The sequence below is a fragment of the Nitriliruptor sp. genome (genome assembly GCF_040882075.1).
In the GTDB taxonomy this organism is placed as follows: domain Bacteria; phylum Actinomycetota; class Nitriliruptoria; order Nitriliruptorales; family Nitriliruptoraceae; genus Nitriliruptor.
This window is the reverse complement of record NZ_JBBEBZ010000201.1, coordinates 1-57,671: the sequence shown is the minus strand read 5'-3', so window position 1 is coordinate 57,671 and position 57,671 is coordinate 1. Positions and strand designations below refer to the sequence as shown.

The 57,671-nt window shown below is 71.9% G+C and carries 50 protein-coding genes and 2 tRNA genes (1 of these 52 running past the window's edge); 18 read left to right on the top strand and 34 right to left on the bottom strand.

Going from position 1 to position 57,671, the window contains the following annotated elements; all coding sequences use genetic code 11:
- A protein-coding gene (locus WEB03_RS14160) for a carbon starvation protein A (RefSeq protein WP_368071563.1) crosses the window boundary here: on the bottom strand, positions 1–860 show its beginning. It extends 919 nt beyond the left edge of the window; the window shows 860 of its 1,779 coding nt (coding positions 1–860); the start codon lies at positions 858–860; the stop codon falls past the left edge of the window.
- A 137-nt stretch (positions 861–997) separates the two neighbouring features.
- On the opposite strand from WEB03_RS14160, the gene WEB03_RS14155 reads away from it, so the two are divergent.
- A complete protein-coding gene (locus WEB03_RS14155) occupies positions 998–1,759 on the top strand; it encodes a pyridoxamine 5'-phosphate oxidase family protein (RefSeq protein WP_368071562.1) in 762 nt (253 codons plus the stop codon).
- Between the two features lie 22 nt (positions 1,760–1,781).
- Here the strand turns inward: WEB03_RS14155 and ftsY are convergent, their stop codons facing one another.
- The 17 genes from ftsY to WEB03_RS14070 all read right to left on the bottom strand — a co-directional run bounded on the left by ftsY (position 1,782) and on the right by WEB03_RS14070 (position 22,436).
- A complete protein-coding gene (gene ftsY / locus WEB03_RS14150; protein ID WP_368071561.1) occupies positions 1,782–2,972 on the bottom strand; it encodes a signal recognition particle-docking protein FtsY in 1,191 nt (396 codons plus the stop codon).
- Between the two features lie 131 nt (positions 2,973–3,103).
- Entirely contained in the window at positions 3,104–4,018 is a 915-nt protein-coding gene (locus tag WEB03_RS14145; RefSeq protein ID WP_368071560.1) for a lytic transglycosylase domain-containing protein, read from the bottom strand.
- 84 nt (positions 4,019–4,102) lie between these two features.
- Positions 4,103–7,774, bottom strand: coding sequence for a chromosome segregation protein SMC (gene smc / locus WEB03_RS14140; protein WP_368071559.1), 3,672 nt, complete (start codon positions 7,772–7,774; stop codon positions 4,103–4,105).
- 201 nt (positions 7,775–7,975) lie between these two features.
- Positions 7,976–8,164: a hypothetical protein gene (locus WEB03_RS14135; RefSeq protein WP_368071558.1), complete on the bottom strand. Its 189-nt coding sequence runs from the start codon at positions 8,162–8,164 to the stop codon at positions 7,976–7,978.
- Positions 8,165–8,278: 114 nt separating this feature from the next.
- The gene (locus tag WEB03_RS14130) at positions 8,279–8,584 is read right to left on the bottom strand and encodes an acylphosphatase (RefSeq protein ID WP_368071557.1); all 306 of its coding nucleotides are present in this window, start codon (positions 8,582–8,584) and stop codon (positions 8,279–8,281) included.
- Between the two features lie 26 nt (positions 8,585–8,610).
- Positions 8,611–9,447, bottom strand: a complete 837-nt coding sequence (locus WEB03_RS14125) for a DNA-formamidopyrimidine glycosylase family protein (protein WP_368071556.1) — start codon at positions 9,445–9,447, stop codon at positions 8,611–8,613.
- Positions 9,448–9,517: 70 nt separating this feature from the next.
- Positions 9,518–10,249: a ribonuclease III gene (gene rnc, locus WEB03_RS14120; protein ID WP_368071555.1), complete on the bottom strand. Its 732-nt coding sequence runs from the start codon at positions 10,247–10,249 to the stop codon at positions 9,518–9,520.
- Positions 10,250–10,280: 31 nt separating this feature from the next.
- On the bottom strand, positions 10,281–10,463 hold the full coding sequence (gene rpmF, locus WEB03_RS14115) for a 50S ribosomal protein L32 (protein WP_368071554.1): 183 nt from the start codon (positions 10,461–10,463) through the stop codon (positions 10,281–10,283).
- A 101-nt stretch (positions 10,464–10,564) separates the two neighbouring features.
- Positions 10,565–11,104: a DUF177 domain-containing protein gene (locus WEB03_RS14110; protein ID WP_368071553.1), complete on the bottom strand. Its 540-nt coding sequence runs from the start codon at positions 11,102–11,104 to the stop codon at positions 10,565–10,567.
- A 233-nt stretch (positions 11,105–11,337) separates the two neighbouring features.
- Positions 11,338–11,859 carry a hypothetical protein gene (locus WEB03_RS14105; protein WP_368071552.1) on the bottom strand — a complete coding sequence of 174 codons (522 nt, stop codon included), beginning with the start codon at positions 11,857–11,859 and terminating at the stop codon, positions 11,338–11,340.
- Positions 11,860–11,938: 79 nt separating this feature from the next.
- Complete coding sequence (coaD, locus tag WEB03_RS14100; protein WP_368071551.1) at positions 11,939–12,439, bottom strand: pantetheine-phosphate adenylyltransferase; 501 nt, start codon at positions 12,437–12,439, stop codon at positions 11,939–11,941.
- On the bottom strand, positions 12,436–13,014 hold the full coding sequence (rsmD, locus tag WEB03_RS14095) for a 16S rRNA (guanine(966)-N(2))-methyltransferase RsmD (protein WP_368071550.1): 579 nt from the start codon (positions 13,012–13,014) through the stop codon (positions 12,436–12,438). The genes coaD and rsmD overlap by 4 nt, the downstream gene beginning before the upstream one ends.
- Entirely contained in the window at positions 13,011–15,179 is a 2,169-nt protein-coding gene (locus tag WEB03_RS14090) for a S9 family peptidase (RefSeq protein ID WP_368071549.1), read from the bottom strand. Before WEB03_RS14090 ends, rsmD begins: the two co-directional genes overlap by 4 nt.
- A 72-nt stretch (positions 15,180–15,251) precedes the next feature.
- On the bottom strand, positions 15,252–17,237 hold the full coding sequence (locus WEB03_RS14085; protein WP_368071548.1) for an acetoacetate--CoA ligase: 1,986 nt from the start codon (positions 17,235–17,237) through the stop codon (positions 15,252–15,254).
- A gap of 30 nt (positions 17,238–17,267) precedes the next feature.
- Positions 17,268–18,482 carry a fumarylacetoacetate hydrolase family protein gene (locus WEB03_RS14080; protein ID WP_368071547.1) on the bottom strand — a complete coding sequence of 405 codons (1,215 nt, stop codon included), beginning with the start codon at positions 18,480–18,482 and terminating at the stop codon, positions 17,268–17,270.
- Between the two features lie 67 nt (positions 18,483–18,549).
- The gene (recG, locus tag WEB03_RS14075) at positions 18,550–20,757 is read right to left on the bottom strand and encodes an ATP-dependent DNA helicase RecG (protein WP_368071546.1); all 2,208 of its coding nucleotides are present in this window, start codon (positions 20,755–20,757) and stop codon (positions 18,550–18,552) included.
- Positions 20,754–22,436 (bottom strand): DAK2 domain-containing protein, encoded by a 1,683-nt coding sequence (locus WEB03_RS14070; protein ID WP_368071545.1) that lies wholly within the window; start codon positions 22,434–22,436, stop codon positions 20,754–20,756. Before WEB03_RS14070 ends, recG begins: the two co-directional genes overlap by 4 nt.
- Positions 22,437–22,694: 258 nt before the next feature.
- On the opposite strand from WEB03_RS14070, the gene rpmB reads away from it, so the two are divergent.
- Positions 22,695–22,916, top strand: coding sequence for a 50S ribosomal protein L28 (rpmB, locus tag WEB03_RS14065; RefSeq protein WP_368071544.1), 222 nt, complete (start codon positions 22,695–22,697; stop codon positions 22,914–22,916).
- A 90-nt stretch (positions 22,917–23,006) separates the two neighbouring features.
- A complete protein-coding gene (locus WEB03_RS14060) occupies positions 23,007–23,240 on the top strand; it encodes an Lrp/AsnC ligand binding domain-containing protein (RefSeq protein ID WP_368071543.1) in 234 nt (77 codons plus the stop codon).
- A 360-nt stretch (positions 23,241–23,600) separates the two neighbouring features.
- On the opposite strand, the gene WEB03_RS14055 is transcribed toward WEB03_RS14060, so the two are convergent.
- From WEB03_RS14055 to WEB03_RS14045, 3 genes are read right to left on the bottom strand one after another with little or no spacing between them, the layout of a single operon-like run.
- Positions 23,601–24,680 carry a D-alanine--D-alanine ligase family protein gene (locus tag WEB03_RS14055; RefSeq protein WP_368071542.1) on the bottom strand — a complete coding sequence of 360 codons (1,080 nt, stop codon included), beginning with the start codon at positions 24,678–24,680 and terminating at the stop codon, positions 23,601–23,603.
- A gap of 50 nt (positions 24,681–24,730) precedes the next feature.
- A complete protein-coding gene (locus WEB03_RS14050) occupies positions 24,731–25,939 on the bottom strand; it encodes a PLP-dependent aspartate aminotransferase family protein (RefSeq protein ID WP_368071541.1) in 1,209 nt (402 codons plus the stop codon).
- Between the two features lie 42 nt (positions 25,940–25,981).
- Positions 25,982–26,983 carry a hypothetical protein gene (locus tag WEB03_RS14045; RefSeq protein ID WP_368071540.1) on the bottom strand — a complete coding sequence of 334 codons (1,002 nt, stop codon included), beginning with the start codon at positions 26,981–26,983 and terminating at the stop codon, positions 25,982–25,984.
- A gap of 146 nt (positions 26,984–27,129) precedes the next feature.
- Between WEB03_RS14045 and WEB03_RS14040 the strand changes: the two genes are divergently transcribed.
- The gene (locus tag WEB03_RS14040) at positions 27,130–28,044 is read left to right on the top strand and encodes an SDR family oxidoreductase (protein WP_368071568.1); all 915 of its coding nucleotides are present in this window, start codon (positions 27,130–27,132) and stop codon (positions 28,042–28,044) included.
- 51 nt (positions 28,045–28,095) lie between these two features.
- Here the strand turns inward: WEB03_RS14040 and WEB03_RS14035 are convergent, their stop codons facing one another.
- Complete coding sequence (locus WEB03_RS14035; RefSeq protein ID WP_368071539.1) at positions 28,096–29,103, bottom strand: NAD(P)H-dependent glycerol-3-phosphate dehydrogenase; 1,008 nt, start codon at positions 29,101–29,103, stop codon at positions 28,096–28,098.
- A gap of 140 nt (positions 29,104–29,243) precedes the next feature.
- Between WEB03_RS14035 and cofC the strand changes: the two genes are divergently transcribed.
- Positions 29,244–29,870: a 2-phospho-L-lactate guanylyltransferase gene (gene cofC, locus WEB03_RS14030; RefSeq protein ID WP_368071538.1), complete on the top strand. Its 627-nt coding sequence runs from the start codon at positions 29,244–29,246 to the stop codon at positions 29,868–29,870.
- A gap of 9 nt (positions 29,871–29,879) precedes the next feature.
- Here the strand turns inward: cofC and WEB03_RS14025 are convergent, their stop codons facing one another.
- Complete coding sequence (locus tag WEB03_RS14025; protein ID WP_368071537.1) at positions 29,880–30,194, bottom strand: lipopolysaccharide assembly LapA domain-containing protein; 315 nt, start codon at positions 30,192–30,194, stop codon at positions 29,880–29,882.
- 137 nt (positions 30,195–30,331) lie between these two features.
- On the opposite strand from WEB03_RS14025, the gene WEB03_RS14020 reads away from it, so the two are divergent.
- The 3 genes from WEB03_RS14020 to WEB03_RS14010 all read left to right on the top strand — a co-directional run bounded on the left by WEB03_RS14020 (position 30,332) and on the right by WEB03_RS14010 (position 35,384).
- Complete coding sequence (locus WEB03_RS14020; protein ID WP_368071567.1) at positions 30,332–30,532, top strand: hypothetical protein; 201 nt, start codon at positions 30,332–30,334, stop codon at positions 30,530–30,532.
- 133 nt (positions 30,533–30,665) lie between these two features.
- The gene (locus WEB03_RS14015; protein ID WP_368071536.1) at positions 30,666–32,807 is read left to right on the top strand and encodes a site-specific DNA-methyltransferase; all 2,142 of its coding nucleotides are present in this window, start codon (positions 30,666–30,668) and stop codon (positions 32,805–32,807) included.
- Positions 32,808–32,810: 3 nt separating this feature from the next.
- Positions 32,811–35,384, top strand: a complete 2,574-nt coding sequence (locus WEB03_RS14010; RefSeq protein WP_368071535.1) for a DEAD/DEAH box helicase family protein — start codon at positions 32,811–32,813, stop codon at positions 35,382–35,384.
- 64 nt (positions 35,385–35,448) lie between these two features.
- On the opposite strand, the gene WEB03_RS14005 is transcribed toward WEB03_RS14010, so the two are convergent.
- The 3 genes from WEB03_RS14005 to WEB03_RS13995 all read right to left on the bottom strand — a co-directional run bounded on the left by WEB03_RS14005 (position 35,449) and on the right by WEB03_RS13995 (position 37,454).
- Positions 35,449–36,186: a hypothetical protein gene (locus tag WEB03_RS14005; protein ID WP_368071534.1), complete on the bottom strand. Its 738-nt coding sequence runs from the start codon at positions 36,184–36,186 to the stop codon at positions 35,449–35,451.
- Positions 36,187–36,519: a hypothetical protein gene (locus WEB03_RS14000; RefSeq protein ID WP_368071533.1), complete on the bottom strand. Its 333-nt coding sequence runs from the start codon at positions 36,517–36,519 to the stop codon at positions 36,187–36,189. It abuts the gene before it with no gap.
- A 137-nt stretch (positions 36,520–36,656) separates the two neighbouring features.
- Positions 36,657–37,454 carry a hypothetical protein gene (locus WEB03_RS13995; RefSeq protein WP_368071532.1) on the bottom strand — a complete coding sequence of 266 codons (798 nt, stop codon included), beginning with the start codon at positions 37,452–37,454 and terminating at the stop codon, positions 36,657–36,659.
- Positions 37,455–37,507: 53 nt separating this feature from the next.
- Here WEB03_RS13995 and WEB03_RS13990 point away from each other — a divergent pair, with 53 nt between their 5' ends.
- Positions 37,508–38,515: a GNAT family N-acetyltransferase gene (locus WEB03_RS13990; protein WP_368071531.1), complete on the top strand. Its 1,008-nt coding sequence runs from the start codon at positions 37,508–37,510 to the stop codon at positions 38,513–38,515.
- A 12-nt stretch (positions 38,516–38,527) separates the two neighbouring features.
- Here WEB03_RS13990 and serB read toward each other — a convergent pair whose 3' ends face one another.
- Positions 38,528–39,757 carry a phosphoserine phosphatase SerB gene (serB, locus tag WEB03_RS13985; protein ID WP_368071530.1) on the bottom strand — a complete coding sequence of 410 codons (1,230 nt, stop codon included), beginning with the start codon at positions 39,755–39,757 and terminating at the stop codon, positions 38,528–38,530.
- Between the two features lie 24 nt (positions 39,758–39,781).
- On the opposite strand from serB, the gene WEB03_RS13980 reads away from it, so the two are divergent.
- A complete protein-coding gene (locus WEB03_RS13980; protein ID WP_368071529.1) occupies positions 39,782–40,960 on the top strand; it encodes an aminotransferase class I/II-fold pyridoxal phosphate-dependent enzyme in 1,179 nt (392 codons plus the stop codon).
- A gap of 17 nt (positions 40,961–40,977) precedes the next feature.
- Here WEB03_RS13980 and WEB03_RS13975 read toward each other — a convergent pair whose 3' ends face one another.
- Complete coding sequence (locus WEB03_RS13975; RefSeq protein ID WP_368071528.1) at positions 40,978–41,964, bottom strand: DUF368 domain-containing protein; 987 nt, start codon at positions 41,962–41,964, stop codon at positions 40,978–40,980.
- An 87-nt stretch (positions 41,965–42,051) separates the two neighbouring features.
- Here WEB03_RS13975 and WEB03_RS13970 point away from each other — a divergent pair, with 87 nt between their 5' ends.
- The 7 genes from WEB03_RS13970 to WEB03_RS13940 all read left to right on the top strand — a co-directional run bounded on the left by WEB03_RS13970 (position 42,052) and on the right by WEB03_RS13940 (position 49,550).
- Entirely contained in the window at positions 42,052–43,122 is a 1,071-nt protein-coding gene (locus WEB03_RS13970; protein WP_368071527.1) for a DapH/DapD/GlmU-related protein, read from the top strand.
- A 3-nt stretch (positions 43,123–43,125) separates the two neighbouring features.
- A complete protein-coding gene (locus WEB03_RS13965; RefSeq protein WP_368071526.1) occupies positions 43,126–44,289 on the top strand; it encodes a M20/M25/M40 family metallo-hydrolase in 1,164 nt (387 codons plus the stop codon).
- Positions 44,289–45,014 carry a 2-phosphosulfolactate phosphatase gene (locus WEB03_RS13960; RefSeq protein WP_368071525.1) on the top strand — a complete coding sequence of 242 codons (726 nt, stop codon included), beginning with the start codon at positions 44,289–44,291 and terminating at the stop codon, positions 45,012–45,014. The genes WEB03_RS13965 and WEB03_RS13960 overlap by 1 nt, the downstream gene beginning before the upstream one ends.
- Positions 45,015–45,077: 63 nt before the next feature.
- The gene (locus tag WEB03_RS13955) at positions 45,078–45,434 is read left to right on the top strand and encodes a universal stress protein (RefSeq protein WP_368071524.1); all 357 of its coding nucleotides are present in this window, start codon (positions 45,078–45,080) and stop codon (positions 45,432–45,434) included.
- A gap of 67 nt (positions 45,435–45,501) precedes the next feature.
- A complete protein-coding gene (locus tag WEB03_RS13950) occupies positions 45,502–47,136 on the top strand; it encodes a BCCT family transporter (RefSeq protein ID WP_368071523.1) in 1,635 nt (544 codons plus the stop codon).
- A 27-nt stretch (positions 47,137–47,163) separates the two neighbouring features.
- Positions 47,164–48,783, top strand: coding sequence for an ATP-dependent DNA ligase (locus WEB03_RS13945; protein ID WP_368071522.1), 1,620 nt, complete (start codon positions 47,164–47,166; stop codon positions 48,781–48,783).
- A gap of 95 nt (positions 48,784–48,878) precedes the next feature.
- A complete protein-coding gene (locus WEB03_RS13940) occupies positions 48,879–49,550 on the top strand; it encodes an HNH endonuclease (protein WP_368071521.1) in 672 nt (223 codons plus the stop codon).
- Positions 49,551–49,617: 67 nt separating this feature from the next.
- Here the strand turns inward: WEB03_RS13940 and WEB03_RS13935 are convergent.
- From WEB03_RS13935 to purB, 4 genes are all read right to left on the bottom strand, one after another.
- Positions 49,618–49,690, bottom strand: a tRNA-Glu gene (locus tag WEB03_RS13935).
- 88 nt (positions 49,691–49,778) lie between these two features.
- A tRNA-Gln gene (locus tag WEB03_RS13930) sits at positions 49,779–49,850 on the bottom strand.
- A 156-nt stretch (positions 49,851–50,006) separates the two neighbouring features.
- Positions 50,007–51,587 carry a glutamate--tRNA ligase gene (locus tag WEB03_RS13925; RefSeq protein WP_368071520.1) on the bottom strand — a complete coding sequence of 527 codons (1,581 nt, stop codon included), beginning with the start codon at positions 51,585–51,587 and terminating at the stop codon, positions 50,007–50,009.
- Between the two features lie 132 nt (positions 51,588–51,719).
- Positions 51,720–53,138, bottom strand: coding sequence for an adenylosuccinate lyase (purB, locus tag WEB03_RS13920; RefSeq protein ID WP_368071519.1), 1,419 nt, complete (start codon positions 53,136–53,138; stop codon positions 51,720–51,722).
- 208 nt (positions 53,139–53,346) lie between these two features.
- On the opposite strand from purB, the gene WEB03_RS13915 reads away from it, so the two are divergent.
- On the top strand, positions 53,347–54,795 hold the full coding sequence (locus WEB03_RS13915; RefSeq protein ID WP_368071518.1) for a hypothetical protein: 1,449 nt from the start codon (positions 53,347–53,349) through the stop codon (positions 54,793–54,795).
- Positions 54,796–55,067: 272 nt separating this feature from the next.
- Here WEB03_RS13915 and WEB03_RS13910 read toward each other — a convergent pair whose 3' ends face one another.
- Together WEB03_RS13910 and cimA are read right to left on the bottom strand one after the other, a co-directional pair.
- Entirely contained in the window at positions 55,068–55,856 is a 789-nt protein-coding gene (locus WEB03_RS13910; RefSeq protein ID WP_368071517.1) for a fumarylacetoacetate hydrolase family protein, read from the bottom strand.
- Positions 55,853–57,502: a citramalate synthase gene (cimA, locus tag WEB03_RS13905; RefSeq protein WP_368071516.1), complete on the bottom strand. Its 1,650-nt coding sequence runs from the start codon at positions 57,500–57,502 to the stop codon at positions 55,853–55,855. The genes WEB03_RS13910 and cimA overlap by 4 nt, the downstream gene beginning before the upstream one ends.
- Between the last annotated feature and the right edge of the window lie 169 nt (positions 57,503–57,671).

The following is a 57,671-nucleotide window of genomic DNA, read 5'->3' as shown; positions in this document are numbered from 1 at the left end:
CCCTCGGGCAACCCGGTGTTGATCGCCGGGGCCACGATGCGATCGAGACCGATGAGGAGCCCGAGGAAGATCACACCGAGCGCGATGAACAGCTGGTGGCTGTTGATGTAGTCGCGCGGCTGCAGCAGGACCCAGACCGGGATGCGGGACGCGATGAACGCGTAGATGAACAGGGCGACGATCCACACGGTGCGGGCACCGACCCCGAGCATCTCGGCCACACCATCGAGCTCGATCGGGTAGGCGTTGCCGACCAGGATGAGCGCGTACAGGACCGCGACGCCGACGAGCGATGGCACGAGCGCGCTGGTCTTGGTGCGGTAGATGTACTGCCCGAGCCCGATCGCCAACGGGATCTCGAGCACGATCGGGATGACGGCACCGGGGTTGGCGACGAACAGGTTGCCGATGACCACCGCGAACACCGCGTTCACCAGCGTCAGCAGGAAGAAGATGATGATGAGGAACAGGGTGCGCGACCGCCGGTTGATGACGGCGCTGGTCAGCGTGCCGATGTTCTGCGCGCGGTTGCGGACCGAGACGACGATCGAGCCGAAGTCGTGGACGCCCGCCGCGAAGATGGTGCCGAAGACCACCCACAGCAACGCGGGGACCCAGCCCCAGAAGACGGCGATGGCCGGCCCGACGATGGGTGCGGCACCGGCGACCGAGGTGAAGTGGTGACCGAACAGGACGTGCTTGTTGGTCGGGACGAAGTCGATCCCGTCCTCCATGGTGACCGCCGGCGTCGGCAGCGCATCGTCGAGGGCGTAGACCTTCTCGGCGAGGTAGCTCGCGTAGTAGCGGTACCCGAGCGCGAACAGCCCGAGGACGACCACGAGCACGATGATGGCAGGCATGTTTGGGCTCCCTGTCCGGGCGCCGGATCTCCCCGGCCGGCGCTGCGCCCGAGCCTAGCCACCGCACCGGGCCTGATGAGCGGAACTTCCGTTGCGTGGTTGCCCTCGGACGCGGGACGTCACGGACAGGAGGCCGCGTGAACGGTGAGCTGACCACCGCGTGGCGGACCGCGCAGCTCGGCGAGGTCGCCTGGGTGGACGCGACGGGAGCGCCGCAGGCCGAGGTGGTCGTGCCGCTGCTCGACGACCGGCTCCCCGCTCTGGCGCTGCCCTACGCCCGGCTCGCGACGGCGCGGTCGATCGCCGCCGCCGGACGGGTGACGTGGACGCTCGCCGTGCCAGCAGTCGCCGGCGGCGCCGTCCCGGTCGCGGCCGCCGCCCACGTCGAGGTGATCGAGGACCCGGCCGGCGAACGGTTCATCGCCACCTCGCTGCTCGACCAGGTGCTGGCCAAGCACCCCCCGGCACGGCGACGGCTCGACAGCGTGCTGCTGCGACGCGAACACGGGTGGTACGTCCCGCGGCTGATCATCCGCACCACCGAGCTCGGGCCGAGCTTCGAGCTCGGCGTCGGCGAAGCGCTCGGGGTCAGCACCGCCGCCGATGGCGGTCCGTGGGTGGCGGCCGCACACCAGGTGTCGGTCGCCGACGGGACGGCCCGACTCCCGATCGACGACGGGCCAGCGTTCGTGCTGCAGCACGGCGCGGACATCCCCGACCTCGAGACCCCCTGGCACCGGCGGTGGCGAGGAACGGTCGAGGCGGGCCGCTTCCGCGCGATCGAACGCGACGAGGTGCCGCTCGCCCGACGTCCCCCGGGTCTGCGCGACCGGCTGCGGACCGAACGGACGCTGCACCGTGCCTGCCGGGACGGGCTCCGCGAGGCCGGCCACCGCTGAGCATCGAGCGGTGCCCGGCAGGTCAGTCGGTGATGCCGGCGAACAGGCCCTCGACGAACAGCTCCGGGTCGAACACCGCGAGGTCGTCGATGTCCTCACCGAGACCGACGAGCTTGACCGGCAGGTCGAGCTCGCGCTGGACCGCGACGACGATGCCGCCCTTGGAGGACCCGTCCAGCTTGGTGAGGGCGATCCCGGTGACCTCGACCGCCTCGAGGAACGCGCGGGCCTGGGCGATGCCGTTCTGCCCGGTCGTGGCGTCGAGGACGAGCAAGGTCTCCTCGAGCGGGCCGGCCTGCTTCTCGAGCACGCGCTTGACCTTGCCGAGCTCGTCCATCAGCTCGCGCTTGTTGTGCAACCGCCCCGCGGTGTCGACGATGAGCAGGTCGGCGGACCGCTCCGTGGCGGCGGCGTAGGACTCGAACGCGACCGATGCCGGATCGGCACCCTCGTCCTTGCGCACGAGGTGGGCGCCGGTGCGGTCGGCCCAGACGCCGAGCTGCTCGGCTGCTGCGGCCCGCCAGGTGTCGGCGGCGGCGAGGACGAGCTCGCGCCCCTCGCGCTGCTCCACGGCGGCGAGCTTGCCGATCGTGGTGGTCTTGCCGGTCCCGTTGACGCCGGTCACCAGCCACACCGTCGGCCCCTCGTCGGTGGCTCGACCGAGCGAACGGTCCGCGGTGCCGAGCGCCGACCGCAACGCCTGTTTGAGCAGGTCGAGCACGCCGTCGGCGGTGGTGACCCCCTCCTCGCGGCTGCGACGCTTGAGCTCCTCGATGATCTCGAGGGTGGCGGTCACGCCGACGTCGGCGGTGATCAGCGCCTCCTCGAGCCCGTCCCACGCCTCGTCGGTGATGCCGCGACCGAACAGGTCCGCGACCGATGCGCCGAGGACGTTGCGGGTCCGGGACAGTCGGCGCTTGAACCGCTCCCCGAGCGGCATGAGCTCCGGCTCGACCAGCTCCGCCGGCGTGTCGGGGACGACGACCTCGGGGAGGGTGTCCGGGCCGACGTCGACGTGGGGAGCGGCCAGCTCCTCGTCGGCCGCGACCGGCGTCTGCCCCGGTGCGGGCCGCTCGAGGACGTCGGTGCCACCGCCCTGCCCGACCTCACGGCCACCCGGCTTCTGCCCCGATCGCCCACGCGCGACGAGCCCGCCGAGCAGGACCACCAGCAGGACCGGTAGCGAGATGAGGACGATCGGATCGATGTCCACGGGCGGCTCCGAGGTCGACGACGTGGAGCCAGGACGCTACCGGCAGCGGCCGGGACCCTCGACCGTGCGACGGGCCATCCGACACCGGGTCACACGGGCCGTTGACCGCTCGTTCTACGTCACGAGACGGCTCAGCCGGCGTTCGCGCGGTCGGCGTAGGCGTTGGCCACCGACAGGACGTGGCGCACGTAGGACTCGGACCGGTTGTAGCTGAACATCGCGCGTCCCCACGAGGAGCTCGCGCTCATGTCGACGCCCGACGCGCACAGGTACCGCGCCGCGGCCAGCGCCGCGTCGTCGATGTGCTGTGGGTCGGCGACCCCGTCGCCGTTGCCGTCGGCGCCCCACCGTGCCCACGTCGAGGGGATGAACTGCATCGGGCCGACGGCGCGGTCCCAGGTCGTGTCCCCGTCGTAGCGGCCGCCGTCGGTGTCGCGGATCGCCCGCACGTTCGGCCCCCCGTCGAGCGGGATGCCGATGATCGGCGAGGACGGCGTGCCTTCGGGCAGGAGCTGGCGGCTGCCGATGGTGCCGTGGTGCGATTCGACGTAGCCGACCCCGGCGAGGGTGATCCACGTCAGGTTGCAGCTGGGACGCTCATCCCGCAGGAGCAACGCCGCGGAGGCGTAGGCAGCCAGCGCCCGTGCGGGGATGCCGACGCGAGCCGCGGTCGCGCTGACGGCGTCGACGTCGAGCAGCGGGAGGGGGCTGTCCACGGTGCGACCAGGCACGTCGCCCGGCCGCCCCTCGAGCGGCTGCTGCACGGCTGCCGGCAGCGGCGCGGGGTCCGGTTCGGGGTCCGGTTCAGGCTGCGGCTCCTCGGCCGCCGGCTCCGTGCGAGGCGGCAGGGCGGGGAGGGTCGGTGGACCGGCCACGAAGCTGACGACACCGTCCTCGTCGCTCGGTGAGGCCACCGTGACGGACGCGGTCGACGGCGGTGAGCCGACCCGGTCGGAGGCCACAGCGGCGCCAGCGGAACCCACCAGGAGCGCACCGGTGAGGACGAGGCGGACGGGCACGTGCAGCGCCTGGCGCGTGCGGTCCACAGCAGCCTCCACGTCGGCTCGTCGGCGGTCGACCACCCAACGCTCGGGGCCCGCAGAGGTGACGGACCGATGGCCGGTGGCCGGTCACAGCGACGGGGATCCGACGACGTCCGGCGAACCGGCGGTGGCTGCGGCCTCCGCGACGGCCTCGGTGGGCGCATCGGAGGCGCGCTCCTCGAGGACGCGCTCGGTCGCCGCGCGACCTTCGCGGAGCCGTTCGCTGACCACCTTGGTCACCGCGTCGGGCCCCATGGTGATCCCGTACATGACGTCGGCGATCTCCATCGAGCGCTTCTGGTGGGTCACGACGATGATCTGGGCGTGTCCGCGGAAGCTGCGCACGACCTTCAGCAGCCGCTGGAGGTTGACGTCGTCGAGCGCCGCGTCGACCTCGTCGAGGACGTAGAAGGGGCTCGGCCGGGCCCGGAAGATGGCGAAGACGAACGCCAGGACGGTGAGCGAGCGTTCACCGCCCGACAGCAGGGACAGGCGCGTGACCTTCTTGCCGGGTGGGCGGGCCTCGACCTCGATACCGGTGGCCAGCAGGTCCTCGGGGTCGGTCAGCACGAGCCGACCGGAGCCGCCGGGGAAGACGGTCGAGAACGTCAACTGGAACTCCCGGGCGACGTCGCGGTAGGCCTCCTCGAAGACCGTGCGGATGCGGTCGTCGACCTGGACCACGACCTCCTCGAGGTCGCGCTTGGAGCGGCGCAGGTCGTCGATCTGGTCCGACAGGAAGGCGTGCCGCTCCTCGAGCGACTTGAACTCCTCGAGCGCCAGCGGGTTGACCCGGCCGAGGAGACCGACCTTGCGGACCAGCACGTCCTCCTGCTCGGTCAGCCCTTTGCGGTCGTACCCGCCGGCGTCCGGGTGCTCGGCCGCGAGCTCGTCCGGCGTGACCGAGAACCGCTCCCGCAGCGTGGCGGCGAGCTGTTCGAGCCGCCGCTCGACGTCGGCGCGGCGGAGGTCCGCCTGGTGGCGTTGCTCCCGGAGATCCTCGAGCTCGGCCCCGACGGCGCCGACGCTGCGGCGGACCTCGGCGAGCGCTTCGTTGCGTGCCGCGAGCCGGGTCTGGAGGTCGTCACGCTCGGCCGCGGCCGCAACGATGGCACGCTCGAGCGCCTCGATCGCCGTCCGGGCCACGAGCGCGAGCTCGCCGCACCGTGCGATGCCACGGCGTCGCGCCTCGCGCCGGCGGGCGGCCTCGGCGAGCGATCGCTCGACCTCCTCGGCCTCGCCGCGCAGCGCGGTGGCCTGCATCTCGAGGTGGCGCACCTGCTCGGTGGTGCGTTCGAGACGGACACGCCCGTCGAGCTCACGTTCCCGCGCGAGCTCGACCGCGTCGTCGAGCTCGATGGCGACCTCGTCGGGCCCCTCGTCCTCGTCGTCCATGTCGGCGTCGACCTGCGGCCCCCGACCGAGCAGCTCCTGCAGGGCCGTGCGGTCCCGCGCGAGCACCTCGGCCAGCTCGCGTTCGCTGGCGGCCGTGATGTCACGCTGGTTCGCGAGGGAGTGCAGCTCCTTGCTGAGCCGAGCGAGCCGCTCGGCAGCCCCGGTGATCCGCGCGTCGGACTCGTTGATGCGCTCGGTCGCGGCCGCGAGCCGCTCCTTGGCGGCGGCGAGGTCGCCGTCAGCCACCTCCCGTGCCTCGGCGACGTTGGCGAGCTCCTCGTCCAGGGCGCTGGCGCGGCGTTCGGCCTCCTCGGCGGCGGTCGCGGTCACGACGGCCGACCGGGCGGGTGCTTCACCGCCGCGGTACCCGTTCGGACCCGCGACGTCGCCGTCAGGGGTGACGAAGGTGAGGTCGGGCTCGCGGCCGTGGAGGAGCACCGCGGTCGCCCAGTTCGGGGCCCGCCACGTCCGAGCGAGGACGCGCTGCAGCGCGGTCACGACATCGGCAGCGTGCGGGTCGCCGGCTGCTGGCGACAGCAGGTCGGCGACGGGCGTGGCCCCTGCCGTCGTCAGGGAGCTCCGGACCTCGTCACCGAGCTCAGCAGGCTCACGCGTGTCGGGCCGGGCCGACAGCACGACCGCGGACCCGGCTCGGGCCTCGCGCAGCCACGCGATGGCACGGCGGGCCTCGTTCGGTGTGGACACGACGACGGCCTCACCGAGCGGGCCGAGCGCGGCCGCCAGCGTCGCGTCGTGGGCGGACTCGGACCGGACGTGGGCCGCCAGCGGACCGAGCACGCCATCGAGATCACCGTCGAGCAGCGCCGAGGCGCCACCGGCCGTCTCGGCGAGGGCCGCGCGCAGCGCTTCCGAGCGCGCGAGCGACGACGCGCGTGCCGCGTCGAGCTCGCGCGCGTCGGCGGCGAGCTGATCGACCCGCTCGTTGGCCGCCGCGACCTCGGCTTCGGCGCGCTCCAGGTTGCCGGTCAGCTCGATCTCGGCGGCGTCGAGCGAGGTGATCTCGTCTCCGACCCGTGCGACCTCGGCCTCGGCCTCGGCGACCCGATCGTCCACGCCGGCCAGGGTCTGGCTGACGCGACCGAGCTCACCCTCGGTGGAGGCCAGAGCCGATCGGAGGGCGGAGACCTCACCCTCGAAGCGCAGCATCCGTTCGCGAGCTTCGGCGCGACGACGGCGTTCGGCGTGCCGGACCTGCTCGTGCGCGCGGCGGGCCGTCTCGGCCTCGCGTCGGGCCGCGGTCGCCGCCTCGAGCGCCTGTCGGTCCCGGTCGTGGTCGGCCTGTCGGGTGCGCGCTTCGGCCTCGACGCGATCAGCCTGGACCCGCAGGTCCGCCGGCGGGCGGCCGGCGAGGGGCTCGTCGACGTACTCCACCAGGTGGCGACGCTTGGCCTCGACGAGGTCGGCGGTGCCCTTGAGCCGCTCGGCGAGCGAGGTGAGCTTGTAGTAGGTCGAGCCGGCAGCCTCGGCGGTCGGGCCGAGCTCGGCCAGCTCCGCCTCGAGCTGCTGCTGCCGCGCCCGAGAGGCCGAGAGGCGCTGTTCGATGCCCGCCTGGATCTGCGCGCTGGATCGCTCGGTGTCGCCCTCGTCGGCGGCCGCGGTCCGCAGGCGCAGCAGGTCCGACGCCGCCAGCCGCAGCCGCACGTCCCGGAGCTCGGCCTGGAGGGTCTGGTAGCGGTCGGCCGCCTCGGCCTGCCGCTCGAGCGGTCGCAGCTGGCGGCGCAGCTCGCGGAGCACCGTCCGCAGCTTCTCGATGTGACCGTCGACCTGTTCGAGCTTGCGGAGGGCTCGTTCGCGACGTCGACGGTGCTTGAGGATGCCCGCAGCCTCCTCGATGTAGCGCCGTCGCTCCTCGGGCTTGGCGTTCAGGATCTCGTCGAGCTGCCCCTGGCCGACGATGGTGTGCAGCTCGCGGCCGAGGCCCGTGTCCGACAGCAGCTCCTGGACGTCGAGCGCGCGGACGTCGGTGCCGTTGATCTCGTACCCGGTCTCGCCGTCAGCGTGGATGGTCCGGGCCACGCGGATCTCGCTGAACTCACCCGCCGAGCCCGCGGTCCCGAGGTTGCCGGCCGACAGCCGGCCGTCGGCGTTGTCGATGACGATCTCGACCCGTGCCTGGTTGGCGCGTGCTCGGGTCGGGGAACCGGCGAAGATGACGTCGCTCATGGCGCCGCCACGGACCTTCTTGGCCGACGTCGTGCCGAGCACCCAGGACAGGGCATCGACCACGTTCGACTTGCCCGACCCGTTCGGACCGACGATCACCGTGATCCCCGGCTCGACCTCGAGCACCGTCTTGTCCGCGAACGACTTGAAGCCGCGCATCGACAGCGAGCGGAGGAACACGGGCACCTCAGGCGGACGGGGCGGAGGGCGGGCGCTCGCCGACCCCCGGCGGCCCACGTCCAGGACGGGACGGACCGCGACCGGCGGAGCCTAGCTGACGGTCCCACCGCCGATCCGAGGACGCCCACGTGTGCAGACCGAGCGTTGCGGTGCGCGTCCGGCGGACCGTGCGCGTCGCGGAGGTTCGGGGAGCCGCCCCGGTCAGGTCGCGGCCGGGGCCCGGTCGTCGACCTGCGAGATCGCGTCCACGTCCTCGCGGGCGTCGCGGGCGGCCTCGGCCGTGGCGAGGGCACGCTCGAGATCGGCGACCCGCTGACGGAGCGTGCGGACCTCGTCGAGCAGGCGCAGGGTCGAGGGCGCGGCGTGGGTGCCCATGAGGGCCTTGGCCATCGTGCGATACCTCGGCGTCCGATGCGCGCAGCGGCGCGGGGTGGGAGGAGCGGTGCACGCGAGGGTACCGGAGGGCTCGCCCGGTCGTCCAGCGCTCACCGGGCGCCGGGTCGCTCACCGGACGATCGTGAAGCCCTCCGTACCGGTCGGTTCGACCGACGTGACCGTCACCTCGGCGACCTCCGCAGCCGGCGGCCCGCCCGCGTGGACCCACGCCTCGACGGTCTCGACCGCGTCGGCGTCACCTTCGATGTGCGCCTCGACCGCGCCATCGTCACGGTTGCGTACCCACCCCGTGACGCCGTGGCGGTCCGCGACGCGTCGCAGCGACCAGCGGAAGGACACGCCCTGGACGCGGCCGGTGACCTCGACCGCACGGGCCACCAGGTGGGCGTCCGTCCGCGCCTCGGTCCCCACCATCCGCCTCCCATCCGGCGTCGCTGGTCCTAGATCATGCACCGCTCGCAGCGGTAGGTGTAGATGCCCTTCTTGATGCGCGTCCGGACGATCGGGCGGCGACAGCGTGGGCAGGGCAGACCGTCACGGCCGTGCACCCGCAGGTGCTCGGCGATCTCCTCGTCGTCCTCGACCGGTTCGTTCTCCTCGAGGCTGGCACCGACCTGCTTCATCGCGGCGAAGATGACCTCGTGCATCGCCCGGTAGAGCCGCCGGACCTCCTGGGTCGACAGCGTCTGCGAGCCGCGGTCGTGGCGCAGCCCGGCCTCCCACAGGATCTCGTCGGAGTACATCGGCCCGATACCGACCACGTGCTGGGGGTCGGTGAGCAGGAGCTTGAGCGGTGACGAGGCTGCAGCCAGGAAGCGCCCGAACTCCATCCACGTCGGGTTGTCGTCGAGCGGATCGAGCGCGTCGGGGTTGACCCCCGCCGCCTCGTAGGCCCCCTCGGTCGCGACCACGCCGGTGCTGGCGGTGGGCTCGCTGCCCTCCTCGGAGAGGTGGATCGCGCCACCGGTCGTGAACGACACGGTGAGGTGGGTGTCGGAGCCGGCCTCGGCGGTGGCGGTCTCGCGGAACAGCTGCCCGCTCGCCCCCGGGTCGATGACCCACGTGTGCTCATCGTCGAGGTCGACGAACAGGGTGTGCCCGCGCCTGCGGACGGCGTCGATCTTGCGGCCCTCGAGCGCCTTGATCAGCTCGGGACGGTTGCGGTGGAAGGGCTTGACCAGACCGGTCGACTGGACGGCCACATCCTTGATCCGCTTGCCGACGATCTCCTTCTCGAGATCCTTGCGCAGCACCTCGACATCGGGTAGCTCGAGCACAGGGACTCCTCACGAGCAGTTGGCTGTGCCGGGCGCGCCGGGTCCGGCGCCGCTCCGGCGGAGGACGAAGCTAGCCGACATCGCCGACCTGGCCGGGCGGCGACTCGGGCTCGAGCGCGCGGTAGGCCTCACGGGCGGCGCCCTGCTCGGCCTCCTTCTTGCTGCGTCCCTCGCCTCGCCCGTGCACGTCCCCACCGACGGTGACCTCCGCGGTGAAGGTCTTGGCGTGATCGGGTCCGGTGTCGGTGATCTCGTAGCGCGGCAGGGTGTCGAACCGGGCCGCGGACAGCTCCTGGAGCGCGGTCTTGAAGTCGAGCGCAGCTCCGCGCCCAGCGAGCTCGTCCAGTCGGAACGCGAACAGCCGCTGCACCAGGTCGTAGGCGGTGGCGAACCCCTGGTCGAGGTAGATGGCGCCGAGCACCGCCTCGAGGGTGTCGGCCAGGATCGAGTCCTTGTCCGCGCCCCCGGACCGCGCCTCGCCGCGACCGAGCTTCACGTACGCCCCGAGCCCGAGCCCGCGTGCGATCCCCGCCAGGGACCCGGTCTTGACGGCAGCCGAACGCACCTTGGCGAGCCGCCCCTCCTGCTCGGCCGGGTGGGCGTGGAAGATCTCGTCGGTGACCACGAGGGCCAGGACGGCGTCGCCGAGGAACTCGAGCCGTTCGTTCGGGTCGATGTTCCCGTTCTCGAACGCCCAGGACCGGTGGGTCAGGGCCTGCTCGAGCAGGCCGAGGTCGTCGAGGTGCACGTCGAGCAGCGCCGCGAGGTCCGCGGCGCTGCTCGGTCCGTGCACGTCGCTCACCACCTCGTTCGCAGCGGGCGGCGGCGGGGTGTCACGCGCTGGGCTCGGTCACGACGCGGCCGCCGTAGGTCCCACAGGTGCCACACACGGTGTGGGGACGGGTCGGCGCCTTGCACCGCGCACAGGTCGTGACGGTCGGCGCTGCGGTCTTCAGCCACTGCGCCTTGCGGTGACGGGTCCGCGATCGCGAGAGCTTGCGCTTCGGGACGGCCATCGGTTCCTCCTACGTGTGGGGTCGGGTGGGGCCCGAGTTGGGGGCCGGGTCGGGTCGCACCCGGCGTACCGGGATCAAGGTCGGGGTTGCGCTGGTGGACGTCAGCCGGTCTCGCGTGGCAGATCCAGGTCAGCCAGCTTGTCCCAGCGGGGGTCGCGCGGTCGTTCTTCGCCGTGGCCGCAGTCGCGGTCGTTGCGGTCGGTCCCGCAGAACGGGCACAGGCCCGCGCAGTCCTCCCGGCACAGCACCCGCGTCGGCAGGTCGATGACGACCGCGTCACGCACCATCGTGGTCAGGTCGATCGCCGTGCGGTCGTCGAGGAGCTCGTACCCGGGATCCTCGTCGTCGTCATCCTCGCGCGTGGTGGGGTCGAGGAACAACTCGGCGACCTCGAGCGTGCGGTCCGCCCGCTGCGGCGCCAGGCACCGGGCGCACGGCAGCTCGAGCTGCACGTCGATGGTGCCGCGCACGAGGAGGCCCTCGACGACCGAATCGAGGTGCAGGTCGAGCTCGAGCGGGTCGACGATCGCCTCGTCCGCCGGCCCCCACGGGTCCTCTCCGAACGCATCGCGTCCGACCGCGGCCACGAGGGGCCGGGTCTCACCCGGGTGACCGACCAGGTCGGTGACGGGGACGCGCAAGGCAGGACACCTCCTCGGCCGCGGAGACGCGCGTGCAACGGGCGGCACGGCGACGCGAGTGGCGCGACGGGGAACGACGGGCGAAGGGCCGCGCGAGCGTGCGCAGCGGCCGACGACGGTACCAGGCGAGGGTGCGCTGTCGCGCGGGAGGTGCGCGTCAGGTGCGACGCTCCCCGTCGCGACGTCGATCGTCGTCGCCGACGGTGCCGGTCAGCGACCGCGTCCCGAGGTGGTCAGTACCCCTCGTCGAGGTCGGCGAGCTCATCCTCGGCCAGCTGGTCGGTGTCGAGCCGGCCGCGCAGCTTCTGGCGGCCCTTCTCGACCGCCGAGAGGGTCTTGGTCAGCACGATCTCGAAGTTGGCCAGCTTGGCGTCGACGTAGTCCTCGGCTTCGAGCCGGATCTGGCGGGCGTGTTCCCGCGCTTCGCCGAGGATGCGCGTCGCCTCGCGGTCAGCGGCCCGGACGACGTCCTCCTGGGACACGAGGTGGCCCTGCTCGGCCCGGGCGTCGTCGATCAGCCGGGCCGCGTCCACCTCGGCACGCTCGAGGATCTCGTCGCGCTCCTTGACCACCCACCGGGCCTGGGTGAGCTCCTCGGGCAGCGCGTCACGGATGTCGGCGACGAGACCGTCGACCTCGGCGCGGTTGACCATGATGGACGCCGACAGCGGGACGGTCTTGGCCTCGGCCACCAGACGTTCGAGCTGGTGCAGCTTGGCCTCGACGTCGAGCGGCACGCCGCGGGGATCGGACATCGGTGGCACTTCCGGATGCGGGAGGGGGACGCTCCACGGCGCGGATGCGGCGGAGCCGACTGGTCGCGGAGCCTACCGGTCAGGGACTCGCATCCTCACCCGCGCCCGCGTACTTGGCACGCAGGGCCGCTTCCACCGCCGGTGTCACCGTGCCGGTGAGCGGGCCGCCCCAGCGGGCGATCTCCTTGATCAGCGAGCTCGACAGGTAGGAGTGTTCGGGGCTGGTCGACAGGAACAGGGTCTCGACCTCGCCCATGCGCTGGTTCATCTGCGCCATCTGCAGCTCGTACTCGAAGTCGCTGACGGCACGTAGCCCCTTGACGATGACGTCCAGGTCGTTGGCGGCGCAGAAGTCGACCAGCAGCCCCTGGAAGCGATCGACCTCGATGTTGTCGTGCTTCTCGGTCTCGGCGCGCAGCAGTTCGAGCCGCTCCTCGACGCTGAACAACCCGGCCTTGCGGGGGTTCTCGAGCACGGCGACCACGACCCGGTCGAAGCGCGACGCCACACGTTCGACGATGTCGAGGTGGCCCATGGTCACCGGGTCGAAGCTGCCGGGGACGACGGCGGCGACGGTCACGAGGGCTCCTGATCGGACGAGGCGACGGCGGCCGGGAGGCTGGCGCGGTGGAGGGTGGTGTCACCGTAGCGACGGGCGTCCTCCGCTCGGAGCGGCGACGGCCACACCGGGGCCGGCTCACGGCGCCCGCGTTCGAGCGTCACGATGGCACCCGGGGCGAGCTGGGGCACCAGAGCGGCCAGCACCCGGGCCAGCTCGTCCTCCGTGGTCGCGTACGGCGGATCGGCCACGACCAGGTCGAACGGCGCGTCCATCAGCTCCTCGACGAGGGCGGCGTGGACGTCACGCCCGAGGACCGTCGCGCCGGGCAGGCCCACCGCCTCGAGGTTGGTCCGCAGCGCGGCCAGGGCGCGGCGATCGTTCTCGACGAACGTCACCGCCGCGGCCCCGCGCGAGAGCGCCTCGAGCCCGAGCCCACCGCTCCCGGCGTACAGGTCCAGCACGCGCGCCCCGGGGAGCACGGCCTGGAGCGAGGAGAACCACGACTCCTTGACCCGGTCGGCGGTCGGGCGGGTGCGGTCCCCCTTCGGCGCCACCAGCCGGCGACCCTTGGCGGCGCCCGCGATCACCCTCACGGTGCCGGCACAGCGCCGGTGCGGGTGAGCACGAAGGCCAGCACCTCGGCCTCGTCGCGCCACGCGTCGTAGCGGCCGCTGCGGCCCGCGTGGCCGGCTCCCATCTGGGTCTTGAGCAGGTAGGGGCCGCCGCCGGTCGTGGTGGCCCGGAGCTTGGCCACCCACTTGGCCGGCTCCCAGTACTGCACCCGCGGGTCGTTGAGCCCCGCGGTGACCAGCATCGCCGGGTACGGCTCGGCGCGGACGTTGTCGTACGGCGAGTAGGACGCCATCACCCCGGCGAACTCGTCGAGGGTCGGGTCCCCCCACTCGTCGTACTCGATCACCGTCAGGGGGATGGTCGGGTCCGACATCGTGGTCACGACATCGACGAACGGCACCTCGGCCACGGCGACGGCCGCGACGCCGGGTTCGAGGTTCAGCGCCGCGCCGATGAGCAAGCCGCCCGCCGACCCACCGCGGATGGCCAGCCGGTCACGGGCGGTGATGCCCTCGGCGACCAGGTGGTCGGCGCAGGCCACGAAGTCGGAGAAGGAGTTGGGCTTCCTGGCGAACTTGCCGTCCTCGTACCAGCGCCGTCCCATCTCGCCGCCCCCGCGCACGTGGGCGATCGCGAACACCGCCCCGCGGTCGAGCAGGGACAGCCGCGCGGGCGAGAAGCCGGGGTCGAGCGAGATCTCGTAGGCGCCGTAGCCGTAGAGCAGGCAGGGCGCCGACCCGTCGAGCGGGGTGTCGGCCCGGCGGACCAGCGAGATCGGCACCCGCGTGCCGTCGGAGGCGGTCGCCCAGTCGCGCCAGCTCACGTACCGCTCGCGGTCGTACCCACCTCGGACCCGCTGCTGCTTGATCAGCTCCTTGGTCTCCACCCGCGGCCGCTGTGCATCGAGCGCCACGTCGACGATCTGGACCGGCGTGGTCATCGAGCCGTAGACGTAGCGGAGGGTGTGCGAGCCGTACTCGGGGTTCGGACCCATGCCGACCGACGAGACCTCCTCGTCGACGGCGAGCGGGTCGCCCTCCCCCGTGATCGGGTCGCAGATACGCACCTGGGTACGGGCCTCGGTCCGCTCCCCGACGACGAGGTGCTCGGCGAAGCAGGCCACGCCCTCGACCCGCACGCCGGGCCGGTGCGCGATCAACGGCTGCCAGCGGTCGCGCGCGCCAGCGTCGGGGTCGTCGACCGTCGGGACACCGGCGGTGACGACCGCGAAGTCCTCGGCGCCGTCGGCGTTGGTGGTGATGACGAGCCGGTCCCGGGCCCGGTCGTGATCGACGTCGTACTCCACGCCGGTCTCACGTTCGGCCACCAGCAGGGGTGCCGCGTCCGGGTCGTCCGCGGGCAGCAGCCGGCACTCGGAGGTGATCTTGCTGCCGGCGGCGATGATCAGGTGCTCGCGCGAGCGGGTCCGGCCGACCCCGAGCCAGAAGCGCTCGTCCGGCTCCGCGTGGACCAGCACGTCCTCGCTGGCGTCGGTCCCGAGCGTGTGGCGCCACACCTGGTGGGGCCGCCAGGCGTCGTCGGTGATGGTGTAGAGGAACGCCGCGTCGTCGGCGTACCAGGCCAACCCGTACCCGGCCCTCGGGACGATCTCGCCGGTGTCCTCACCGGTCTCGAGGTCGCGGATGCGGACCTCGAACACCTCGGCACCGCTGGTGTCGACCAGCCACGCCGCGAACCGGCCCGACGGGCTCACGTGCAGCCCGCCGAGGCTGAACTGATCGTGACCCTCGGCCTCGACGTTCTCGTCGAGCAGCACCACCTCGTCGGCCGGTGGCGACGCCGGGTCGACCGGTCGGCGCAGGTCGAGCGGCAGGTCGGCCAGGTCGGCACCGACGTGCTCGTCGGGCACCGGTCGTCGGCAGTGCACCGGGTACTGCTTCCCCTCGAGGGTGCGCCGGTAGTAGGCCCACCCCTCGCGGAAGGACGGCGCCGAGGTGTCGTCCTCCTCGATGCGGCCCTTGATCTCCTCGAAGATGGTCCCGATGAGCCCCTCGAGCGGACCGAGGTGGGCTTCGGCGTGGGCGTTCTCGGCTTCGAGGTAGCTGGTGACCGCCAGGTCCTCGCGGTCGCGCAGCCAGTGGTACGGATCGTCGACCGCGCCGCCCGGACGCTCCAGGGTGTGGGGACGCCGCTCGGCGAACGGCGGCGCGGCATCGGCGGTCACGGCAACTCCTCGGGGGGGTCGGCCGGGAGCGTAGGGCCGCGTCAGCGGTCGTCACCCGTCGCTCGCGCGCCGTCAGCTGGTCGCGAGCGCGACGAAGGCGTCGAGCGCGGTGGGATCCTGCATCGCGCCGGGGTTGGCGACCTGCTCGAGGGGGTCACCCTCGAGGATGCGCTTGGCCGGTACCTCCATCTTCTTGCCCGAGATGGTGCGAGGCACGACGGGGATGGCGTGGACGGCGTCGGGCACGTGCCGCGGCGACAGCGAGGCGCGGATGGCCGACGCCAGGGCGCCACGCAGGGCGTCATCGAGCGCCGCGTCCTCGGCGAGGACGACGAAGAGCAGCAGCTCGCCCGCCCCGGTCCGGTCCTCGTCCGCCGGCAGCTCGCGGTGCACGACGAGGGAGTCGGCGATGCCCGGCACGTCCTCGACGACCGCGTAGAACTCGCTGGTCCCCATCCGCACGCCGCCGCGGTTCAGGGTCGCGTCGGACCGGCCGGTGATGACCATCGTCCCACGCTCGGCGGTCACCTCGAGCCAGTCACCGTGGCGCCAGACGCCGGGGAAGTCCTCGAAGTAGGCCTCGCGGTAGCGGGACCCGTCGGGGTCGTTCCAGAAGCCGACCGGCATCGACGGCATCGGACGGGTGATGACGAGCTCGCCCCGCTGCCCGACGACGGGGTCGCCGTCCGGGTCGAAGGCACGCACGTCGGCACCGAGGCACGCGCCGGGGATCTCGCCGGCGTGGACCGGCAGCAGCGGCGACCCCGCGACGAACGCGCTGCAGACGTCGGTCCCGCCGGACGCGGAGGTGAGTAGGACGTCGGCCTTCACGTGCTCGTAGACCCACCCGAACCCTTCGGGCGGCAGCGGCGCCCCGGTCGATCCGACGCTGCGCAGCGCGGACAGGTCGACCTCGGTGCCGGGGGTCAGGCCGGCGCGCCGGCTGTTCATCAAGAACGGCGCACCGACGCCGAAGAGGGTGCACCCGGTCTCGGCGGCCAGCCGCCACAGCGTCATCAGGTCCGGGTGGCCCGGGTCGCCGTCGAAGGTCACCAGCTGCGTGCCCACCAGCAACCCCGACACCAGGTAGTTCCACATCATCCACCCGGTGGTGGTGAACCAGCAGAACACGTCCTCCTCGCCGAGGTCGTGGTGCAGAGCGTGGATCTTGAGGTGCTCGAGCAGGATCCCGCCGTGGCCGTGCACGATCGCCTTCGGCAGCCCCGTCGTGCCCGAGCTGTAGAGCACGTACAGCGGGTGGTCGAAGGGCACCGGTTCGAAGGTGAGCTCCGCCGGTTCGGAGAGCAGCTCCTGCCAGCTGGTCGCGTCGGGGAACCGTTCCCGGTCGACACCGGCTGCGTCGAGGTAGGGCAGGACGACGGTGGCGCGCAGCGTCGGCAGCCCGGCGCGGATCTGGCTGACCTCGGTGGCACGGTCGATGGCCTTGGCGCCGTACCGGTACCCGTCGACGACCAGCAGCACCGACGGTTCGATCTGCCGGACCCGGTCCACCACCGCGGCGACGCCGAACTCGGGCGCGCACGACGACCACACCGCACCGAGGCTGGCGCAGGCCAGGAACGCCACGATGGTCTCGGGGACGTTCGGCAGGTAGCCGACGACCCGGTCCCCGCGCTCGACGCCGAGCCGCCGCAGACCTGCAGCAGCTCGTGCGACCTGATCGGCGAGCTCGTCGTGGGTGAGGGTGACCTCGTCGCGGGACTGGCTGCGGCCGACGATCGCGCGGGCACCACCTCGGCGTCGGAGGGCGTGTTCGGCGTAGTTCAACGTGGCACCGGGGAACCACACCGCGCCGGGCATCGACTCGTCAGCCAGGACCGCCGTGGGCGGGTCGACGAACCGGACGTCGAACTGGTCGACGATCTCGGACCAGAACGCGTCGAGGTCGTCGACCGACCACGCGTGCGCGTCGGCGTAGGTCGGCAGCGACACCCCGCGACGGCGTTCGACCTCGTCGAGGAACCGCCCGACCCGGGAGGTGGCGCGCGCATCGTCCGGCGGCGACCACAGCAGCTGACCCGCGACGACTTCTCCCACGTGGCGCTCTCCCGTCCGGCTGCTCGGACGTTACCGCCGGGCGGCCACCACACGGCCGGTGACCTCGCCGAGCGCGACCGTGCCGCCATCCGGTCCAGGCGCAGCGGCACGGATCGTGACGGTGTCGCCGTCCGCCAACCCGTCGCGGCGGACCGCGCCGCCCGCGAGGACCACGTCCTCGGTCCAGCCCCACGTCAGCTCGAGCAGGCTGCCGCGCTCCCCGCGCGTGGGTCCCGACACGGTCCCGGACGCGAACAGGTCACCGGGTCGCAGCGACGCCCCGTTGCTGGTCAGGTGCGACAGCTGCTGCGACGGTGTCCACCGCAGCCCCGCCGCGTCCGGCCTGGCGACCACCGTCGGACCTCCGTCGTGCGGCGCGATCTCGAGCTCGAACCCGATCCGGTAGCCGTCGCCCACCGGCGCGAGGTGGTGTGCCGGAGGGCGGGGCGGCGTCGGGGGCGGGACCCGGGCGTCGGTGAGCGCCTCGAGCGGGACGATCCAGGGGGACACCGACGTCGCGAACGACTTGCCGAGGAACGGCCCGAGCGGGCGGTACTCGAACGCCTGGAGGTCGCGCGCGCTCCAGTCGTTGACCACGACGGCGCCGACGACGTGGTCGGCGAAGGCCGACGTCGGCACGGTGGTGCCGAGCTCGCTGCCCACCCCGACCACCCAGCCCAGCTCCACCTCGACATCGAGGTGCTGCGTCGGGGCGCTGACCACCTCGCCGCTGTCCAGGTCCCGCCGCAGGCCGGTGGGCCGGACCACGTCGGTGCCCGACACCACGACCGTCCCCGCACGACCGTGGTAGCCGATCGGCAGGTGATCCCAGGCATCCGGGAGCGCGGGGTCATCCGGCCGGAGGATGCGGCTGACGTTGCTCGCGTGGTCGCGCGAGCTGTAGAAGTCCACGTAGTCCGCGACCGACCAGGCCAACACCGGTGCCACCTCGGACGAGGCCCACCGGTGGGGCGCGAGCCGGTCGGCGGCGGCGGGGTCAGCGGTGAGCTCGAGCAGCCGGACCCGCAGGCCGTGCCACGCGTCCGGGCCGGCGGCGAGGAACGTGTCCAGATCCGGCCGGTCCAGCGTCGCGGTCGGGTCCGGCAGGGCCCCGTCGAGCAGACCGTCACGCGCCAGCCCGGCGAGGTCGATGACGTCGTCGCCGACCGCCGTGGCAGGTCGCGGCGCTCGCCCGCCGGAGCGCACGACGCCGTAGGGCATCGTCGTCGCCGACCAGTGCGTCACGTCCCCGCCTCCTCGAACCGACTCGGACGCTAACGGCCCCGGCGCAGCGGCGGGCGCGGTCGTGCCGTCAGCCCGTCTGCAGGGCGGCGAACGCCTCGAGACCGCCCTCGTAGCGGCGGAGGACCTCGGCGCGCAGCGGGCCGTGGTGGCTGAGGTCGGGATCGACGGCGACGACCCGTCGCGCCCGCTCGCGTGCGAGGACGATGGTCGCCTCGTCCCGACGGAGGTCGGCGAGCTTCAAGTCAGGCAGGCCGGACTGCGCCTTGCCGAACAGCTGCCCGGCTCCACGGAGGTCCAGGTCGGTCTCGGCGAGGACGAAGCCGTCGGTGGTCGCGGCGACCGCCTGCAGACGTGCCTCGGCATCCTCGGTCAGCTCGCCCTGCCACCCCGCGAACAGCACGCAGTAGGACGTCCCGCCACCGCGACCGACACGGCCACGCAGCTGGTGGAGCTGGCTGATGCCGAACCGCTCGGCGTCCTCGATGACCATCACCGTGGCCTCGGGGATGTCGACGCCGACCTCGATGACGGTGGTGGACACCAGCACCTGCGCTTCCCCCGACCGGAAACGGGACATCGCCGCCTCCTTGTCGTCGGGGCGCATGCGGCCGTGGACGAGTCCGACGGTCAGATCGGGGAACACCTCGGTCGCCAGGTGCTGGTGGTGGTCGGTGACGTTGGTCGCCGCGACCTCGCCCTCCTCGACCAGAGGACACACCACGTAGGCACGTCTGCCCGCGCGCGCCTCGTCCCGGATGAACGCGTACAGCCCCGCCCGACGATCCTTCTGCTCCGGCGTGATCAGGGTGGTCTTGATCGGTTCGCGCCCGGGAGGGAGCTCGTCGAGCACCGTCACGTCGAGGTCGCCGTAGAGGGTCAGCGCGAGCGACCGCGGGATCGGCGTCGCGGTCATCACCAGCACGTCGGGGAGCACGTCGCGACCGTCGACCTCGGCGCCCTTGTCCTTCAGCTGCACCCGTTGGGACACCCCGAAGCGGTGCTGCTCGTCGATGACCACCACCCCGAGATCGGCGAACCGCACACCCTCCTCGAGCAACGCGTGGGTGCCGACCACGATGTCGACATCGCCGGTGAGCAGGTCACCGAGGACGCGGCGCCGGTGGGAGGTGGTCGACGAACCCGTGAGCAGCTCGACCCGGACCCCGTCGAGGACGTTGACCCCGAGCGGGGCGAGCAGCTCGGTCAGGGTCCGGTGGTGCTGTTCGGCGAGCACCTCCGTCGGCACCATGAGCGCCGCCTGGCGCCCGTGGTCGACCGCGTTCAGGAGCGTCCAGACCGCGACGACGGTCTTGCCCGACCCCACGTCCCCCTGCAGCAGCCGGTGCATCGGACGCGAGCTGGCGAGGTCCTCGGCGATCGCCCCGAAGCTGCGTTGCTGCGCGCCGGTGGGCTCGAACGGCAGCGCCCGCAGGAACTCGTCGGCGCGACCGAGGTCGACCGGCGAGTTGTCGCGCCCCACGGTGCCCGCCTCGAGGTGGGCGCGCCGCCACTGCAGGCCGAGCTGGAGCGCGAACAGCTCGTCGAAGACCAGCCGCTGCCGAGCGGCGCGGGCGGTCTCGCGGTCCGGCGGGAAGTGGTGCTGACGGAGCGCGTCGTCGAGGGCGAGCAGGTCCAGCTCGTCGAGCCACCCCTCCGACAGCCAGTCCGGGATGGTCGGGAGGCCGGCGAGCGCGTGTTCGACCAGCGCGACCAGCTTGAAGGACGGCAGCTCCTTGACGGCGGGGTAGACCGGCAGGAGCCGCTGGTGGTCGAGCGCGGCGAGGTCGTCCGGCACCCCGGCCGTCCCACCCTCGCGGAGGTGGCCGAGGACCTGGGTCTCGGGGTTCGAGACCTTGAGCGTCGACCGGAACCGCTCGACCTTGCCGGAGAACGCGGCGACGGTGCCCTCCGGCAGGGTCCGCTTGCGCCACTCCTGGTTGAACCACGTGGCCTCGAACGCCGCACCGGAGGCTTGGACGACGCGGGCGCTCGCCACGGTCAGCCTGCGGCGGCCCTTCGGGATGCGCCGGATCGACCAATCGGTGATCGTCCCGATGAGCGTCGCCGGTTCGCCGACCTCGACCTCCGACAGGTCGAGGACCTCGCCGGCGTCGTGGTGCTTGCGAGGGTGGTGCTCGATCAGGTCGTGGACCGTGCGGACCCCGAAGTGCTTCCTCAGGCGCGAGGCGACCGTCGTGGTCACCCCCGGCACCGCGGTGACCGGATCGTCGAGCTGGAGCCGGACCGGGGCCGCCTGGTCGTCGGGACCCGTCACTCCACCCCCACCGTGTAGCGCGACGGGTGCTGGCCGGCGTCGATGACGGTCAGCTCGGCGCCGTCACCGAGCCGATCGCGGACGACCTTCTCAGCGAGGCCACGTTCGTCGTCGGACACGTCACGACCGAGCAGGAGGGTGACGAGCTCCGACTCGGCGGTCCCGAGGTGGTCGCAGATCGCGTCGAGGGCCTCGAGCGCATCGTGCGCGGCGGCCACGACGTCGCCATCGACGACGGCCAGCGGTTGCCCGGCCGTCACCGACCCGATCGGGGTCTGCGCGTCGCAGACCGCCGGTACCACCTCGCCGCAGCGCACGGCCCCGGCGCTCGCCCGGAGATCGGCGACCACGTCCTCGGCCGGAGCTTGGGGATCGAGGACGGCCAGCGCGGCCAACACCGCGGGGAGGGTCGAGGCTTCGTCGATGACCTCGAAAGGTCGGCCGCCCTCCGCGACGGCCACGTCGGCCGCCTGCCTCGCCGTGGGGATGGCGTTCGGGTGCCCCGGCAGCACCACCAGCGTCTCCGCTCGGACGTCACCGCAGGCGTTCAGCACGTCGGCGACGGACGGGAGCCTGCCGGCGGCGCCCTCGATGGTGGTGGCTCCGAGCGAGGCCGCCAGAGCGTGCGCCCCACCACCCGAGACCACCGCCACGACCCCGACGGTCGCCAGCGGCGCGTCCTCGCGCCGAGCGGCGATCTGGTCGCCGAAGTGGGTCACCGAGATCTCCGACGCTCGGCCGAGCTCCAGGCCCTCCTCGATCGCTCCGCCCACGTCGTCGGTGTGTACGTGCACGTTCAGCAGCCCTCCGCCGGCGACGACCACGACCGAATCCCCGAGCAGCTCGAGCCGGTCGCGCAGGGCGGGGGCCACCTCGTCGTCGGCGTCGAGCAGGTACTGCACCTCGAACCGGTAGGCGAGCGATCCGTGCGCGCACTCGTCGCGGAAGGGACCAGCGGTCACGTCGGCGTGATCCTCGGCCGCTTCGGGATCCTGACCGGTCAGGTGGGCGTGGACCGCGGCGATGAGGACCTCGAAGCCGCGAGCGCCCGCGTCCACGACACCGGCGTCGCGCAGGACCTCGAGCTGCTCACGGGTGGCGCTCACCGCAGCGTGCGTCGCCGCGCAGACGCGGGCCGACGCCGCGATCAGATCGTCACCGTCCTCGGCGGCCTCAGCTGCTTCAGCAGCGGCGACGGAGACCACCGTCAGGATCGTGCCCTCCACCGGCTGGCCGACCGCCTCGTAGGACAGCTCGCGAGCCCGCTCGAGCGCCTCGGCGTACAGCCCGGCGTCGATCACGCGGTGGCCGCTGACCACGTCGACCACGGCGCGCAGGATCTGCGACAGGATCACCCCGGAGTTGCCACGCGCTCCCCGGAGGGCCCCGCGGGTCACCGCGCGGCCCGCCGCGACCGCGTCGGCGTGCTCCTCGGCCTGGAGCGCATCGAGGCCCGCCCGGATGGTGAGGGTCATGTTCGTGCCCGTGTCGCCGTCCGGGACCGGGAACACGTTCAACTCGTCGATCCGCTCGCGCTGCGCCGCGAGGGCGGTGTGGACGCGCTCGAGCAGCACCGGGAGCTCGGCGGCGCCGAGGGGCGACCCGCCGGAGCGTCCCGACCCGGCGCGCCGATGGCCGTCCGCAGACCCGTCGGTCCCGTCCGGTGGGGAACTGCTCACGACCGCTCCTGACCGTGCCGCGCCTGGCGCGCGGATGGTCCGGCGGAGCGTAGTGCCGACCGTCCGCCCACCGACCGAGGACGGCCCGGCCGCCTCCTCACCGACCGCGACACCGGTCGCGGGGCCCCGCCGCTGCTGGTAGCCTCACCCCGTCACGGCCCGCTCGTGGCCGACCCCCTCGTTCCGACCCCCTCCCCGCCGTGCCTGCAGCGCCGCGTGCGCTCGCCACCCGCGGGATGTACCCCCCGGAGGACCGCGATGCCGTCCACCTGCGACCTCTGCGCCAAGAAGCCCTGGTTCGGCAAGCAGGTCTCCCACTCGCACCGGCGCTCCTCGCGCCGGTGGGACCCGAACATCCAGCGGGTCAAGGCCAGCGTCGACGGCCGCACCGTCCGGCTGAACGTGTGCACCTCCTGCCTCAAGGCGGGCAAGGTCGTCCGTCCCGCCGTCAAGGCCAAGGCGCGCACCACCGAGGCCTGACAGCCACCGCACCTGCCGACGCCGCTCGCTCGCCGGGCGGCGTCGTTGCTGTGCGCCTAAGGTCGGCCGCAGTCCCCGGGGAGGTGCAGCGTGGTCGAGGCCTACATCCTGATCCAGACCGAGCTCGGGGCCGCCGCGGCGGTGGCGGCGGCGACCGGTGAGCTCCCCGGCGTCGTGACCGCACACGACGTCACCGGGCCCTACGACGTGATCGTCAAGGCCGAGGCACCCGACGTGAACGAGCTCGGTCGGCTGGTGGTCTCCCGGTTGCAGGGCATCGAGGGCATCACGCGGACCCTGACCTGCACCGTGGTCGACCTGTAGCGCTCGCTCGGCCACCGGTGCGGGTCGTCACTCGGTCTCGAGTTCGACAGCGGGTATCGATGGGAGAGGCCCAGAGGAACGCCCAGCAACGGGCGTTGCCTACTGGCTCGGCCCGCCCGGTCCTCGGCTTGCGGGGTCCTGACGTGGCGCTGGCGCCACGCCAGCCCCCCGGTAGGCCGGCGCGCACCGATCGGTCGGGCTCGCGGGGTTCTGACGTGGCGCTGGCGCCACACGAGCACCCCGGTAGGTCGGGCGCACCGATCGGATGGGCTCCGGACATCCGAGGGCCGACCAGGCGGGATCCGCCGTGCTGTCACGGTGGGGGCGCTCGGGCCTACCGCGCGACGCTCGTTGCCGAACTCACTCGGTCTCGAGCGCGAGCTCGAGGAGCCGGTCGACGAGCGCCGGGTAGGCCAGGCCCTCGGCGTCCCACAGGCGCGGGAACATCGAGTTCGGCGTGAAGCCCGGGATGGTGTTGATCTCGTTGATCAGCAGCCGTTCGCCGCCGTCGTCGCCGACCAGGAAGAAGTCGACGCGTGCCATGCCGCGGCAGCCGATGGCCCGGTAGGCGCGCCGCGCCATGTCGTCGATACGGCTGCCGACCTCGGCGGTGACCTCCGCGGGGATGACCAGCTCGGAGTCGTCGAGGTACTTGGCCTCGAAGTCGTAGAACTCGTGCGACGGCCGGATCTCGCCGGGCGCGCTCACCTCGAGGTCACGCACGCCGAGGACGCCGACCTCGATCTCGCGCGGGGCTTGGAACCCGCGCTCCACGACCGCGACGAGGTCGTAGCGGTACGCCTCGGCGAGCGCGTCGGCCAGGTCGTCGCGCGACGAGACCTTCGAGATCCCGATGCTGCTGCCCTGCCGGGCCGGCTTGACGAACCAGGGGTAGGGCAGGTCGCTCTCGAGCCCGTCGGCGACCTCGTCCGGAGCGTCAGCCCACCGCGCGCGGTGGACGGTGCCGTAGTCGCCCTGCGGCAGGTCCGCAGCAGCGAAGGCGGCCTTCATCGCGGCCTTGTCGACACCGATCGACGACCCGGTCACGTCGGCCCCGACGTAGGGGACGCCGACGGTCGTGAGCAGGCCCTGGACCGTGCCGTCCTCCCCGTACGGCCCGTGGAGGACGGGGAAAGCCACGTCCACCTCCGACACGACCCGCGAGGTGCCAGCGTCCTCGTCGAGCTCGACCAACAGCGGGCCACGACGGCTACCGACGAGCGCCACGGTCGGACCGGCGTCGTCGACCTCCGGCATGGGCTTGCCGGGCGGGGTGACGATGTCCCCGTCGGTCAGCGTCCAGCGACCGTCACGGGTGATGCCGACGGCCAGCATCTCGTAGCGGTCGCGGTCGATCGCGGCGAGGACCGAGCGGGCCGACAGGCACGAGACCTCGTGCTCGCTCGATCGGCCTCCGAACAGCAGCAGGACGCGCTTCACGACGTGGTGCTCCCTCCGAGTGGACGACGCGACGCTAGCGGAGCGACCTGTCAGTCGAGCGGGGCCGTCCGGGCGGCGTCGAGGGCGCGGAGGACGTCCGCGACGAGGTCGTCGACGTCCTCGATCCCGACCGAGAGCCGCACCGTTCCGGGCCGCAGCCCCGCTGCTGCCATGGACGCGCCATCGAGCTGGCGGTGCGTGGTCGAACCGGGGTGGACCACGAGGGAGTGCGTCCCGCCGAGCGACACGGCGCGGACGAACACCTCACAGGCGTCGGCGAACGCCTCGGCGGCTGCACGGGACGGCAGCTCGAGCGCGAGCACCCCACCCGGCCGCCCTGACAGCACCGTGTCGACCAGGTGGCGTTGCGGGTGATCCGGACGGGACGGGTGGTGGACGGCGAGCACGCCTTCGGCCGCCGCGAGCGCCGCAGCGACGACGGTCGCGTTCGCGCACGACTCGCGGACGCGCAGCGGCAACGTCTGGATGCCGCGGGTCACGAGCCACGCCTCGAACGGCCCGAGCGACGCCCCGAGCTCGTAGATGTGGTGCCGGACGCGGCCGATCAACTCGGACGACCCCGCGACGACGCCGGCGACCACGTCACCGTGACCGCCGAGGTACTTGGTCGCCGACTCGACGACGAGGGTCACGCCCATCGACAGCGGCTGGCACAGCACGGGCGAGGCGAAGGTGTTGTCGACCACGAGGCTGACCCCCGCGTCGTGGCACACCTCTGCGATGGCGGGCAGGTCGACGATCGAGGTGGTCGGGTTCGCGATCGTCTCGAGGTGGACGACGGTGTGCTCGTCGGTCAGCGCGGCCCGGACGTCGTCCGCCGTGAGCAGGTCGGCGACGTCGACCCCCCAGCCGCTGTCCCGCCGGAGCCGTTCGAGCAACGCCCAGGTGCCCCCGTACAGGCGCGAGGTGACCAGCACCCGTCCGTCGCCCCGCAGCACGTCGAGCGCGGCGTGGATCGCGGCGGTACCGGACGCGGCGGACCACGCCGCCTCGGCGTCGTGCAGGGAGGCCACGACGGCGTGCAGCGCGGTCGAGGTCGGTCCGTCGTACCGGCCGTACACGTAGCCCGGTGCCGCGTCGGTGAGCAGGTCGCCGATCTGCGCCGAGGTGTCGGTCCCCCAGGTCGCCGCGAGGTAGATCGGGACGCTGAGCGGGTGCTGCTGCACCGGCGGCACGGTGGCGCCGTGGACGGCGCGGGTGGCGAACCCACCCGGGGTCCGGGGAGGCGTCGGTTCCACGGTGGGGCTCCAAGCGAGCGAGGGCGGGCGGACCGACCGAGCCTAGTGGGAGGCGGAGGGCGCCTCGCTCACGCCGTGGACGGCTCGAGGCGGCTCGTCCGGTGTCCGTGGTCGCCCCGCGGTCCCGAGCCCGGGGAGCCAGGAGCAACCCGGTGCGGTGTCATCACGCGAGCCCAGGATCAGCAGCGCGAGCATCGCCCCGTAGATGGGCAGGTGACCGATCAGCTCGGTCGCACCGAGGAAGAACAGCGTCGCGTTGAACGGCACGCCCGCCACCAACACCACCGACTGTGGAGCCGCACCAGAGATGAGCAGGAGACCGAAGAGGATCTCGACTCCGGCGGCGAACTGCACGAACTGCAGATCGGAGATGGGCAGGCCCACCAACTGCAGGATGTTGAACGCCGGGTAGGAGCTGAGGAACTCGAGCGCCAGGTCGGGTCGCGCGAGCTTCTCGGTGAACGCCAGCACGATGAGCGCGACACCCACGAGCACGCGCAGACCGAGGACGGCGCGCCGGATCCGATCGAGGTCGATGCGGATGGCGCCGAGCGGGCGCGAGTCGTCGGGCGGCAACAGCGCCAGGAACAGCCCGATGCCGAGCAGGTCGGCCCGTTCGAGGATCGGCACGATCCCGTAGCCGAGCATCCCGAGCGGTCCGGCCAGCACCAGCAACCAGGCGGCGGGGCGCACGCGCCACCCGGCGATCAACCACACCCCGACGACGCCCTCGAGGATGCCGAGCCCAGCGCCCCACCACGTGGTCGGCAGCTCGAGCGCGGGGACGAGGTACTCGAACCGCGAGGCCTGGGCCAGCAGCGACACGCCCGCGTGGACGCCGAGCAGGCGAGGAACGAACGGGCCGAGGCGACCGAGCGGCCGCAGGAACCCGAGCTCCGGGGTCGGCAACCGAGCCGCGACCCACCGCCAGACCAGGGCCCCGACCACGGCGAGCCCGATCGCGAGCAGGGACAGTGGTGCACGTGCGAACGCCCAGTCCAGCGGCGGCAGCACGTCGGTGAACCACAGCGCGTGCGCGAGCACGTCGTTCCTCTCGGCGGTCGGGGTCGCTTGCGAGTTCCGGCTGGCCGGAAGCCCGACGGTAGGGTGGAGATCGTCCCGCTGCGACGTGGACGTCGGAGTCCCGCCGCACCCTCAACGGAGAACCTGGGAGGTCCCGAGTGGCACAGATCGACTACGACGGCCGCGTCGCCATCGTCACCGGCGCCGGCGGTGGCCTCGGCCGCAGCCACGCCCTGCTCCTCGCCAGCCGCGGCGCCAAGGTCGTCGTCAACGACCTCGGAGGCAGCCGGGACGGCTCGGGCGCGGGCTCGGAGATGGCCGACCAGGTCGTGCAGGAGATCGTCGCCGCCGGTGGGGAAGCGGTCGCCAACTACGACTCCGTCGCCGAGTGGGAGGGTGGCGAGTCCATCGTCCAGAGCGCGATCGACGCCTTCGGCCGGGTCGACATCCTGGTCAACAACGCGGGCATCCTGCGCGACGTCTCCTTCGCGAAGATGGAGCCGGCGCAGCTCGACCTCGTGCTCAAGGTCCACCTCTACGGTGGCTTCCACGTGACCAAGGCCGCCTGGCCCCATATGCGCGAGGCCAACTATGGCCGGATCATCAACACCACCTCCGGGTCGGGGCTCTACGGCAACTTCGGGCAGTCGAACTACTCGGCCGCCAAACTCGGGCTCGTCGGTCTCACGCGCACGCTCGCCATCGAGGGGCAGAAGTACGGCATCACCGCGAACGTCATCGCGCCGATCGCCGCGTCACGCATGACCGAGGACGTCATGCCGCCCCAGCTGCTCGAGGTGCTCGAACCCGAGAACGTGTCGCCGCTGATCGGCTACCTCGCGTCTGAGGGCTGCACCGAGACCGGGAAGATCTACTCGGTCGGGGGCGGGTACATCGCCCGCGTCGCCATCGTCGAGGGAACCGGCGCGACCTTCGAGGACGGCTTCGGCCCCGAGGACGTCGCCGCCAAGTTCGACGAGATCTCCACCGTGCCGCTCGGCGAGGGCAACGCCGAGTTCACCAACGGCGTGATGGAGCAGACCGGCAAGATCGTCACCGCACTCGGCATCACGTTCGACTGAGCCGGAGCGTCACCGGTGCGAGGGGTCGCTGCGGCGGCCCCTCGCCCGTGTCTACATCCCGTAGACCTCGGGCTTGGCGCTCCGCGACAGCAGGGCCCCGACGAGATCCTCGGGCGACGCACCCTCGTGACAGACCGACACCACGCCCTGCGCGATCGGCATCTCGACACCGGCCTGCTCGGCCAGTCCGAGGATGGCACGCGAGGACTTCACGCCCTCCGCGACCATGTTCATCGAGTCGATGATGTCATCGAGGCTCTCACCGCCGCCGAGCCGTTCACCGACCGTCCGGTTGCGCGACTTCGGTGAGGTACAGGTCGCGACGAGGTCACCCACGCCGGCCAGGCCGGCGAACGTCATGGCGTCGCCACCGAGCCGCACCCCGAGACGGGCCATCTCCGCCAGGCCGCGGGTGATGACGGCGGCCTTGGTGTTGTCGCCGTACCCCATGCCGTGGGCCATGCCAGCAGCGAGGGCGATCACGTTCTTGACGGCGCCGGCCACCTCGACGCCGGTCTTGTCGTCGTTGGTGTAGACCCGGAAGTAGGGCGCCATCACCGCCGCCTGCACCCGTTCGGCGCGGCTCGCGTCGGGCGAGGCCGCCACGGTCGCGGCCGGTTGCCTCTGGGCGCACTCCTTGGCGAGGTTCGGGCCGCTGACGACCACGACCCGGTCGGGGTCGCAGTCGAGCGTGTCGGCGATGACCTGGCTGCCGAAGCGCATGGTGTCGACGTCGACGCCCTTGATCAGGCTCGCCAGCGTCGCGTCCCCGTCGATGTGCTGGCCCCACGCCTCGAGCTGTTCGCTGATGCCGACCGATGGCACCGCCAGCACGACGACGTCGGCCCCGGCGAGCGCTTCCTGCGGGTCGACGGTCGCGGTGAGGCTGGGCGGCAGCTCGACGTCCGGCAGGTAGTCGGCGTTGGTGTGCCGGTCGGAGATCTCCGCGGCCACCTCCTCGCGCCGGGCCCACAACACCGTCGGCTCCCCCGCGTCCGCGCACATCGCCGCGAAGGCCGTCCCCCACGACCCCGAACCCATCACCGCCACCTTGCTCACGCTCGCTGCCTCCCACGCGCGAGCGTCCCGTGGCACGCGCGGTCCGACCCTACTGCCCGTCGGTAGGCTGCCGCGCGATGTCCACGTCCCCATCTCCCGGTCCCACCGCCGCCCGCCGTCCCGGCGCGCAGGTCACCGTGGTGGTGCCGCTCCGCTCCCCCGGCGAGGGCAAATCGCGGCTCGCCGGGACCCTGTCGGTCGAGGCTCGGGCGGCGCTCGCGGGGGCGATGCTCGCCGACGTCGCCGCGGCGCTCCGAGGTGCCGCGGTCGATCGGATCGTGGTCGCCGCTGGTGGGCCGGCCGCCGTCGCGGCCGCGGCCGCGCTCGGGCTCGAGGCGGTCAGCGATCCGCCGGGGACACGTGGGCTCGATGCCGCGCTGGCGGCCGCTCACGCGCGCATCGGACCGATCGGTGCCTCCCTCGTCGTGGCTGCCGACCTCCCGCACCTGCGACCCGCCGACGTGGCCGCGCTGCTGGCCGCGGACGCACACGTCGCGGTCGCACCGACGACCGACGGGGGGACCGGCGGCCTGCTGCGACGACCCGCCGACGCCTGCGGGACGGCCTACGGCCCCGGATCCGCACAGCGCCACCTCGACCTCGCTCGCGCCGCCGGCCGTCGATCGCAGCAGGTGACGGTCCCGGGGTTCGCCCACGACGTCGACATCGCTGCCGACCTCACGGGCCTCCGCTGCCACGACCGGCCACCGCTCGGCACGTTCACGACCGCGTTGCTCGACCAGCTCGACATCGCAGACGCGAGCTGAACCCGATGGTCAGCGGTGGCGACGGTGGCGCTGCCACCCGACGAGCGTGGCGACGGCCGCGCCGATGGCGAACGAGATCAGCAGCAGCAGTATCAACGGGACCCCGCCACTGACCCGCTCGCCACCCTCCTCGACGACCTGCGTCTCGCCGAAGATCCAGGAGAAGTCGACCGCCTGGGCGTTGGCCAGGGCGAAGATCCCGAACAGCACCGCGAGGATCACGATCGCGATGCGGCCGATCTGCTGGGTCACCGGCGTCGACCTGCCGTCACCATCAGCGGTGGGTTCCCGCTCGACCTCGTCCTCGTGTTCGTGCTCGCTCACGGTGCCTCCTCGATCGCGCCGGTGGCCGGGGCCACCATCCTCCCCGCTACCCTCCGTCCGCGCTCGCGGATGAGGCTGGACGCCCGGCCGTCCGGTCCGAGCGCGCGCAACGAGCGACCGCGCTCCCGCCCCAGGAGATCACCGTGCCGCAGGGCACCATCCGCACCTTCGACGTCGCGACCCGCACTGCGACCCTGCTCGATGATCTGCTCGTCGAGCACGCCGTCGACGCCGAGGCGGTCACCGCCTCCGGGTTGATGGAGATGCGGATCGGTCAGCGCGTGCGCTTCGAGCTCGACGGGGACCGCGTCCACCTGGTCAACATCGTCAGCCTCTGACGACCAGCACGCAGGGCTCCTGGCGCGTTCGCGCCGCGGTCATGGCGACAAGCATCGAGCTGCACGTCGCACGCAGCCCCTATCGTCCGCGGTCGGACGTGGCCCACAGAGCGGTCGAGGGGGAAGGTCGCCCGTGTCGAGGTTGAGCAACCTGCTCCGGCAGGTCGAGGCGAAGGCACCCGAGCTCGCCGCCGACCTCCGTCGCGAGGTGGAGGCGCTGCGTTCGCGGCGTGCGTTCGGGCTCAACTTCGAGCGCCACGTCCCGGAGATGGTCGAACTCCCCGGCCGAACCATCCGCCGTGGCGACAAGGTCCGGTTCCTGCCGGAGCGAGGCGCGCCGGCCGACAGCGTCGATGATCGCATCTGGCGCGTCGTCGCTGTTCGCCGCAGCCCCGACGGCGCGGTGGCGGAGCTCGCCCGGAGCGCTTCCGCGGAAGCGCTCGACGAGGTCGAGCACGAGTCCCCTTCGCGATCCTGCGAAGAGCTCGTGGTGGTCGCCGAGTTCCGTGATCCGATCTACCCCGGGCTGGTCTCGACCGGCAAGGTCGAGCGCGGCGGTAACAAGCCGTTCCACTCGGTGATCAACGCGGAGAACTACCACGCCCTGCAGGCGCTGCTGTACACGCACGAGGGCAAGGTTGACGCGATCTACATCGACCCGCCCTACAACTCTGGCGCACGGGACTGGAAGTACAACAACGACTACGTCGACAGCGACGACGCCTACCGGCATTCCAAGTGGCTCGCGATGATGGAGCGCCGCCTCAAGCTGGCGAAGCGACTCCTCAACCCCGATGACTCCGTGCTGATCGTCGCGATCGACGAGAAGGAGTATCTGCGCCTCGGGTTGCTGCTTGAGCAGACGTTCCCCGACGCGCGGACAGAGATGGTCACTTCGGTCGTCAATCCCCGTGGCAGACATCGGCCTGGGCGATTCTCCCGCTCCGATGAGTACATCTACGTGGCTCTGCTTGGCGATGCTCGGGTGGGCCAAGAAGAGGACCCAGAATTCGCCGGTGGAAAGAGAGTGCCTTGGCGGACCCTCAGAAGAAGCGACGCCTCATCTGCTCGCGGAACATCGAAGGGGGGACCGGCTCAGTTCTACCCCATCTACATCTCGGCTGACGGGCAGATTGCAGCCATTGGAGAGCCTCTCCTGCCCGAACAGGATCGCTCCACTACGCCGGGAATCGACGGCTGCGAAGCCGTATTCCCGATCCGTGATTCGGGGCTCGAGATGAACTGGGGCCTCACTGCGCCAGGCCTCACGAGACTGACCGAGCACGGTTATGTACGTGTAGGTCGACACACTCCAGACAAGCCTCAGAAGTGGGAAATCTCGTATCTAACCTCCGGCAAGATTGCAGATATCGAAGAGGGGCGGGCCGAGGTCGTAGCGCGGGAGGACAATGGGGCGGTCATCGCTGAGTATCGAGACAGCAAGATGAAGACACCGACCTCCACGTGGGTCCGCCCTGCACACAACGCGGAGACGGGTGGCACCTTGGTCTTGCGGGAACTGCTTCCCGATCGTCGGTTCCCCTTCCCCAAGTCCCTCTACGCCGTCGAGGATGCGCTCCGGTTCTTCGTGACGGACAAGCCGGGTGCCGTGGTCCTCGACTTCTTCGCGGGGTCGGGGACGACCGCACACGCGGTGATGCGGCTGAACCGACAGGACGGTGGGGGGCGGCAGTGCATCTCGGTGACCAACAACGAGGTGTCGGCCGAGGACGCGCAGCAGCTGCGTGCAGCGGGGCACCGACCGGGCGACCCGACGTGGGAGACGCTGGGGATCTGCGAGTACTTCACCAAGCCTCGGATCGAGGCCGCCGTGACGGGCCGGACGCCCGAGGGTGATCCGATCAAGGGTGACTACCGGTTCACCGACGAGTTCCCGATGGCCGACGGGTTCGAGGAGAACGTCGAGTACTTCACCCTCACCTACGAGGCGGCACGACCGGTGGCACACAACCGGGCGTTCGCGGCGGTCGCGCCGCTGCTGTGGCTCCGAGCAGGCGCCCAGGGACGGCGGATCGACGCGGCGACGGTCGACTTCGACGTCGCGGACACCTACGGGGTGCTGTTCGACCTCGATGCCACACAGGAGTTCATCGCGGCCGTCACCGATGCCGATCCCGTGACGCTGGTGTTCGTGGTCACCGACGACGACCGCGGCTTCCAGGCCGTGTGTGCCGAGCTCCCAGCCCGTGTCGAGGCCGTGCGGTTGTACTCGTCGTACCTGACCAACTTCACCATCAACACGGGTCGGGAGTAGCCGGTGCGCTACACGCTGAAGGACTACCAGGACGATGCCGTCGGCGACGTCCTCGGCCACCTCGAACGTGCCCGTCACGACTGGCACCGATGGCAGAGCCCGATCGCGTTCTCGTTGACCGCCACGACCGGGGCCGGCAAGACCGTGATGGCGGCTGCGGTGATCGAGGCGTTGTTCGACGGCAGCGCGGACCACGACTTCGAACCTGACCCGGGTGCCGTCGTGCTGTGGTTCACGGACGACCCCTCGCTCAACGAGCAGACCCGCTTCCGGCTGATGGACGCCGCCGACCAGATCGCGCACTCGCGACTCGAGGTCATCGAGAACACCTTCAACCGGGAGAAGCTCGAAGCGGGGAAGGTCTACTTCCTCAACGCCCAGAAGCTGTCGCGGAACTCGCTGCTGGTCAAGGGCGCCCCCGAAGGGGGACTGCTCGAAGGTCGGGACGTGCCACCGGACGCGCGCGCGTTCACGATGTGGGACACCCTGGCGAACACGATCGCCGACGAAGACCTGACGCTCTACCTCGTCCTCGACGAGGCGCACCGTGGGATGAGATCCCCGACCAAGCGCGCACGGGCCGAGCGAGCCACGATCGTCCAGCGGTTGGTCAACGGCGCGAACGGGGTCCCGCCGGTGCCGATCGTGTGGGGGATCTCCGCCACCGTCGAACGGTTCGACGACGCGATGGCGGTCGCGACCGGGCGCACCACCTACCCGCCGGTGAGGGTCGACCCGGCGAGGGTGCAGGAGTCCGGGTTGCTGAAGGACGACATCCGGCTCGAGTTCCCCACCGAGTCCGGCACCTTCGACACGGTCCTGCTCGCGCGGGCGACCAGGAAGGTCAGGGAAGCCACCGAGCTGTGGCAGGCGTACGCCGACCGCGAAGGCGCTTCCGCGGAAGCGGTCCGGCCGCTGCTGGTCGTCCAGGTCCCCAACAAGCCGTCCGACGAGCTGCTGCTCGACGCGTTCACCACCATCGACGAGACCTGGCCGGAACTGGCACCGGACGCGATGGCCCACGTCTTCGGTGAGCACACCGACATCCGCCTCGGTGGGTTCGACGTCCCCTACATCAGTCCCGAGCTGGTCGAGGACCGCCGCCACATCCGGGTGCTGTTCGCCAAGGACGCGATCTCGACCGGCTGGGACTGCCCCCGCGCCGAGGTGTTGGTGTCGTTCCGGCCGGCACAGGACGAGACCCACATCACCCAGCTCCTCGGACGCATGGTCCGTACGCCGCTCGCCCGACGCGTACCCGGCGACGACTTGCTGAACTCGGTCGTCTGTGTGCTGCCGCACTTCAACCGCTCGACCGCCGCCGACGTCGCCAGGGCCATGGTCGGGGACCGCGAGCACGACGCGGACGGCACCGGAGGCGGCGACGGCCGCCGGGTCATGGTCGTGCCGGTCGACATGCATCCCAACCCGGCCGTTCCGGAGACGGTGTGGGACGCGCTCGAGAAGCTGCCGTCACAGACCCTGCCACGTCGTGTTGCACGACCGCTTCGCCGGTTGATGGCTCTCGCCCACGCCCTCTCACGAGATGGCCTGCGCGACGACGCACGCAAGGAGGCCTACCGGGAGCTGTGCGCGGTGCTCGACGGCCTCGCCGGGCGTCACCGCGAACGGCTGGAAGCCGCCAGGGAGGACGTGATCGAGGTCGGCGGGGAGACCATCAACATCGGGGTGTTCGCACGTGAGGTCTCACCGGCCGGATCGTTCGTCGAGATCGCTGACGACCGCGCCGTCGAGGCGCACTTCCAGGCGGCCGGCCGGGCGCTCACCCCCGATCTCGCACGGGTGTACGCGGAGCACATCGCCGTCGGGGACGAGGACGACGACGGCCTGTTCGACGCACACGTTCAGGTTGCTGCCCTCGCACGCCTCGAGGGCGCCGGGGAGGAGCTCGACCGAGAGGCCGACCAGCTCGCCTCCCGGTGGTTCGACACGCACCGGGTCGCGATCAAGAGCCTCCCCGACGAACGTCGTACCGCGTACGACGAGATCAAGGGGCTCTCCCCCGAGCCCCAACGGATCGAGATCCTGCGTCCGCGAGTGCGCACCGAGGAGACCGAGGATCTGAACGGTGGCCGCCTGCCAACTCGCACCGGCCACCTCATGACCGACGACGACGGCCACTTCCCAGTAGGGACGCTCAACCGTTGGGAGATCGGTGTCCTCGACGCGGAGATGGACCGTGAAGGCTTTCAGGCGTGGTACCGCAACCCGTCCCGTCCGTCCGAGGATGCGCTCGCGGTGGCCTACCAGGACGGCCAAGGACACTGGCGTCGCATGTGCCCCGACTTCGTGTTCTTCCACGGCGACGACCACGACCTCAAGATCTCCATCGTCGACCCGCACGGCACCCACCTCGGTGACGCGCTCGACAAGCTCCGCGGACTCGCCGCCTTCGCCGAGGAGTTCGGCGAAGAGTTGCACCGTGTCGAAGCCATCGCCGAGATCGACGGCGACCTCCGTGTCCTCGATCTGAAGGAGGCCGGCGTGCGACAGGCCGTCGAAGCCGCGACGGACCCGGCAGCGCTGTACTGCAGTGGTGCCGCCAGCAGCTACTGAGCGCAGTCAGTCTCAGCGCGGTGGCGACCGCCCGTTCCACCCGCAGTGGGCGGTGGCGTGGAGGTCATCCGCTTCGGTGCGGGCCTGGATGTCCCGTGCGTCGAACACACGGGCGCTGCGCGCGTGGAAGGAGCACACCGCAGCGTTCCCCGGAGCGTGCGGAGAGGATGGCTGCTGCCTCACCCGGTCCGAGCGGCTCCGCTCGGGACCGTGCGCGTTCGAGGGCTGCAACGAGCGCAGCCATCGGGTCGGGTCCCTCAGGTCCCCACCCGGCGGCCATAGCGGCTTCGATCTCGTCTCGGCTCAACAGCGCGGCGATCTCCTCGCCGAGGAGCCCGGACGCGACCGCAGCGCGCCGCATCCCCTCAGGTGCCGGCTCGGGCCGGAAGTCCCACCCGTCGAGCCCGACCTGTTCGGCGACCACGTCGAGGATCGCCAGCGCGTCCCACAGCTCGGTCAGCTCATCGTCGGTGAGCACACCAGCATCACGCAGGCCGATCGCCATGTCGTACACCTCGGAATCGGTGCGTGGCCCCAGACACAACGCCTCGATCAGGCCGACGCCATCGACGACCGTGGCGCGGTAGACCACCCGCTGGTGGCCGCCGAGCACCTCGAGCGTGTTCCACCCAGCAAGTGGTGCACGCAGGGGATGCTTCCCGCCGGGGTCAGCACACAACCGGACCAGCCCGACCAGCACGTCCTCACGCCGCCATACCATCAGTTCAGCGAGCTGCTCGACGAAGAGATCGGTGAGGACGAGTTCCGCGGCGTCGGCCGGGAAGCGTTCGCTGCGGCGCACTCAGCGCGCCAGCTGGCGCGCTCGCTCGTGGACGCGGTCGAGGTCGATACCGAGCTTCTCGCACACCGCGTCCAGCCTGTGCGATTGACCGGCGCGTCCGGCTGCCACCTCGCACATCTGCTCGACGACCTCCCGCCGGGCTTCGCGGACCAGCCGGGCGGTCTCGTCGAGGCGTTCAGCGCTGTCGACGACCGCACCGGGGCGTCCGTACTTGGTGAGCACGACACGCCGCTGCGCGGCCTGGTCGTTCACCCAGGACACGCCTCGCTCGGCGGCGGCAGCGATGGGGACGCGCAGCGGGGTGCGCTCGGACGGGGCGGAGTTGCTACTCATACGCCAGACCGTACCTGGTCTGTGCAGTCTTGCAAGGACGCCCGGTTCGGCCGCGCGGGTTCACGGTCGTGGCGCTGTACAGCAGGGATGCCGCCAGCAGCTACTGACTCTCGCCGACCTCCCGCCGTCGGCGAGCGTCAGGCTTCGAGCTCGTCGAGCACCGCGGCGGTCCGCGCGAACAACCCGCGTCCGTGGTCGATGCCTTGGCTGTCGGCCCACTCGCGGGTCTCATCGAGCACGTGCCGGAGCTTGCCGGTGACCTCCGGCGCCGTGGCACCGTGCTCCGCGAGCGCCGCCGAGGCGACCTTGTCCGGATCGGTCTCCATCAGCTCGCGGACGAGGTCGCCCGCGTCCGGCTCGTCGCGCCACGCCAGCGCACAGGCCGCCACGAAGTCCGGTGAGTCGAAGTCGCCGTCGGAGGCGATGACCGCCAGGTGCATCAGGGCCTTCGCCGACAGCCGGTCCTCGTCCGCGACGGCCGCCACGAGCGGCGCGTAGTCGCCGAGCTCGCGGTCGCCGACGAGCGGGGCGTGGAGCTGGAGGTACTTGGCCCGCACCGCCACGTTGGTGTGCACCTCGAGGTCGTCGGGCACGGCACCGTCGGCCTGCCAGTCGGCCAGCGGCTTGGCGGCCTCCCAGTAGTCGGCCGGGTCGCCGTCCGCGCGGAGGGAGGCGGGCGCCGCGAGGGTCTTGTTGGGATCGACCGAGTAGCTCACGCGGCCCGGCCCACACGCCTCGACCGTCCCCTTGGCGTGATCGAGCGACAACCACCCCGATACCCGCCGGCCGTTGGCGTACGTCCCGGGGGCCGCCTCGTCGAACGTGTCGATCGGGCCGAGCGAACCTGACAGGTCCGCACGGGTGCGCAGCCCGTCCTCCTCGATCAGCGGGAGGTTGCGGACCGGGGTCAGGTGGTGGACGGTCACACGGGCCACAGCGAGTGCCTCGTTCGTCGTCGGTGAGGCGAGCGAGGGTAGCGTCGCTGGCTGTGCCTCCCGATCCCCACGCCGACGAGCTCCGGTCCCCACCGGAGCCGTTCAGCTCGCGTCGCCCGACCTGGGACGACGTCGGCCGCGTCGCCGATCTCCTCGCCGCCGCCGAGCGCACGCGGACCGGGGTCGTCGCCACGCGTGCCGAGGACGTCCGCGTGCGGTGGCTCATGCTCGACGGGCTCGAGGACGTCGTCCTCGTCGAGGAACCGGGCCCCGAGCCGGTGTTGGTGGGCGTCGGCGAGTACAGCACCGAACTCGACCTGCTCGACGAGGCGACGGTCGTGCACGTCGAGGGTCAGGTCCACCCGGCCGCGACGGGACGTGGGATCGCCACCCACCTGCTCGACCTCGCCGAGACGCGGGCTCGCAGCGCAGCCGCCGAGGAGGGAGCCGAGACCGCCATCGTGCGGACCACCGTGATCGACGGCGACGACCGGGCTCGGGCGTGGTTCAGCACGCGGGGGTTCGTCCCCGTCCGGCACCTGCTGACGATGCGCCTCTCCCTCGACGAGCCGCCCCGTCCCCCGACCTGGCCGGAGGGCATCACCACCCGCAGGTTCCGGCCCGGCCGGGACGAGGTGCGGGCGTGGACGGCCCACAGCGCGGCCTTCGCCGACGTGCCGACGCACTTCCCGTTGACGCTCGAGGAGTGGGTCGAGGACCGGATCCTGCGCGACCCGGCGTTCGACCCGTCGCTGACGCAGCTCGCGTGCGACCCGGACGGCGAGGTGGTCGGCCTCGCGTTCTGCCGGGCCGGCGTCGAGGGCGCGCCGGAGGAGGGCTGGGTCCGCGACCTCGGGGTCGTGCCCGCCTGGCGTGGCCGCGGGCTCGGGATGGCGCTGCTGCTCGACGCGCTCGGCACCTTCCGGACGCGCGGGTTGACCGGTGCCGCGCTCGACGTCGACGACGTGACGATCGGTCCCGCGGTGCGTCTCTACGAGCGGGCGGGCCTGCGGATCGTGCGTCGCATCGACGTCGTGGAACGCCTCACCTCGACCGGCTGACCTCGCCGGCGGTCACCGAGGCGGGGTACCCGGGACCGGGATGAGCCCGCTCCGCACCACGCTCGGGTCGTTGGCGTCGGCCGCCTCGACCTCGTCGCGGCGGATGCCGAGCAGGAACAGGATCGCGTCGAGGTAGGGCACCGTGACGGCCGTGTCCGCGGCCGCTCGCACGGCGGGCTTGGCGTTGAAGGCGATGCCGAGACCGGCGACCGCCAGCATGTCGAGGTCGTTGGCGCCGTCGCCGATGGCGACGGTCTGTTCGAGGGGGATGCCCTCGGTCGCGGCGATGCGGCGCAGCACCTCGGCCTTCCCGGCCCGGTCGACCACCTCACCGATGACCCGTCCGGTGAGCCGACCGTCGGCCACCTCGAGCTCGTTCGCCACCGCGTGGTCGATGCCGAGGTCCGCCGCGAGACGGTCGACGACGGCCGTGAAGCCGCCGGAGACGATCGCGACGGTGTAGCCGAGACGCTTGAGCGTCCGCACGAAGGTGCGCGCGCCGGGCGTCAGGGTGATGGCATCACCGACCTGGTCGAGCACCTCGACGGGGGTCCCGGCGAGCTTGGCGACCCGCTCGCCCAGCGACGTCGCGAAATCGAGCTCGCCCCGCATCGCCCGCTCGGTGATCTCGGCCACCTCGGCGTGGCAGCCCGCCCGTTCGGCGAGCATCTCGATGACCTCGTCCTGGATGAGGGTCGAGTCGACGTCCATGACCACCAACCGCTTGGCCCGGCGGCCGAGCGATTCGCGTTGCACGGCGACGTCGATCCCGTGATCGCCCGACGTCGCCACGAGGTGGGTCCGCATCCGGTCGATGTCACCGTCGACGACGACGAACTCGAACGAAACCACCGGGTAGCGCGACAACCGGACGATGCGGTCGATGTTGCCGCCACCGTCAGCGATGGCACGGGTGACGTCGCGGAGCGCGGCAGGCGAGAGCGCCGCACCGATCACGGTCACGACAGCGCGGTCCGAGCTGGCTCGCGACGAGCTGTCCTCGACGACCTCGAAGTCGAGCTGCAGGTCGTGCTGGAACCCGTGGAACAGCAGCTCCTTCAGGGCGTCGTCACCCTCGTCGACGCCGAGCAGCAGGTCCAGGGTGAGCCGCTCGCGGACCACCACCTGCTCCATGTCGAACAGCTCGACACCGCTGTCGGCGAGCACGCCGAGCAGGCCCGCCGTGATGCCGGGCCGGTCACGCCCGGAGACGTGCACGAGGATGGTGCGCTGGGAGCTCACGCCGGCGAGCGTACGCTGCCGCCCATGGTGACCTCGAACCCCGCGCTCGCGCAGCTGGGCGGCTACCCGCTCGCGCGACTCCAGGATCTGGCCGGGCAGCTGCGTGCGGACGGCGCGACGCTGCACGACTTCTCCATCGGTGATCCGGACGAGCCGACACCGGCCTTCATCCGTGAGGCGCTCACCGGCGCGGTGGGTCCCGTCAGCCGCTACCCGACGGCGGCCGGACAGCGTGAGCTCCGCGAAGCCGTGGCCGGCTGGTTCGCCCGGCGCCACGGCGTCGAGATCGATCCCGACGCGCACGTCCTGCCCTCGGCCGGCAGCAAGGAGGCGATCTTCCACCTCCCGCTCGCCGTGCTCGATCCGGGGGGTCCGAAGCGCCACGTGGTGTGGGGCGATCCCGGCTACCCGGTCTACGGCCGCGGCGCGATGTTCGCCGGCGGCGTGTCCGATCCCGTCACCCTCACCGCCGAGGACGGCTGGCGGCTCGACCTCACCGCGTTACCGGCCGACCGGCTCGACCGCGCCTGCATCGCGTGGGTCAACCACCCCCACAACCCGACCGGCGCGACCGTCGACGTCGGCTGGTACCGGCAACAGTTGGCCGTGGCGCGCGACCACGACGTCCTGTTCGCCTCCGACGAGTGCTACCAGGAGGTGTGGTTCGACGAGCCCGCCCCCTCGGCGCTCGAAGCCACCGACGGCGATCTGACCGGTGTCCTCGCGTTCGTGTCGCTCTCGAAGCGTTCGGGGATGACCGGCTACCGGTCGGGCGCCATCGTGGGTGACCCGGAGCTGATCACCCGTCTGCGGCTGTTGCGCCCGAACATCGGGACCGCGCCGCCGGACTTCGTGCAGGTCGCGGCGACCGCCGCCTGGAGCGATCAGGGTCACGTCGACGAGCGCCGCGCCGTCTTCGCCGCGAAGCGCGCCGTCGTGCTGCCGTTCCTCGAAGAAGCCGGCATCGAGGTGTCAGGTTCCGAGGCGACGTTCTACGTGTGGTTCCGCGCACCCGGTGGCGACGACGCGGCCTACACCGAGGCGCTCCTGCGGGAACGGATCGTGGCCTCCCCCGGGCGGTCCTTCGGGCCGGGTGGGACCGGCTGGCTCCGGCTGGCGCTGGTCCCGACCGTGGACGGGTGCCGAGCCGCCGTGGCACGGTGGCGAGAGGCGCTGGATGCTGGCAGGCTGCCCGGCTCGTAGCGCCTCAGCTGCCGCCCTCAGGTCGCGTCGGCGACCCGTCGCGCGACGAAGGCGAAGGTCACGACCGCCACCACGCCGCCGACCATGACGGCGATCGCGAGGGGGACCTCGCTGCCGACCGGCGGTCCGAGGCTCGGGTCGCCCACACCGTCGGTGGATGGCCAGGGCCACAGCACCCGTGCGCTGCCGGCCATGAGTCCGAGGAGCGCGGCGAGGACGACGTCGTGGTGCTCGCGCAGCAGCCAGTTCAGCAGCGTGGAGAAGCTGGCCAGGCCGACGACGGCCCCGGCTGCGACCACGGTGAGCACGGTCACGTCGAAGTTGCTCACGCTGGCGATCACGAACTCGTAGACCCCGAACAGCAGCAGCAGGAACGATCCGCTGATGCCCGGCAGGATCAGGGCGCAGATGGCGATCGCCCCGCCGATGAACAGCAGCCACAGGGCGGGATCCGCCGACGTCGCGGCGCGTGCTCCGAGGGCCACGAACGTCACCGCGGCGACCGCGACGGCGATCACGGCGTGCCGGACCGACGGCGCGCGCAGCTCACCGGTGGCGACCACGGTCGCGCCGAGGACCAGCCCGAGGAAGATGGCCGACATGAGCACCGGCTCGTCCTCGAGCTGCTGCTCCAGGAACGAGGCGAGCGCCACGATCGCCGAGAACACGCCCGACAGGAGCGCGACGACGAAGACCCATTCGATCACGCCGAGGGCACGGATGGCCTCGCGGAGCTGCCCACGGACCAGCAGCGATGCGGCGCGCGCTGCCTGCCGGACGTTGGCGACGAGCCGTTCGTAGACACCGGCCACGAGCGCCACCGTCCCGCCGGAGAAGCCGGGGACGATGTCGGCCGTGCCCATCGCGAACCCGACCACGTAGGTGCCGAGGACGTCGAGCGGCAGGAACGGGGTCGCGCGTCGGTCCGCCTCGGGAGGTCGGGTCGCGACGATGTCGTCCTCGTCGGGGTCCCGCGAGGGGTCGACGTGCGACGGTTCGGTCACAGGGACGGGCTCCGGGCCGGAGGTGGGCGAGGCGCGGACGGTAGCGTTCCCCTCCGGCCCAGAACCCGCGCCCCCGACGGAGCTCCCGTGTCCGCCTCCCCTCCCCGCCCCGCCCACGGCGTCGGGGTCGCCACACGTTCGACCCGCGGCGACGGCACGAAGGTGCTCGACACCTGGTACCCGCATGTCCGCCTCGACGCGCCGGGGGCCCGCGCCATCGCGGACGCGCTCGGCCACGTCGAGGGGACCGAGACCCACGAGCTCACCGCCGCACACGTCACCGCGCTCGAGCAGGCCGGTGCCGACGGCGAGGTGCTCGTCGCCGTCCGTGGCGCGATCGCCGCTGCCGCCCAGCCGCCCAGCGCACCGACGGGGACCGAACGGGTCGCGGTGGTCACCTTCGTCGAGGACCTCGACGCGCCACCGGTCGACGCCCACGACGCCTACCTCCGCCTCCACCTGCTCTCGCACCGGGTCGTCGCCCCGCACGCGATCTCGCTGGAGGGCGCGTTCGGGGTGCTGCACAACGTGGTGTGGACCGACCTCGGTCCGTGCGACCCGGACGGGTTCGAACAGCTGCGGCTCGACCTGCACGCCGCCGGGCACCGCGTCCGGGTCACCTCGGTGGACAAGTTCCCCCGGATGACCGACTACGTGGTCCCGTCGGGGGTGCGGATCGCCGACGCGGACCGGGTGCGGCTCGGTGCGCACCTCGCCTCCGGCACGACGGTGATGCACGAGGGTTTCGTCAACTTCAACGCGGGGACGCTCGGGTCCTCGATGGTCGAGGGGCGCATCTCGGCGGGCGTGGTCGTCGGCGACGGGTCCGACCTCGGCGGCAGCGCGTCGGTGATGGGCACCCTGTCGGGCGGCGGCAAGGAGGTCATCCGCATCGGCGAACGCACCCTCCTCGGCGCGAACGCCGGCATCGGCATCTCGCTCGGGGACGACTGCATCGTCGAAGCCGGCCTCTACGTGACCGGCGGGACGAAGGTGACGTTGCCCGACGGCAGCATCGTGAAGGCCCGCGACCTGTCCGGCCGCGACGGGCTGCTGTTGCGACGCGACTCGGTGTCCGGGGCGGTGACCGTGGCCGACCGCGAGGGCTCGACCACCGACTGGGGCGGGCTCAACGCCGCGCTCCACGCGAACGACTGACCGGTGACCCCCGACGTATCCACCCTCCGGGACGACCTCGTCGCGCGGCTGCTCGACCATTGCGGCCAGGTGTGCGTGACCGGCGATGAGGACCCGATCGCCACGACGGTCGCAGCTCGGTACACCGAGCTCGGCGAGCCGGTCACCCGCGTCGGCAACAGCATCGTGGTGGACGGACGGCGACCGGGACGCGACGCGCCGCTGGTCCTGCTCGTCGGGCACCTCGACGTCGTGCCACCCACCGACGACGATCGCGAACCGCGCGTGGCCACGATCGGTGACACCGAGGTCGTGATCGCCCGCGGCGCGTCGGACATGAAGGCGGGCAACGTCATCGCGATGGCCGCGTTCGAGGACGGCGAGCTGCGCGATACCTCGCCGTACGACCTGGCACTCGTCCTGTACGGGGGCGAGGAAGGGGGCGCCGAGGACAACGAGCTGCGCGAGGTGCTCGACACGGTCCCGTGGCTGACCGAGGCAGCGCTGGCCATCGTGCTCGAGCCGACCGATGGCGAGGTCCAACTCGGCTGCCTCGGCGGCATCCACGCCGAGCTGCGGTTCGTCGGCCAGCAAGCCCACTCGGCGCGACCGTGGCACGGCGAGAACGCCCTGACCAAGGCCGGCCGTTTCCTCGCCGAGCTGCACGACGACCACGTGCGCGACGTCGAGGTGGATGGCATCGCCTACCGCGACGTGTGGTCCGCCACGATGGCCTGGACACCAGGACTCGCGCCCCGAGCACGGGGCGACGGCCTCGAGCCCGGCGAACGCGTCGCCCGACCGTTCCGCAACGTGGTCCCCGGTACGTTCACGGTGAACCTCAACCTCCGGTTCGCTCCGTCCCGATCGCTCGAGGACGCCGAGGTCGAGCTCCGCGACCGGGTCGGCGAGCGCGCCGAGGTCACCGTCGTCGACCTCGCTCCTCCTGCTCCGCCGCGCCTCGACCACCCCGTGGTGCGGGCGTTCGTGAACACGGTGGGGGCGCCGGTCGCCGCCAAGCAGGCCTGGACCGACGTGGCGCGCTTCGCCGAGGTCGGCGTCCCGGCCCTCAACTACGGCCCTGGGCTGACCGCGCAGGCCCACCAACGCGGCGAGTTCGCCCCGATCGACGCGATGGTCACGGGTCACGATCAGCTGGTCCGGTTCCTGACGACCCCGCGGTCCTGATGGAGGTCCGGTTCGTCCCGCTCGCGGAGGCGGAGGACGACGAGGTCGTGGTCGTCATCGACGTGCTGCGGGCCTTCACGACCGTCCCCTGGCTGTTCGCTCGCGGCGTCGCTCGCGTCCTCGCGGTGGACCGACCCGAACGGGCGGTCGCGCTCCGCGACGACCACCTGCCGGACGCGCTGCTCGCCGGCGAGGTGGGAGGTGAACCGCCGCCCGGGTTCGACCTCGGCAACTCGCCGACGGAAGTGGCCGCGTCGTCGCTCCCCCTCGAGGGCGCGACCGTGATCCACCGCACGTCGGCGGGGACGCAGGGGCTGGTCCGCTGCGCGGGTTCGGGGGCGTTGTTCGCGGCGTCGTTCGTCACCGCAGCGGCGACCGCGCGGGCCGTCGCTGCCCTCCAGCCACGGCGCGTGACGTTCGTGATCACCGGCGAGTCGCTCGGTCGGGACGGCGACGAGGACCTGGCGGCAGCGGAGCTCATCGCTGCACGCCTCCGTGGCCTGGAACCCGACGCGGCGCCGTTCCTCGCCCGCGTCGCGCCGTCCGATGCCGGCCGGAACTTCACCGACGAGGGTCCGGACTGGGCGCCGGCCTCGGACCTCGAGGCAGCCTGTGAGCTCGATCGGTTCGACCGCGCCGTGCCTGCTGGCATCGCGACCGACGGGTCGGGGACACCGCTCGGGGCCGTCGCTGCGGTCATCGAGCTCCGCCTGACCTGCGGCTGACCGGTCGGTCCGAGCGCGGCAGGTGCTCGCTAGCGTCCGGGAGAGCCGAGGTCGGAGACGCACGTGGCGGATGCAGCGGACACGATCGTCGTCGGGGTCGATGGTTCCAAGGCATCACGCGCCGCCGTCTCCTGGGCGGCCCGGCACGCCCGTCGGACCGGCATCGAGCTCGTCCTCCTCCACGCGGCGGAGAGCGGTCGACCGCGTTCCCGTCGCTCCCTCCGGGGGATCACGGGACCGGCGTCGACCTCGAGCCCTACGCCGAGGAACTCGGCGACACCTCGCAGCTCTCGGTGCGACGACGTGTGGTCGAGAAGCCACCGGTTCGCGCCCTCCTCGACGCGAGCGCGGGGGCCGCGATGCTCGTGCTCGGCCGGCCCCACGGGCTCGTCAGGTCCTGGCCCGGTCCGACCTCCCTGACCCGACGCGTGCTTGCGGGCGCCGACTGTCCGGTCGTGCTGGTCCCCGAACGCCTCGGAAGCTCCTCGTGAGCGACGCCTCTCCGCCACCGGCCGGTCCGGCGGCTACCACCGCCCCCTCCCCGCTCGTGACGACGCGTCGCTTCCTGGGCGTCGACATCGCACCGGCCGTCTTCGTGCCGTCCGCGGCGCTCATCCTGGCGTTCGTGGTGTTCGGGGTCGCGGCGCCCGACACCGCCAACGACATCTTCGGTGAGGTCCAGACCTGGATCGTCACGAACCTCGGGTGGCTCTACACCCTCGCCGTCTCGGGGTTCCTCGTCTTCGTCCTGTGGGTCGGTCTCGGACGGTTCGGGCACGTACGCCTCGGCCCGCCGGACGCCCGACCCCGGTACTCCTACGTGGCGTGGTTCGCGATGCTGTTCAGCGCCGGCATGGGGATCGGCGTGCTGTTCTGGTCGGTCGCCGAACCGCTCGCGCACTTCGCCAACCCGCCGTACGGCGACGCGGAGACGGCCGAAGCCGCGCGTCAGGCCATGGTGCTGACCTACCTGCACTGGGGGCTGCACGGTTGGGCGATCTACGTGGTCATCGGGCTCGGCCTCGCGCTGATGGCCTACCGGCTGCGCCTGCCGATGGCGATGCGGTCGCTGCTGCACCCACTCATCGGGGACCGCATCTACGGCCCGATCGGTCACACCGTCGACGTGTTCGCCATCCTCGGCACGATGTTCGGTGTCGCGACGACCCTCGGCATCGGTGCCCAGCAGCTCGGTGCCGGCCTCGAGCGGCTCTTCGGCGTCTCGAACGGCCTGTCGACGCAGCTGTGGGTCATCGGCCTCGCGACGCTCGCGGCGACGATCTCGGTCGTCTCCGGGCTCGATCGTGGGATCAAGCTGCTCAGCCAGGCGGCGCTGTACCTCGGCATGGCGATGCTGGGTTTCGTGCTGATCGCCGGTCCGACGGCGTACGCGCTGACCGCGACCGTCGACAGCATCGGGCTCTACCTCCAGCGGCTCCCCGAGACCGCCTTCCGTGGCACCACCTCGGCCGACGCGACGTGGATGGGCAACTGGACGCTGTTCTACTGGGGGTGGTGGTTGGCGTGGTCCCCGTTCGTCGGCATGTTCGTCGCCCGGGTGTCGCGTGGTCGCACGGTGCGCGAGTTCGTGCTGGGGGTCCTGCTGGTGCCCTCCCTGGTGATCGCCCTCTGGTACGGCGTCTTCGGCAACATCGCCCTCCGGCGGGTGCTCCAGGGTGACGACGCGTTCCTCGACGCTGCGGTCAACGACGTCCCCGTGGCGATCTTCGACTTCTTCGACGCGTTCCCGCTCACCTCCGTGGTCTCGGTCGTCGGCCTGCTCGTGATCGTCGTCTACTTCGTGACCTCGTCCGACTCGGCGCCCTTCGTGATCGACATGCTCGCTTCGCATGGCGACGAGGATCCACCGGTCGGCACCCGGGTGTTCTGGGCGATCAGCGAGGGCCTCGTCGGCGGCACGCTCCTGGTCGCGGGCGGCCTCCAAGCCATGCGGACCTTCCAGATCACCACCGGCCTGCCGCTGCTGGTGCTCACCGTCGTGACCTGCGTCGCCATCGTGACGGTCCTGCGCCGCGAGGTCGATGCCCCGGACCGGCTCGGCGCGGAGCGTGGGATCGCCACCGTGGGGTCCGCACCGACCGTGACCGACGGGTCGCGCTGACGCAGCGCGGGCGGGCGAGGAGGTCACGTGCAGCTGGCGGAACTGGTCGCGGCGAGCCAGCGGGTCGGTGCCACCAGGTCCCGGACGGCCAAGGTCGCCGCGCTCGCCGACGTCATCACCGCGGCGGACCTCGAGCTGCTACCGACCGTCGTCGCCTACCTGTCGGGTGAGCCACGCCAGGACCGCCTCGACCTCGGACCGTCGGCGATGTTCGGGACCGATGTACCCGCCGCGTCGGACGGTTCCTTGTCCATCGCCGAGGTGGACGCTGCGCTCCAACGCATCGCGGACACGCCCGCCGGGGCGGGGTCGCGGACCGCGCGCATCTCCGCGCTCACCGATCTGCTCGGGCGGGCGACCGCCGAGGAGCAGGAGTGGCTCCGTCGTCTGGTGGTGCGTGACCTCCGCCAGGGTGCGTTGGCCGGCCTGCTCACCACCGCGATCGCCCGCGCCACCGACGTTCCGGAGCCCGCGGTCCGCCGCGCCGCGATGCTCTCGGGTGACCTGCGGATCACCGCCGTCGCGGCCGTGACGGGTGGCGAGCGGGCCCTCGACGCGTTCGGGCTCGAGGTCGGACGTGCGCTCGAGCCGATGCTCGCCTCGACGTCCGCGTCGGTCACCGACGCGCTCGAGGCCAGCGCAGGCGCGGACGGGGCCACCGAGGTCGTGGTCGAGGCCAAGCTCGACGGCGCCCGGGTGCAGGCCCACCGGAGCGGGGACGAGGTGCGGCTGTTCACACGCAACCTCAACGTCGTCACCCACCGGCTGCCCGAGGTCGTCGCCGTCGTGCGGTCGCTGCCGGTCCGCTCCGTCGTGCTCGACGGGGAGGTGCTCGCGCTCGACGACCACGGTCGTCCTCGCCGGTTCCAGGACACCATGGCGCGGGTCGGCCGCGGACGCGAGGCGACAGCCGATGGCGAGGACGTCCCCTTGAGCGTGCGGTTCTTCGACATCCTCCACCTCGACGGTGAGGACGTGATCGACCGGCCGCTGCGAGATCGGCTCGAGGTGCTCGTGCGCGCCGTTCCCGATGGATCGCGTGTCGACCAGCTCGTCACGGCCGACCCGGACGAGGCCGAAGCCTTCCTCCAGCGGACCCTCGCGGCAGGACACGAGGGGGTGATGGTCAAGGATCTCGACGCGCCGTACGAGGCGGGCCGGCGGGGCGCGACCTGGCGCAAGGTCAAGCCGGTCCACACCCTCGACCTCGTGGTCCTCGCCGCGGAGTGGGGGTCCGGGCGGCGACACGGGTGGTTGTCGAACATCCACCTCGGCGCGCTGGCCGAACCCGGTGACCCCGTCGACGTCGAACACGGTGGCCTCGGCTTCACCATGCTCGGCAAGACCTTCAAGGGCATGACCGACGAACTGCTGGCCTGGCAGACCGAGCAGCTGCTGGCACGCGAGGTGCGCCGCGAGGGCCACGTCGCCTCGGGCTCGGGGAGCGACCATGTCGTGCACGTGCGACCGGAGCTGGTCGTGGAGGTGGCGCTCGATGGGTTCGTGCGTTCGACCCGCTACGCCGGCGGGATCGCGATGCGGTTCGCGCGCGTCCGCGGCTACCGGCACGACAAGGACGCCGACGCTGCGGACACGCTGACCGCGGCGCGGGCGATCTTCACCGGCGAGCGGCCCCCGACGGGCTGACCCGCCCGTGCTCTCGGGGCTGGACATCGCCGCGTCACAGGTCGGTGGCAAGGTGCTCGTGGGAGGCGGACCACGCCGGCGGACAGGAGCACCTCGTGGCCCGCGAGCACGTGAGCTGTCAGGAACCCGACTGCCACCGCCCGGTCCAGAGCCGCGGGTGGTGCGGGATGCACTACAAGCGCTGGCTGCGGACCGGGGCAGCGGTCCGAGGCGAGCGACCGCGGACCTGCGCCGTCGACGGCTGCGAACGGGACGCCAAGTCGCGGGGTTGGTGCCACGCCCACTACCAGCAGTGGCGACGCCACGGAGACGAGTCGGCGCTCCGTCCGCTGCGGTCCACCGGCCCGTGCGAGGTCGACGGCTGCTGCGACCGACAGCGCTACGCACGGACGTACTGCGGTACGCACTACAAGCGCCTGGTCCTCACGGGTGACGTACGCGCAGATCAGCCCATCCGGATCGTCCAAGGCGATGGGTACGAGCACCAGGGCTACTGGCTCGTTCCCGTCCCGGCGGACGAGCGCTGGCTCATCGGTGGCGACCGAACCGCAGCCGAGCACCGACTCGTGATGGCGCGGTACCTCGGACGGCCGCTGCATCCGGACGAGACGGTGCACCACCGCAACGGCGTCCGCCACGACAACCGACTCGAGAACCTCGAGCTCTGGTCGTCGGCCCACCCCTCCGGTCAGCGAGTACAGGACAAAGTTCTCTTCGCACGCCGCATCCTGGAACGCTACGCGCCGGAGCTGTTGACGGACCCCTGAACACGAGAACGGGCTCGCACGTGGTGTGCGAGCCCGTTCCGTGGCCATCCACAGCTTGTGGACATCGTAGTCCCGAGGAGATTTGAACTCCCGTTTCCGCCTTGAGAGGGCGGCGTCCTAGGCCCCTAGACGACGGGACCGCGCGTGCTCCACCACGGTGGAGCGGGCGGGAGCCTAACCGAGGTCAGGCACCCGGGTCGAACCGCGGGCGGACCCGTGGTCGACCTGCTCGGGGGGAAGGACTCGAACCCTCAATAACTGGACCAGAACCAGTCGTGTTACCGATTACACCACCCCCGAAAGGTGGATGCTCGCGACGTCGTGGTTCCGTCGGCACGGGCGGCTGCGGATGGTACGGACGCCGGGACAGGCGCGCAAAAGGCCGCACGGAGCGCGCGACCCGCGGCCGCTCCTCCAGCCGTCGGTCCTGCCCCCGCCCGGCGCCGCAGCTCGGGGTCAGCCCTCGGGCGCGTGGGCCCGGGCGACGGGGAGCGCGGCGTCGAGGCGGGCGAGCACGACCTCGCGGTCGAGCAGTTCGATCGACTCGAACAGCGGCGGGCTCACCGAGGATCCGGTGACCGCGACCCGGATCGGCTGGGCGACCTTGCCGAACCCGCTGCTGAGCTCCTCGGGGAGGGTACGCAACGCCGCCTCGATGGCTTCGACGGTCCAGTCGACGTCCGCCAGCACCCGCCGTGCGGCCTCGATCGCTGCCACCGCTCCGGGCTTGGTGAACACCTTGGCCACCGAGGCCTCGTCGAGCGCGACCTCGGCGGTCAAGAACGGGGGGGCGTAGCCCTGGACCTCGTCGAGCCGCTGCATGCGTTCCTGCACGAGCGGGACCAGACCGCCCACGACCGCGAGCTGCGGCTCCGTCGGCGGGTCGTCGAGCAGACGATCGCCGTAGGTGCCGTCGAGGAACGGCACGAGCAGCGTCGACAGCTCCGCTGGGTCGAGCTCGCGGATCCGTTCCCCGTTGAACGCGGTCAGCTTGTCGACGTCGAAGGCGGCGGCGGACCGCCCGACACCGGACACGTCGAACGCGGCGATCAACTCGTCGTCGTTCAGACGCTCGCGGCCGTCCGGGTGGGACCAACCGAGCAACGCGAGGTAGTTGCGCAGGGTGGCCGGCAGGAAGCCCTGCCGCGCGAACTCCTGGATGGCCACCGACCCGTGCCGCTTGGACAGCTTCTTGCGGTCCATGCCGACGACCATCGGCAGGTGGGCGAAGCTGCTCGGAGCACCCCAGGCGGGGTCGCGGGCCGGGAGCCCGACCTCGTCGAGGGCCGCGTCGAGCAGCCCGTCCCGGACCAGCAGGTCGTGGATGAGCAGCTGCCGGGGTGTGACCGACAGCAGATCCTCGCCGCGGCAGATGAGCGAGATCCCCTGCGCGACATCGTCCACGGAGTTGGCGAGCGGGTAGGTCGCCGAACCGTCCGAGCGCACGAGCACCGGATCGGAGATCTGCTCCCAGTCGAACCGCACCTCACCGCGGACGAGATCGTCGACCACGACGTGGCCGGTCTCGGGGGTCGCCAGCCGCAGCGAGGCGGGACGTCCCTCGGCGGTGAAGCGCGCCACCTCGTCGTCGCTGTGGCGGAACCCGGAGGCCTTCACCACGGGCGGCCCGTCGCCGCCGCCGGCACGGGCGGACGCGCGCCACGCCTCGAGCTCCTCGGCGGTCCGGAAGTCGCGGTAGAGGTGGCCGGCCTCCTCGAGCCGCCGTCCGACGGCCGTGTACAGCTCGAGCCGCGAGGACTGCCGGTACGGACCATGGTCGCCGCGCTCGGCGCCGAGCGGGTCGGCGGGGTCGGGTCCCTCGTCCCAGTCGAGCCCGACCCACGACAGGGCCTCGATCATCGACCGCATCGACTCCTCGGTCGCCCTGGCCGCGTCGGTGTCCTCGATACGGAACACGAACGTGCCGCCGTGGTGGCGGGCGTGCAGCCAGTTGTAGAGGGCGGCACGGACGCTACCGACGTGGAGCACGCCGGAGGGTGCCGGGCAGAAGCGCACACGCACGGGTGCGTCGGTCACGGGGGCCTCGTCGGGTCGGGGACGGTCGGTGCGATGGTAGGCCGGGGCCGGGACCACCTCGTTCGTGACCGTCCCACCGGCCTGGCGGTTGGGGCCCTCCGGCACCCCGTCACGACCTGACGGGACGAGGGCTCACAGGATCGCGGCGGGCCGGTAGCGGGACGCCTCCGGGTGACGCCCCGTGATGTCACCGACCGCGGCGACGAACCGTTCCACCTGCACGGGCGCGGCACCGACGAACGTGGTCGGGTCCGCGACCAGCTCCTCGAGTTCCGCCCGGTCGAACGGCAACCGGTCGTCGGCGGCGAGCCGATCGAACAGGTCGTTGTGCTCCTGCCCGGATTCCCTCAGTGCCAGCGCGGCGGCCACCGCGTGCTCCTTGATGACCTCGTGCGCGGTCTCGCGGCCCACGCCAGCTCGCAGCGCAGCGACCAGCACGCGGGTGGTCCCGAGGAACGGCAGGTAGCGGGCGAGCTCCCGCTCGATGACCGCCGGGTACGCGCCGAACTCCACCAGGACGGTCAGGAAGGTCTCGAACAGCCCGTCGAGGGCGAGGAAGGCGTCGGGGAGCGCGACGCGTCGGACCACCGAATCCGACACGTCCCCCTCGTTCCACTGGTCGCCGGCCAGACCGGCGACCATCGTGAGGTAGCCGTCGAGCACCAACTTGAGCCCGTTGACGCGCTCGCAGGAGCGGGTGTTCATCTTGTGGGGCATCGCCGACGATCCCACCTGGCCCGCCTGGAAGCCCTCGGTGACCAGCTCCTGACCGGCCATCAGACGGATGGTCTTGGCCAGGCTCGAGGGTCCGGATGCGACCTGGACGAGCGCCGACACGACATCGAGGTCGAGCGACCGCGGGTAGACCTGCCCGACGTTGTCGAGCCGTGCCGGGATCCCGAGGTGCGTCGCGATCCGGTCCTCGAGCTCGTCCAAGGTCGACTGCTCCCCACCGAGCAGGTCGAGGGCATCCTGCTGGGTGCCGACGGGCCCCTTGAGGCCGCGCAGCGGGTAGCGGGCGATGAGGTCCTCGATCCGCAGGAGGGCTTGCCGGAGCTCCTCACCGGCGTTGGCGAACCGCTTGCCGAGGGTGGTGGCCTGCGCGGGCACGTTGTGGCTGCGACCGGTCACGACGGTGGTGGTGTGTTCGGCTGCACGATCGGCCAGGAGTGCGAGCGCGGCGACGATGCGGTCGCGTACGACCAGCAGCGAGCGCTGGACCTGGAGCTGCTCGACGTTCTCGGTCAGGTCGCGGGAGGTCATCCCCTGGTGGATGTGCTCGTGGCCGGCCAGCGCGTTGAACTCCTCGATGCGAGCCTTCACGTCGTGGCGCGTCGTCCGTTCCCGTTGCCCGATGGACGCGAGATCCACGTCCTCCATCACGCGTTCGTAGTCGTCGACCACGCCGTCCGGGACGCTCACACCCAGCTCAGCCTGCGCGCGGAGCACCGCGATCCACAGCTGGCGCTCGAGCACCACCTTGCCCTCCGGGGACCAGATGGCGGTCATCGCGTCGGAGGCGTAGCGGCTGGCGAGGACGTTGGGGATCACGGGTGCGCCTCGGCGGTGGGCGGCGGCGGGGAACGCATCGAAGCACGACGGACCGCGGGCGACCCCTTCCGCGCCCAGCGATGGTCCCACCACATCGCCGCCGAAGGTCCCGACGGGACGCGGCCAAGGCCTCCAGGGTCCCACCCCCAGGGCTGTCATGGTTGCACGAACACCCCACCCGACTACCAACACAACGAGGAGCACGACGATGATGAAGGTCCACCTCCGAGACGATGGGCTGCTGCAACTGCCAGCCGAGGCGGTGAAGGCGTCGGCGATCGCGTTCCTGCGGATCTTCCTCGGGATGATGTGGCTGTTCGAGGTCACCGTCGGACACAACTGGAAGATCGGCGGCTTCGGCTCCGGCGCCAACCCCACCTGGATGGGCTCCGGCGCAGGTGACGCGGTCCGTGAGGAATCCGCGTTGGCGGTCGCCGACGGGACCTACTCGTGGTTCGCCTGGATCTTCGAGTCGGTCATCAGCCCCAACGCCGTGGCGTTCAGCTACTTCGTGATCGGCCTGCAGGTCCTGCTCGCCGTCGCGTTCATCGTCGGTTTCGCGGTCCGGCCACTGGCGGTGGCCGCCCTCGGCATGGACGTCAGCATCATGATGCTGGGCAACTCCCGCATCCCACCGTTCTTCGCGGCGATGCACCTGTTCGTCCTCGTCACCGGCGCCGGGAACTACTTCGGGCTCGACGGTCTGATCATGGAGCGCACCCGCGGTGCCACTAGCGGTGCCGCCCGCGCGGTCCGCTGGCTGATCGACCTGCCGGTCTTCAAGCGGGAGTACATCCCCGCCGCGATCGCTGCGTTCAGCCTCGTCGGCGTCTTCTTCTTCATCACCATGGGCAGCCGCTCGACGGGTCGCTTCACCTTCGTGGCCATGGAGTTCGTGGTCCTGTCGGCGCTGATCGTCCTCGGCCTGTACGCCACCAACCGGTACGGCGACACGACGGCGGCGCTGGTCTCCGTCCTGCGCATCTTCGTCGGCTTCCGGTTCCTGCACGAGATCTGGGCCCGGGTCGACCCCGGCATCAACGCGCTGCCGGGCTTCGCGAGCGCCGAGGCTCAGACCGAGGTGTTCACCACCATCGTCGGCAACCACTGGGCGTTCGTCGGCAGCCTCGTCGACAGCCTCATCCTGCCGGCCATGGGCTTCTGGGTCGTGGTGTTCGGTGCGGTCCAGCTGACCGTGGGTGTCGCGCTGGTCGTCGGCTACCGCACCCGCCTGTTCGGCCTGGTCGGCCTCGGCTACCTCGCCGTGATGATCGCGCTCGGCATGACCCGCCTGGCTCCGTTCGTGTTCGGTCTGCTCGTGGTCGTGGTCGCGCTCGCTGGCGGACGCCTCCTCAGCCTCGACAGCCTCCGCGCCCCCGCAGGCCAGGAGCAGTTCGGTCTGCCCGTCCCGACCAAGGCGGTCCCGATCCTGCTGGCCCTCGCCGCGATCAACGCGGTCGCAGCGACGGCCACGGCCTTCAACCTCGGCATCACCCCCGACGGGTACACCGACTCGATGACCGCGATGGTCACCGCGTTCGTGGCGATGCTGAGCGGTCTGCTGGCCTTCGTCGGGTGGCTGCAGCAGCACCCGGACCTCGACCACAGCGGCGAGATGGTGCACGTCCCGACGAGGGGCGAGCCAGAGCTGGTCTGATCCTTCGGTACCGCGTGAGGGCCCCCGCCGCGGCGGGGGCTCTCGCACGCCGCGATCAGGAGCCGGTGCGGACACGGAACACGCGATGGCGCTGGTTCCGTGCAGCCCCGGGCCAACGTGTCGACGTCGTCGCACGGAACACGCGGCTGCGCCGGTTCCGGGCAGCGGATGCCCGGCCCCACGCGGACGAGCGCACGGAACCCGCGGTGGCGCCGGTTCCGTGCCACCCGACGACGTGCCAGGGAGCAGCCCTCGCGGTCTCACCTCGCTCGTCAGGGGGAGGCGAGCTGGTGGTCGGGCCGGTCGACGACGGGGTTCTCGAGCACGCCGATGCCTTCGATCTCGACCCGGACCTTCTGGCCGGCGGCGAGGGGCCCCACGCCGGCCGGCGTGCCGGTGAGGATGACATCGCTCGGCAGCAGGGTGGTGACCTGGCTGATCTCGCTGACGAGCGCCGCCACGTCCCACACCAGGTCGGCGGTCGAACCGTCCTGGCGCACCTCCCCATCGACCGTGCAGCGGATGCGCAACGCCGATGGGTCGAGGTCGGTGGCGATGGCCGGACCGAGCGGGCAGAAGCTGTCGAAGCCCTTGGCGCGGAACCACTGGTTCTCGCGGCGCTGCAGGTCACGGGCGGTGATGTCGTTCGCGCAGGTGAACCCGAGGATGCCGGCGCGGGCCTGCTCGGGGGTCACCCGCTGCAGGAGCGCGCCGATGACGATCGCGAGCTCGGCCTCGTGGTGGACCTCGGAGGACAGGTCGACCGGCAAGCGGATGGGTTCACCCGGGCCGATCACCGACGACGACGGCTTGAGGAAGAACAGCGGCTCGTCGGGGACCTCGCCGCCCATCTCGGCGGCGTGGTCGCGGTAGTTCTTGCCCACGCACACGATCTTGGACGGGATGACCGGCGCGAGCAGCTGCAGGCCCTGGACGGGCACGCGCTCGCCGGTCGGGCGGTGGGCCGCGAACGGGTGCGGGGCGATGACGGCGACCTCGGAGCCGTCGAGCATCCCGTAGCGGGGACCCTCGTCGCCCGCGAAGCGGATGAACCGGGTCACGAGGTGCTCCCTGCGTCGGCGGTCGCGCCGAGGCGCAGGATCGCGTGGGTGTAGGCGTCCGAGAGCGCGAGCCACGACGCCTCGACCACGTTGGCGTGGACGCCGACGGTGTCCCACTTGGTGGTCCCGTCGGTCGCGGTCACCAGCACGCGGGTCACCGCATCCGTCCCCGCAGCAGCCTCGAGGATGCGGACCTTGTAGTCGGCGAGGTGGACCCGATCGAGGTGTGGCCAGGTGCCGTTGACGGCGTTGCGGAAGGCGTGATCGAGCGCGTCGACGGGCCCGTTGCCCTCTCCGGCGCCGAGCCGGCGGACGCCACCCACCTCGACGGCGAGGATGGCCTCGGCGGGGCCCTCCCCCGCGGTCGCCTCCGCAGCGCCACCCGTGACGTTCACGCGGTAGTGCTGGGACCGGAACGGTTCCTGGTCGTCGGTCAGGAAGCCAGCGACGCGGCGCAGCAGCAGACCGAAGGAGGCGTCGGCGGCCTCGTAGGTCCAGCCGAAGGCCTCGCGGCGTTTGACCTCTGCCAGCACCGCGCGCGCCTGGGCGTCGTCGACCTCGACGCCGAGCTCGCGGGCCTTCAGCACGATGTTGCTGCGACCGGCCAGCTCGCTGACCACCAGGCGCTGGCGGTTGCCGACCTCGTCCGGGTCGATGTGTTGGTACATGTCCGGCGCCTTGGCCAACGCCGACGCGTGCAGACCAGCCTTGTGGCTGAACGCGGTGTGCCCGACGTAGGGGGCGACGTCCGGCGTCGACTGGTTGCACAGCTCGGCGACGGTGTGGCTGATCTCGGTCAGACGCTCGAGCTGGTCGGGACGCACGAGGGGCAGCCGCCGCTTGAGCTGCAGGTCGGCGATGATCGTGAACAGGTTCGCGTTGCCGCAGCGTTCCCCGAGACCGTTGGCGGTGCCCTGGACCTGGACCGCGCCTGCCTCGATACCGAGCATCGAGTTGGCCACCGCGCAGCCGCCGTCGTCGTGGAAGTGCAGGCCGACGTCGCACGGCAGGTCGGACACCAGGCCACGGACGATCTCGAGCACGCCCCACGGCATCGCACCGCCGTTGGTGTCGCACAGCACCACGCACTCGGCACCCGCCTCACCCGCGACGCGGACGACGTCCCGGGCGTAGGCCTCGTCACGGGCCAGCCCGTCGAAGAAGTGCTCGGCGTCGAAGAACACGCGCTTGCCGAGCGAGGTGAGGTGCTCGATCGAGTCGCGGACCATCGCGAGGTTCTCGTCACGCGGGACGCCGAGCGCCTCGTCGACGTGGTAACCCCAGGACTTGCCGACGAGGCACACCACGTCGGTTCGCGCCGCCACCAGCGCGGCGATCTGCGGATCGTCCTCGGCGCGACGGCCGCCACCACGGGTCATCCCGAACGCGACGAGGGTGGCGTGCAGATCGAGCTCCCCGTCGGCGGCGCGGCGGAAGAACTCGGTGTCCTTGGGGTTCGCGCCGGGCCAGCCGCCCTCGATGTAGGCGACCCCGAGCTCGTCCATACGACGGGCGACGCGCAGCTTGTCGTCGACCGAGAGGGTGACGCCCTCGCGCTGGGTGCCGTCACGCAGCGTCGTGTCGTACAGGTCGAGACGCGTCCCGGTCCTGGACAGATCCTGCGGCGGCAGCGGGCTGTGGCCCATCGGTGGCCCTTCCTCGGTCGGCCTACGGCCGGTCGTGGTGGGCCGGGGAGCGCGAACGGACCGGGACGTCGAGGCGACCGGGCCGCTCCCGCAGCCCGGCGCACCGGTCTACGGGAGCGGTCGGATGATGATCTCGAGCCGGGGACGCACGACCGGACGACCGCCCACG

Bases quoted from the DNA above. Each gene is read 5' to 3' on its own strand.
- WEB03_RS13960 (WP_368071525.1), top strand. From the start codon at position 44,289: ATGGAGGTCCGGTTCGTCCCGCTCGCGGAGGCGGAGGACGACGAGGTC.
- WEB03_RS14000 (WP_368071533.1), bottom strand. From the start codon at position 36,519: ATGAGTAGCAACTCCGCCCCGTCCGAGCGCACCCCGCTGCGCGTCCCC.
- WEB03_RS14130 (WP_368071557.1), bottom strand. From the start codon at position 8,584: ATGGTGGGGACCGAGGCGCGGACGGACGCCCACCTGGTGGCCCGTGCG.
- WEB03_RS14105 (WP_368071552.1), bottom strand. From the start codon at position 11,859: ATGTCCGATCCCCGCGGCGTGCCGCTCGACGTCGAGGCCAAGCTGCAC.
- WEB03_RS13915 (WP_368071518.1), top strand. From the start codon at position 53,347: ATGATGAAGGTCCACCTCCGAGACGATGGGCTGCTGCAACTGCCAGCC.
- WEB03_RS14135 (WP_368071558.1), bottom strand. From the start codon at position 8,164: ATGGCCAAGGCCCTCATGGGCACCCACGCCGCGCCCTCGACCCTGCGC.
- WEB03_RS13980 (WP_368071529.1), top strand. From the start codon at position 39,782: ATGGTGACCTCGAACCCCGCGCTCGCGCAGCTGGGCGGCTACCCGCTC.
- rpmB (WP_368071544.1), top strand. From the start codon at position 22,695: ATGCCGTCCACCTGCGACCTCTGCGCCAAGAAGCCCTGGTTCGGCAAG.
- rpmF (WP_368071554.1), bottom strand. From the start codon at position 10,463: ATGGCCGTCCCGAAGCGCAAGCTCTCGCGATCGCGGACCCGTCACCGC.
- cimA (WP_368071516.1), bottom strand. From the start codon at position 57,502: ATGGGCCACAGCCCGCTGCCGCCGCAGGATCTGTCCAGGACCGGGACG.